59 protein-coding genes, 1 tRNA gene, 2 pseudogenes and 1 riboswitch (1 of these 63 only partly in view) are annotated in these 55,128 nt (G+C 62.7%); of the genes and pseudogenes, 48 read left to right on the top strand and 14 right to left on the bottom strand.

The genetic code is table 11. The features are described 5' to 3' along the window. The 5 genes from PAN31108_RS18790 to PAN31108_RS18770 all read left to right on the top strand — a co-directional run. Positions 1-487, top strand: the final stretch of a protein-coding gene (locus tag PAN31108_RS18790) for a glutamate synthase-related protein (RefSeq protein WP_370819694.1). Its footprint begins 4,247 nt before the window's first position; 487 of the gene's 4,734 nt are visible here — the last part of the coding sequence; the start codon falls outside the window, past its left edge; it ends in the stop codon at positions 485-487. Between the two features lie 98 nt (positions 488-585). Further along, positions 586-2,052 (top strand): glutamate synthase subunit beta, encoded by a 1,467-nt coding sequence (locus tag PAN31108_RS18785; protein WP_150670332.1) that lies wholly within the window; start codon positions 586-588, stop codon positions 2,050-2,052. Positions 2,053-2,546: 494 nt separating this feature from the next. After that, the gene (locus tag PAN31108_RS18780; RefSeq protein WP_150670331.1) at positions 2,547-3,866 is read left to right on the top strand and encodes an MFS transporter; all 1,320 of its coding nucleotides are present in this window, start codon (positions 2,547-2,549) and stop codon (positions 3,864-3,866) included. A gap of 210 nt (positions 3,867-4,076) precedes the next feature. Continuing rightward, entirely contained in the window at positions 4,077-4,901 is an 825-nt protein-coding gene (locus PAN31108_RS18775) for an NAD-dependent epimerase/dehydratase family protein (RefSeq protein WP_150670330.1), read from the top strand. Then, a complete protein-coding gene (locus PAN31108_RS18770) occupies positions 4,898-5,833 on the top strand; it encodes an SMP-30/gluconolactonase/LRE family protein (protein WP_150670329.1) in 936 nt (311 codons plus the stop codon). The genes PAN31108_RS18775 and PAN31108_RS18770 overlap by 4 nt, the downstream gene beginning before the upstream one ends. 163 nt (positions 5,834-5,996) lie before the next feature. Here PAN31108_RS18770 and PAN31108_RS18765 read toward each other — a convergent pair whose 3' ends face one another. From PAN31108_RS18765 to PAN31108_RS18755, 3 genes are all read right to left on the bottom strand, one after another. Beyond that, positions 5,997-7,256, bottom strand: coding sequence for an MFS transporter (locus PAN31108_RS18765; RefSeq protein ID WP_150670328.1), 1,260 nt, complete (start codon positions 7,254-7,256; stop codon positions 5,997-5,999). A 162-nt stretch (positions 7,257-7,418) separates the two neighbouring features. Continuing rightward, the gene (locus PAN31108_RS26445; protein ID WP_174995048.1) at positions 7,419-7,640 is read right to left on the bottom strand and encodes a hypothetical protein; all 222 of its coding nucleotides are present in this window, start codon (positions 7,638-7,640) and stop codon (positions 7,419-7,421) included. A 143-nt stretch (positions 7,641-7,783) separates the two neighbouring features. Further along, positions 7,784-9,562: an ABC transporter ATP-binding protein/permease gene (locus tag PAN31108_RS18755; protein WP_150670327.1), complete on the bottom strand. Its 1,779-nt coding sequence runs from the start codon at positions 9,560-9,562 to the stop codon at positions 7,784-7,786. A gap of 276 nt (positions 9,563-9,838) precedes the next feature. Further along, a riboswitch (TPP riboswitch) is annotated at positions 9,839-9,990 on the top strand. Between the two features lie 151 nt (positions 9,991-10,141). On the opposite strand from PAN31108_RS18755, the gene PAN31108_RS18750 reads away from it, so the two are divergent. The 4 genes from PAN31108_RS18750 (at position 10,142) to PAN31108_RS18735 (ending at position 13,644) form a co-directional block, all read left to right on the top strand. Continuing rightward, a complete protein-coding gene (locus tag PAN31108_RS18750) occupies positions 10,142-11,314 on the top strand; it encodes an FAD-dependent oxidoreductase (protein WP_150670326.1) in 1,173 nt (390 codons plus the stop codon). Positions 11,315-11,338: 24 nt separating this feature from the next. After that, positions 11,339-11,536, top strand: coding sequence for a sulfur carrier protein ThiS (gene thiS, locus PAN31108_RS18745; protein ID WP_150670325.1), 198 nt, complete (start codon positions 11,339-11,341; stop codon positions 11,534-11,536). A gap of 1 nt (position 11,537) precedes the next feature. Beyond that, the gene (locus PAN31108_RS18740; protein WP_370819692.1) at positions 11,538-12,383 is read left to right on the top strand and encodes a thiazole synthase; all 846 of its coding nucleotides are present in this window, start codon (positions 11,538-11,540) and stop codon (positions 12,381-12,383) included. Positions 12,384-12,450: 67 nt separating this feature from the next. After that, entirely contained in the window at positions 12,451-13,644 is a 1,194-nt protein-coding gene (locus PAN31108_RS18735; protein ID WP_150670324.1) for a thiamine phosphate synthase, read from the top strand. Between the two features lie 33 nt (positions 13,645-13,677). Here PAN31108_RS18735 and PAN31108_RS18730 read toward each other — a convergent pair whose 3' ends face one another. Continuing rightward, a complete protein-coding gene (locus PAN31108_RS18730) occupies positions 13,678-14,190 on the bottom strand; it encodes a GNAT family N-acetyltransferase (RefSeq protein WP_150670323.1) in 513 nt (170 codons plus the stop codon). A gap of 347 nt (positions 14,191-14,537) precedes the next feature. Between PAN31108_RS18730 and PAN31108_RS18725 the strand changes: the two genes are divergently transcribed. From PAN31108_RS18725 to tatC, 26 genes are all read left to right on the top strand, one after another. Then, positions 14,538-15,350, top strand: a complete 813-nt coding sequence (locus tag PAN31108_RS18725; RefSeq protein ID WP_150670388.1) for an ABC transporter ATP-binding protein — start codon at positions 14,538-14,540, stop codon at positions 15,348-15,350. Next, entirely contained in the window at positions 15,347-16,114 is a 768-nt protein-coding gene (gene mlaE / locus PAN31108_RS18720) for a lipid asymmetry maintenance ABC transporter permease subunit MlaE (RefSeq protein ID WP_150670322.1), read from the top strand. The genes PAN31108_RS18725 and mlaE overlap by 4 nt, the downstream gene beginning before the upstream one ends. A gap of 53 nt (positions 16,115-16,167) precedes the next feature. Continuing rightward, a complete protein-coding gene (mlaD, locus tag PAN31108_RS18715; protein WP_150670321.1) occupies positions 16,168-16,713 on the top strand; it encodes an outer membrane lipid asymmetry maintenance protein MlaD in 546 nt (181 codons plus the stop codon). A 6-nt stretch (positions 16,714-16,719) separates the two neighbouring features. Next, positions 16,720-17,640, top strand: a complete 921-nt coding sequence (locus PAN31108_RS18710; RefSeq protein WP_150670320.1) for an MlaA family lipoprotein — start codon at positions 16,720-16,722, stop codon at positions 17,638-17,640. A gap of 171 nt (positions 17,641-17,811) precedes the next feature. After that, entirely contained in the window at positions 17,812-18,432 is a 621-nt protein-coding gene (locus tag PAN31108_RS18705; protein WP_150670319.1) for an MlaC/ttg2D family ABC transporter substrate-binding protein, read from the top strand. 4 nt (positions 18,433-18,436) lie between these two features. Further along, positions 18,437-18,694 carry an STAS domain-containing protein gene (locus PAN31108_RS18700; RefSeq protein WP_150670387.1) on the top strand — a complete coding sequence of 86 codons (258 nt, stop codon included), beginning with the start codon at positions 18,437-18,439 and terminating at the stop codon, positions 18,692-18,694. Positions 18,695-18,993: 299 nt separating this feature from the next. Then, complete coding sequence (locus PAN31108_RS18695) at positions 18,994-19,920, top strand: ABC transporter ATP-binding protein (protein ID WP_150670318.1); 927 nt, start codon at positions 18,994-18,996, stop codon at positions 19,918-19,920. Further along, on the top strand, positions 19,917-20,672 hold the full coding sequence (locus tag PAN31108_RS18690) for an ABC transporter permease (RefSeq protein ID WP_150670317.1): 756 nt from the start codon (positions 19,917-19,919) through the stop codon (positions 20,670-20,672). Before PAN31108_RS18695 ends, PAN31108_RS18690 begins: the two co-directional genes overlap by 4 nt. An 18-nt stretch (positions 20,673-20,690) precedes the next feature. Beyond that, positions 20,691-20,930, top strand: coding sequence for a BolA family protein (locus tag PAN31108_RS18685; RefSeq protein WP_044457291.1), 240 nt, complete (start codon positions 20,691-20,693; stop codon positions 20,928-20,930). Next, a complete protein-coding gene (gene murA / locus PAN31108_RS18680; RefSeq protein ID WP_150670316.1) occupies positions 20,927-22,267 on the top strand; it encodes a UDP-N-acetylglucosamine 1-carboxyvinyltransferase in 1,341 nt (446 codons plus the stop codon). The genes PAN31108_RS18685 and murA overlap by 4 nt, the downstream gene beginning before the upstream one ends. Continuing rightward, complete coding sequence (gene hisG, locus PAN31108_RS18675; protein WP_044457289.1) at positions 22,264-22,953, top strand: ATP phosphoribosyltransferase; 690 nt, start codon at positions 22,264-22,266, stop codon at positions 22,951-22,953. The genes murA and hisG overlap by 4 nt, the downstream gene beginning before the upstream one ends. Beyond that, a complete protein-coding gene (gene hisD, locus PAN31108_RS18670; RefSeq protein ID WP_150670315.1) occupies positions 22,950-24,272 on the top strand; it encodes a histidinol dehydrogenase in 1,323 nt (440 codons plus the stop codon). Before hisG ends, hisD begins: the two co-directional genes overlap by 4 nt. Position 24,273: 1 nt before the next feature. Continuing rightward, the gene (locus tag PAN31108_RS18665) at positions 24,274-24,840 is read left to right on the top strand and encodes a hypothetical protein (protein ID WP_150670314.1); all 567 of its coding nucleotides are present in this window, start codon (positions 24,274-24,276) and stop codon (positions 24,838-24,840) included. A gap of 70 nt (positions 24,841-24,910) precedes the next feature. Further along, positions 24,911-25,975 (top strand): histidinol-phosphate transaminase, encoded by a 1,065-nt coding sequence (hisC, locus tag PAN31108_RS18660; protein ID WP_150670313.1) that lies wholly within the window; start codon positions 24,911-24,913, stop codon positions 25,973-25,975. A gap of 27 nt (positions 25,976-26,002) precedes the next feature. Next, complete coding sequence (gene hisB, locus PAN31108_RS18655) at positions 26,003-26,590, top strand: imidazoleglycerol-phosphate dehydratase HisB (protein ID WP_150670312.1); 588 nt, start codon at positions 26,003-26,005, stop codon at positions 26,588-26,590. 150 nt (positions 26,591-26,740) lie between these two features. Beyond that, a complete protein-coding gene (locus tag PAN31108_RS18650) occupies positions 26,741-27,367 on the top strand; it encodes a MarC family protein (protein ID WP_150670311.1) in 627 nt (208 codons plus the stop codon). Beyond that, positions 27,364-28,005 (top strand): imidazole glycerol phosphate synthase subunit HisH, encoded by a 642-nt coding sequence (gene hisH / locus PAN31108_RS18645; RefSeq protein ID WP_150670310.1) that lies wholly within the window; start codon positions 27,364-27,366, stop codon positions 28,003-28,005. Before PAN31108_RS18650 ends, hisH begins: the two co-directional genes overlap by 4 nt. 191 nt (positions 28,006-28,196) lie before the next feature. After that, entirely contained in the window at positions 28,197-28,946 is a 750-nt protein-coding gene (gene hisA, locus PAN31108_RS18640) for a 1-(5-phosphoribosyl)-5-[(5-phosphoribosylamino)methylideneamino]imidazole-4-carboxamide isomerase (RefSeq protein WP_150670309.1), read from the top strand. Between the two features lie 38 nt (positions 28,947-28,984). Beyond that, positions 28,985-29,758: an imidazole glycerol phosphate synthase subunit HisF gene (gene hisF, locus PAN31108_RS18635; protein ID WP_150670308.1), complete on the top strand. Its 774-nt coding sequence runs from the start codon at positions 28,985-28,987 to the stop codon at positions 29,756-29,758. Positions 29,759-29,775: 17 nt separating this feature from the next. Then, complete coding sequence (gene hisI / locus PAN31108_RS18630) at positions 29,776-30,177, top strand: phosphoribosyl-AMP cyclohydrolase (protein ID WP_150670307.1); 402 nt, start codon at positions 29,776-29,778, stop codon at positions 30,175-30,177. A 5-nt stretch (positions 30,178-30,182) separates the two neighbouring features. Then, on the top strand, positions 30,183-30,539 hold the full coding sequence (locus tag PAN31108_RS18625; protein WP_150670306.1) for a phosphoribosyl-ATP diphosphatase: 357 nt from the start codon (positions 30,183-30,185) through the stop codon (positions 30,537-30,539). A 216-nt stretch (positions 30,540-30,755) separates the two neighbouring features. Beyond that, positions 30,756-31,073 (top strand): DUF4870 family protein, encoded by a 318-nt coding sequence (locus PAN31108_RS18620; protein WP_150670386.1) that lies wholly within the window; start codon positions 30,756-30,758, stop codon positions 31,071-31,073. A gap of 49 nt (positions 31,074-31,122) precedes the next feature. Next, positions 31,123-31,497: a histidine triad nucleotide-binding protein gene (locus PAN31108_RS18615; RefSeq protein WP_150670305.1), complete on the top strand. Its 375-nt coding sequence runs from the start codon at positions 31,123-31,125 to the stop codon at positions 31,495-31,497. Positions 31,498-31,782: 285 nt separating this feature from the next. Further along, on the top strand, positions 31,783-32,028 hold the full coding sequence (tatA, locus tag PAN31108_RS18610; RefSeq protein WP_069342312.1) for a Sec-independent protein translocase subunit TatA: 246 nt from the start codon (positions 31,783-31,785) through the stop codon (positions 32,026-32,028). Between the two features lie 12 nt (positions 32,029-32,040). Further along, complete coding sequence (tatB, locus tag PAN31108_RS18605; RefSeq protein ID WP_150670304.1) at positions 32,041-32,583, top strand: Sec-independent protein translocase protein TatB; 543 nt, start codon at positions 32,041-32,043, stop codon at positions 32,581-32,583. Positions 32,584-32,697: 114 nt separating this feature from the next. Next, complete coding sequence (gene tatC / locus PAN31108_RS18600; protein WP_150670303.1) at positions 32,698-33,501, top strand: twin-arginine translocase subunit TatC; 804 nt, start codon at positions 32,698-32,700, stop codon at positions 33,499-33,501. A 95-nt stretch (positions 33,502-33,596) separates the two neighbouring features. Here the strand turns inward: tatC and PAN31108_RS18595 are convergent, their stop codons facing one another. Further along, a complete protein-coding gene (locus PAN31108_RS18595) occupies positions 33,597-34,814 on the bottom strand; it encodes a Do family serine endopeptidase (protein ID WP_150670302.1) in 1,218 nt (405 codons plus the stop codon). 18 nt (positions 34,815-34,832) lie between these two features. On the opposite strand from PAN31108_RS18595, the gene PAN31108_RS18590 reads away from it, so the two are divergent. Continuing rightward, a complete protein-coding gene (locus tag PAN31108_RS18590; protein ID WP_150670301.1) occupies positions 34,833-35,582 on the top strand; it encodes a Nif3-like dinuclear metal center hexameric protein in 750 nt (249 codons plus the stop codon). Positions 35,583-35,627: 45 nt separating this feature from the next. On the opposite strand, the gene mscL is transcribed toward PAN31108_RS18590, so the two are convergent. Then, entirely contained in the window at positions 35,628-36,074 is a 447-nt protein-coding gene (mscL, locus tag PAN31108_RS18585; RefSeq protein ID WP_150670300.1) for a large conductance mechanosensitive channel protein MscL, read from the bottom strand. A 428-nt stretch (positions 36,075-36,502) separates the two neighbouring features. Here mscL and petA point away from each other — a divergent pair, with 428 nt between their 5' ends. From petA to PAN31108_RS18555, 6 genes are all read left to right on the top strand, one after another. After that, on the top strand, positions 36,503-37,117 hold the full coding sequence (gene petA / locus PAN31108_RS18580) for a ubiquinol-cytochrome c reductase iron-sulfur subunit (protein ID WP_150670299.1): 615 nt from the start codon (positions 36,503-36,505) through the stop codon (positions 37,115-37,117). 2 nt (positions 37,118-37,119) lie between these two features. After that, complete coding sequence (locus PAN31108_RS18575; RefSeq protein ID WP_150670298.1) at positions 37,120-38,505, top strand: cytochrome b; 1,386 nt, start codon at positions 37,120-37,122, stop codon at positions 38,503-38,505. Positions 38,506-38,536: 31 nt separating this feature from the next. Further along, entirely contained in the window at positions 38,537-39,256 is a 720-nt protein-coding gene (locus tag PAN31108_RS18570; protein WP_150670297.1) for a cytochrome c1, read from the top strand. An 83-nt stretch (positions 39,257-39,339) separates the two neighbouring features. After that, a complete protein-coding gene (locus PAN31108_RS18565; protein WP_069342303.1) occupies positions 39,340-39,951 on the top strand; it encodes a glutathione S-transferase N-terminal domain-containing protein in 612 nt (203 codons plus the stop codon). Between the two features lie 75 nt (positions 39,952-40,026). Further along, the gene (locus PAN31108_RS18560; protein ID WP_150670296.1) at positions 40,027-40,485 is read left to right on the top strand and encodes a ClpXP protease specificity-enhancing factor; all 459 of its coding nucleotides are present in this window, start codon (positions 40,027-40,029) and stop codon (positions 40,483-40,485) included. Positions 40,486-40,609: 124 nt separating this feature from the next. Beyond that, a tRNA-Thr gene (locus PAN31108_RS18555) sits at positions 40,610-40,685 on the top strand. Positions 40,686-40,866: 181 nt separating this feature from the next. Here PAN31108_RS18555 and PAN31108_RS27035 read toward each other — a convergent pair. Both PAN31108_RS27035 and PAN31108_RS18545 read right to left on the bottom strand, forming a co-directional pair. Next, positions 40,867-41,013: an integrase core domain-containing protein gene (locus PAN31108_RS27035; RefSeq protein ID WP_281350115.1), complete on the bottom strand. Its 147-nt coding sequence runs from the start codon at positions 41,011-41,013 to the stop codon at positions 40,867-40,869. Then, positions 40,982-41,840, bottom strand: a pseudogene (locus PAN31108_RS18545) (integrase core domain-containing protein). The gene PAN31108_RS27035 and the pseudogene PAN31108_RS18545 overlap by 32 nt, the downstream one beginning before the upstream one ends. Before the next feature lie 457 nt (positions 41,841-42,297). On the opposite strand from PAN31108_RS18545, the gene glsA reads away from it, so the two are divergent. The 3 genes from glsA (at position 42,298) to PAN31108_RS18530 (ending at position 46,830) form a co-directional block, all read left to right on the top strand. After that, on the top strand, positions 42,298-43,917 hold the full coding sequence (glsA, locus tag PAN31108_RS18540; RefSeq protein WP_174995047.1) for a glutaminase A: 1,620 nt from the start codon (positions 42,298-42,300) through the stop codon (positions 43,915-43,917). Continuing rightward, on the top strand, positions 43,910-45,316 hold the full coding sequence (glnA, locus tag PAN31108_RS18535) for a type I glutamate--ammonia ligase (RefSeq protein ID WP_370819690.1): 1,407 nt from the start codon (positions 43,910-43,912) through the stop codon (positions 45,314-45,316). The genes glsA and glnA overlap by 8 nt, the downstream gene beginning before the upstream one ends. A 95-nt stretch (positions 45,317-45,411) precedes the next feature. Beyond that, positions 45,412-46,830 (top strand): ammonium transporter, encoded by a 1,419-nt coding sequence (locus PAN31108_RS18530; RefSeq protein WP_150670293.1) that lies wholly within the window; start codon positions 45,412-45,414, stop codon positions 46,828-46,830. A 66-nt stretch (positions 46,831-46,896) separates the two neighbouring features. Here the strand turns inward: PAN31108_RS18530 and PAN31108_RS18525 are convergent, their stop codons facing one another. Both PAN31108_RS18525 and PAN31108_RS18520 read right to left on the bottom strand, forming a co-directional pair. Next, positions 46,897-48,477, bottom strand: coding sequence for a PucR family transcriptional regulator (locus PAN31108_RS18525; RefSeq protein ID WP_246184042.1), 1,581 nt, complete (start codon positions 48,475-48,477; stop codon positions 46,897-46,899). Positions 48,478-48,497: 20 nt separating this feature from the next. Beyond that, positions 48,498-49,382, bottom strand: a complete 885-nt coding sequence (locus tag PAN31108_RS18520) for a DUF1109 domain-containing protein (RefSeq protein ID WP_246184041.1) — start codon at positions 49,380-49,382, stop codon at positions 48,498-48,500. Positions 49,383-49,493: 111 nt separating this feature from the next. Here PAN31108_RS18520 and PAN31108_RS18515 point away from each other — a divergent pair, with 111 nt between their 5' ends. After that, entirely contained in the window at positions 49,494-50,039 is a 546-nt protein-coding gene (locus PAN31108_RS18515; protein WP_150670292.1) for a sigma-70 family RNA polymerase sigma factor, read from the top strand. A 219-nt stretch (positions 50,040-50,258) separates the two neighbouring features. On the opposite strand, the gene PAN31108_RS18510 is transcribed toward PAN31108_RS18515, so the two are convergent. Genes PAN31108_RS18510 through PAN31108_RS18495 form a run of 4 tightly spaced genes read right to left on the bottom strand, consistent with a single transcriptional unit; the run spans position 50,259 to position 52,835 of the window. After that, positions 50,259-50,765 carry a DoxX family protein gene (locus PAN31108_RS18510; protein ID WP_150670291.1) on the bottom strand — a complete coding sequence of 169 codons (507 nt, stop codon included), beginning with the start codon at positions 50,763-50,765 and terminating at the stop codon, positions 50,259-50,261. Between the two features lie 4 nt (positions 50,766-50,769). Then, complete coding sequence (locus tag PAN31108_RS18505; RefSeq protein WP_150670290.1) at positions 50,770-51,576, bottom strand: HvfC/BufC N-terminal domain-containing protein; 807 nt, start codon at positions 51,574-51,576, stop codon at positions 50,770-50,772. Further along, positions 51,566-52,492: an MNIO family bufferin maturase gene (gene bufB, locus PAN31108_RS18500; protein ID WP_150670289.1), complete on the bottom strand. Its 927-nt coding sequence runs from the start codon at positions 52,490-52,492 to the stop codon at positions 51,566-51,568. Before bufB ends, PAN31108_RS18505 begins: the two co-directional genes overlap by 11 nt. Positions 52,493-52,523: 31 nt before the next feature. Next, positions 52,524-52,835 carry a BufA1 family periplasmic bufferin-type metallophore gene (locus tag PAN31108_RS18495; protein WP_150670288.1) on the bottom strand — a complete coding sequence of 104 codons (312 nt, stop codon included), beginning with the start codon at positions 52,833-52,835 and terminating at the stop codon, positions 52,524-52,526. A gap of 847 nt (positions 52,836-53,682) precedes the next feature. On the opposite strand from PAN31108_RS18495, the gene PAN31108_RS18490 reads away from it, so the two are divergent. Next, a complete protein-coding gene (locus PAN31108_RS18490; RefSeq protein WP_246184040.1) occupies positions 53,683-54,732 on the top strand; it encodes a filamentous hemagglutinin N-terminal domain-containing protein in 1,050 nt (349 codons plus the stop codon). Between the two features lie 27 nt (positions 54,733-54,759). Then, positions 54,760-55,128 (top strand): annotated as a pseudogene (locus PAN31108_RS18485) (transposase); the annotation flags it as partial.

The raw sequence follows: 55,128 nt of genomic DNA, 5'->3' as shown, positions 1-55,128 counted from the left end.
AGCGTTCTTCAACGGCGTGGCCGGCGAGCGTTTCTGCGTGCGTAACTCGGGCGCGACGGCAGTGGTGGAAGGCACGGGCGACCACGGTTGCGAATACATGACGGGCGGTACGGTGGTCGTGCTGGGCGAGACCGGCCGTAACTTCGCTGCCGGTATGTCGGGCGGTGTGGCTTACGTGTACGACCTCGACGGCACGTTCGCCGCCAAGTGCAACACGGCGATGGTCGCGCTCGATCCGGTGCTGCCGCACGGCGAGCAGGAGCGTACGGTCAGCGAGGGCCTGTGGCACCGCGGCCAGACGGACGAGGCGCAACTGCGCGAGCTCATCGAGCGTCACTTCCAGTACACGGGCTCCACGCGCGCCAAGGCGCTGCTCGAAGACTGGGACGGCGCACGCCGCAAGTTCGTGAAGGTGTTCCCGAGCGAATACAAACGCGCGCTGGGCGACATGGCCAAGGCGGGCGACAAACAAGCACTGGCGGCCTGAGTCCGCTGGCGCGGCAACGCCACGCGGGGTGAGGGCCCCGCAGGCGTGCCGCGCGCGGGCGAGGCACGGTAACCACAAAACTTTCCGACTGAAGAAACATGGGCAAGGTCACAGGTTTTCTCGAATTCGAGCGCCAGAGCGAGTCGTACGAAGCACCGCTGGCACGCGTGAAGCACTACAAGGAGTTCGTGCTCGCGCTCTCCGACGATCAGGCAAAGGTGCAGGGCGCACGCTGCATGGATTGCGGCATTCCGTTCTGCAACAACGGTTGCCCGGTCAACAACATCATTCCCGACTTCAACGACCTGGTGTATCGCCAGGACTGGAAGTCGGCTATTTCGGTGCTGCACTCGACCAACAACTTCCCGGAATTCACGGGACGTATCTGCCCGGCGCCGTGTGAAGCGGCCTGCACGCTGAACATCAACAGCGACGCCGTGGGCATCAAGTCGATCGAGCACGCGATCATCGACAAGGCCTGGAGCGAAGGCTGGGTCGAGCCGCAACCAGCCAGGCACAAGACCGGCAAGACGGTCGCTGTCGTCGGTTCCGGCCCGGCGGGCATGGCTGTCGCGCAGCAACTCGCGCGCGCCGGCCACGACGTCACCGTGTTCGAGAAGAACGATCGCGTGGGCGGCCTGCTGCGTTACGGCATTCCCGACTTCAAGCTGGAGAAGTGGCTGATCGATCGCCGTATGCGCCAGATGGAAGCCGAAGGGGTGACGTTCCGTACCGGCGTCTATGTCGGCAAGGACGCCCCCGACGCGCACATCAACAACTTCTCCAAAGAGACGATTTCGCCGGAGCAGTTGCAGGCGCAGTTCGACGCCGTGGTCATCGCCGGTGGCGCGGAACAGCCGCGCGATCTGCCGGTGCCCGGCCGCGAACTCGACGGCATTCATTTCGCGATGGAATTCCTGCCGCAGCAGAATAAGGTCAACGCCGGCGACAAACTGGCAAACCAGTTGCTGGCGACCGGCAAAAACGTGATCGTGATCGGCGGTGGCGATACCGGTTCGGATTGCGTGGGCACGTCGAATCGTCATGGTGCCAAGGCCGTAACGCAGTTCGAACTGCTGCCGCAGCCGCCGGAGCAGGAGAACAAGCCGATGGTATGGCCTTACTGGCCGACCAAGCTGCGCACGTCGTCGAGCCACGAAGAGGGCTGCGAGCGCGACTGGTCTGTCGCGACCAAGCGCTTCGAAGGCAAGAACGGCAAGGTCGAAAAGCTGATCGCGGTGCGTCTCGAATGGAAGGACGGCAAGATGCAGGAAGTGCCGGGCTCGGAATTCGAACTCAAGGCCGATCTCGTGCTGCTGGCGATGGGTTTCGTCTCGCCGCTGCAAACGGTGCTCGACGCGTTTGGTGTGGACAAGGATGCGCGGGGCAACGTGCGTTCGTCGACCGAAGGCGAGCGCGCCTACACGACGAACCTGCCGAAGGTCTTCGCCGCCGGCGACGTGCGTCGCGGCCAGTCGCTGGTCGTGTGGGCGATTCGCGAAGGTCGTCAGTGCGCCCGTGCCGTGGACGAGTTCCTGATGGGGCACTCGGAACTGCCGCGCTAAAGCGAACCGGATCGCGTCGAGTCGCGAAGCGCGCCTTCGGGGGCGCGACGCGTCCGTCGGTTATGCCTGCCAAAACCACAAATACGGGGTGGTTGTGAGGTTGAGAGGAGGGGCGCGGAGGTAGGCATCTGCGTCACTGTGAAGAAGCCGTCCGGATGGTAACGTCCGGACGGTTTTTTCTTGCCCGTTCCTCTCGCAACGCCAACGGCCCTGCGCAACGGACGGCTGGCGAAATTCTATAGGTTGCTAAATATAAGACGTCAGACAACAAGGTGTGATTGTTGACCGTTTGCCCAGGGTGAAACTCTCCCAACATATGTAAACTTCAGTTACGACAAGGCTTTAGGTGATGATGCCACCAACCGTCCGAAAGACTAGGGATTATCCGTAAACTGTCGCATCGGGCATTGTCATCGTACATCGTCTCACGTAGGATGCCTCTCCAAGCGAGCCAAATCGCTTGCCATAAAAATATCCACGGAGAGACAACCATCATGGCACTGAAGATCAAAGGCCTGCGCTGGTGGATGATCGGACTGCTGACGCTCGGCACGGTCATGAACTACCTCGCGCGCAGCTCGCTTGCCGTTGCGGCCCCCACGGTGATGAAGGATCTCCACATCACGACCCAGCAGTACGGCTGGATCACGGGCGCTTTCCTCGTGCTTTACCCGATCGGCGCGCCCATCACGGGGTATCTGATGGACCGCATCGGCCTGCGCATGGGCTTTCTGATTTGCGGCGTGATGTGGTCGGTGGTGTGCATGTTGCACGGTCTGGCCGACGGCTGGGTCGGGCTGTTCGTGTTGCGCGGCCTGCTGGGGCTGGCAGAAGCGTCGTTCATCCCGGCGGGCATGCGTGCCGCTGCGTTCTGGTTCCCGACGAAGGAGCGTGCGCTCGCGGCCGGCATCTTCAACATCGGGACGTCGATCGGGGCGATTCTCGCGCCGCCGCTCATCGCGTGGTCGATTCTGCGTTACAACTGGGAGACGGCGTTTGTGATCGCCGGCGCGCTGGGACTTGTGTGGGGCGTGCTGTGGTTCATGTTCTACCGTCACCCGACCGACCACCCGGCGCTCACGGATGCCGAGTCGGCGTACATCAATGAAGGCCGCGTCGTCGACGCCGTTGCCGACGCCCGCAAGCCGAACCTCGTCTCGATCCTGCGCCAGCGCAACTTCTGGGGCATCGCGCTGCCGCGCTTCTTCGCGGATCCGGTGTGGGGCACGATCGTGTTCTGGATGCCGCTGTACCTCAATCAGGCGCGCGGCTTCGATCTGAAGACGATCGCGGCCACGGCCTGGCTGCCGTTCGTCGCCGCCGATATCGGCTGCCTCATGGGCGGCACCGTGTCCGTCTGGCTGAACAAGCATTTCAAGATCACCATCTTCAACGGCAAGCGTGTTGTGTTCACCATCGGCGCGCTCGTCATGACGGCGATGTGCGGCGTGGGCTTCGTCAAAGATCCGATGATGGCGATCTTCCTGTTGTGCCTCGGCGGTTTCGCGCACCAGACGTTGTCCGTTACCGTGATTTCGATGTCGGCCGATCTGTTCCCGCGCAACGAAGTGGCGACCGTCACCGGTCTTGCGGGGCTGTCCGCCGGTATCGGCAACCTGCTCTTCACGCTGGTGATCGGCACGTTCGTGACCGCCGTCGGCTACGCCCCGTTCTTCGTGGCGCTGGGGCTGGGCGATCTGGTCGGTGCGGTGATTCTGTGGACGCTGGTCAAGCCGCACATCACCGGAACGGCCACGCCGGCGCCGGTGCAAAAGAGCGCGGGAGTCGATGTAAGCCGCACGGCCAATGCCTAGTGCGCGAACCGCGACCGTCTGGTGCGATGATGCGAAACCGCGTTGTCGTCACCGCCGTCGTCGCCGCAGGATTTGACGTACGCCGCGCCGCACACTCCCCCCAGGGTGTGCAGCGCGGCGTCGGTGTTGTTGTAGCGATGATGCGCATGCCGCGCATGCGGCGTGCGTGCATCGCGATTTACCGATGAATCAGGAGCAATAAGGATCACTATGAGCCAGACTTCCGGCAAACCCTTCCGCCGTCTTCTGCTGACCGGCGCGGCGGGCAATCTCGGCAAACAACTGCGCGGCAAGCTCGCCGAATGGGCGGATATCGTGCGCGTGAGCGACATCGTTCCCATCACCGACACGGCGCCGCACGAGGAAGCCATGCAGGTCGACCTCGCCGATCGCGCGGCCGTCCATGCGCTGCTCGAAGGTGTGGACGCGCTGGTGCACCTCGGCGGGGTGTCCGTCGAAGCGCCGTTCGACGACATCATGCAAGCGAACATCCTCGGCCTGTACAACGTCTACAGTGCGGCGCAGAAGCAGGGCGTGAAGCGCATCGTCTACGCCAGCTCGAATCACGCCGTCGGCTTCCATCCGGTGACGGAAGTGCTCGACATCGACGCCCCGCATCGTCCCGACGGCATGTACGGCATCTCGAAGTGCTTCGGCGAGGACCTCTCGCGCTACTACTTCGACCGCTTCGGTCTCGAGACGGTGTGCCTGCGTATCGGTTCGTCGTTCGAGCAGCCGAAGAATCCGCGCATGATGGTGACGTACCTGAGCTATCGCGATTTCGTCGAACTCGTGCGTTGCTCGCTGTTCACGAACCGTGTCGGTCACGCGATCATCTACGGCGTGTCGAACAACCCGACACTGTGGGTCGACAACACCAAGGCCGCGTTCCTCGGCTTCCGTCCGCAAGACAGCTCCGCGGAGTTCGCCGGCCTGTTCCCGGCCAAAGCGCCGGACCCGCAAATGGACGACTGGACGCAACGTTTCCAGGGTGGCCCGTTCGTGCTGATGGGGCCGATGGAGCCCAAGGCATGAGTCTGTCGTCGATCGAGCGGCTCGAGCCGTCGCGCGAGACCCCCCATGCCGTTGGCGAGAGCCCGTTGTGGCGTGCCGACGAGCAGGCGCTCTACTGGGTCGATATCCCCGCGAAGCAACTGCATCGTGTGACGCCCGCCGACGGCGAGCATCGTCAGTGGACGTTCCCCGAACAGGTCGCCTGCTTCTCGTTCGACGCGTCCGGCACATTGCTCGCCGCGTGCGAGACCGGCCTGTTCGCCGTGCGGCTGGGCGCGCCGGGCCATGTGGCGGCGTCCGCGTGGGAGCGACTGGCCGCGCCGGCGTTCCCGGCGTCGGGCATGCGCTTCAACGATGGCCGCTGCGACCGGCAGGGGCGCTTCTGGGCGGGCACGATGGTCGCGGACATGTCGCTCGCGAGCGATGCGGGTTCGCTTTTCAGCTTCGACGAGAAGGGGCGCTTGTCCGCTCCGCTCGTCGACGGACTGGTGACGCAAAACGGTCTGGCCTTTTCGCCGGACAGCCGCACGATGTATCTGAGCGATTCGCATCCGACGGTGCGTCGCGTGTGGGCGTTCGATTTCGACGCGCACAGCGGGGCGATCAGCCACCGGCGTCTGTTCGTCGACATGAACCAGTATCCGGGACGCCCCGACGGGGCGGCCGTCGATGCCGACGGCTGTTACTGGACATGCGCCAACGACGGCGGTCGTCTGCTGCGATTCACGCCGGCGGGGGCGCTCGACCGCGAGGTCGTGCTGCCGGTCGCCAAGCCGTCGATGTGCGCGTTCGGCGGACGCGACTTCGATACGCTTTTCGTCACGTCCATTCGTCCGGGGGCGAATGCGAACGAACACGATGGTCACGTATTTGCCGTACGATGCGGCGTGCAAGGATTGCCGGAAGCGCCTTATGCAGGCGCGTTGCCTGAGCTGCCGGCAGCAGGTGTGTAGGCGGGGGTACGAAGGTTGCGACGCCGCATCGGTTTCACACAAGCGGCGCGCCCTGAAGCGGTTCCGGATTGGCTGGCTTACACGAATGGCCATCCGGTGAGGCGGCGGGACGCCGGTCGATCCTGGTGTTCGATCCGGTGTCCCGTTTTGCCATCTCGCCGGCTCAATGCACGAAGTCGGTCGAGACGAGCGACTTGCCGCGCGTCTCCGGCAGCAACAACGCACACACGACGACGAGCAGATAACCGCCGCCCGCCACCATGCCGATGGCCTTCACGAGCGAGCCGGTCTGCGCCAGCGTGCCCACGGCGATCGGGAAAAACGAACCGATGCCGCGCCCGAGGTTGTAGCAGAAGCCTTGTCCGGAGCCGCGAATGTGGTTCGGGTACAACTCGGTCAGATACGCACCGATACCCGCGAAAATGCCCTGTACGACGATGCCCAGCGGAAAGCCGAGCAACAGCATCGCGCTGTCGGTGATCGGCAGCATCGTGTAGACCATGCCGAGCACGAACGACGCGACGGCGAAGAAGATGAACGCACCGCGGCGGCCGAGCTTGTCGGAGAGAATCGCGCCGACGATGTAGCCCACGAACGAGCCTACGATCAGCACGATCAGGTACGCGCTCGTGTTGAACACCGACAGGCCGCGCACCGTCTTCAGATACGTCGGCAGCCACGTGGTGATCGCGTAGTAGCCGCCGAGCATGCCGGTGCACAGCAGACTGCCGAGGATCGTCGTCTTCAGATGATCGCCCGCGAAGATCTGCGTGAAGTTACCCTGCAAATGGCCTTCGGCGATCTTGCGGCGTGTCTGCGTGAAGATCTCGGGGTCCGACACGTTGCGGCGCACGTACGTGATCCACAGCGCGGGGACGATGCCGATCCAGAAGCATGCGCGCCATGCCGTGCCTTCGTCGAACACTGCGAAGAAGAACCAGTACAGCAACGCCGCCGCAGCCCAGCCCACCGACCAACTGCTCTGTACGGTGCCGACCGCCTTCGCGCGATGCTGCGGCGAGCGGATCATCTCGCCCATCATCATCGTGACGACGGTCCATTCGCCGCCGAAGCCGATGCCTTGCAGCGTGCGCGTGACGAGCAACTGCCAGAACGAGTTCGTGAAGCCGGAGAGGAAGGTGAAGAGGCAGAACGTGGCGATCGTCCATTGCAGCACGCGCACGCGGCCGTAGCGATCCGCGAGAATGCCCGCAAGCCAGCCGCCCACGGCCGACGAGATCAGCGAACTGGTCGCGATCATGCCGGCCTCGCCCTTCGTCATGCCCCACGCGGCGATGAGCGTGGGGATCAGGAACGAATAGATCATGAAGTCGAACGCGTCGACGGCGTAGCCGCCGAAGCCCGCATACAGCGCCTTGCGTTCCTTCGTGTTGAGTTCGTTGAACCAGGAAAAAAATGCCATGGAGACTCCTCGGTGGATCGTGTGCTTGTCGTTATGTGTGTGACGTGTCGTGGTTGTCATTCGATGGGTCGCATCGATGTTTGAGTCCACGTCTGACTCGGGTAATCGGGACGGCGGCCGGGGCTTGCCGGTGTCGCAGCGTGAGGCCGCCGTCGACATAAATCACCCGTCCGGTGATCGGCCGCGCGCGAGGGCCGGGCAGGAAGACGGCGAGCGTTGCAGATCGGGAAGCGTGTGACGCAGCAGCGCCGCGAACGCGCCCGGCATCACGGCGAGACCGCGGGCGATGGCCGCACCGATGCCGGAAGCGGCGCCGGTGACGACGATGGTGCGTCCGGTAGGGAGGAGCGTCGGCTGGCCGGACGAAAGAGCTGGGGTAGTCACGATAAGCCCGGGGGTGCCTGCGGCGGCGATGGGGTGCTCGTGATTATGCCAAACGGCCCGTAGGCAATACCAGACGCGTCAATATTATTGATGAAGTTAACGAATTGGGAAGCGACGGGTAGACGAGGGCGCGGCGATCCGGCTCACACCGCGCCTGTAACCGGCGACGGCTCGACGCCCCCCATGGCGGGCAACGTCATGGTGTGCTGATGGAACCGGCCGAGTGTCTCCCGATGCGCCACGCTGACGATGGTCGTGCCCGGCAGGCGCGCTTGCAGCGCTTCGTACACGGCGACTTCGGTCTCGACGTCGAGCGCGCTGGTCGCTTCGTCGAGGAACAGATAGTCCGGCTTTTGCAGCACCGCACGGGCGGCGGCGAGGCGCTGTTGCTCACCCCCCGACAGGCGTCGTGCCCAGTGGGCCGAGGTTTGCAATTCGTCGCTGTATTGCGACAGATTCACGGCATGCAATGCGTCGCGGCATTCGGCGTCCGTGAAGGCGTCGGGCGACGAAGGGAACGCCAGCGCGGCCTTGAGCGTGTCGATGGGCAGATAGCTCTGCTGCGACAGGAAGAGCACGCGGGCGTTGGCGGGAACTTCGATACGTCCGCTGCCGAACGGCCAAAGCCCCGCGAGCGCGCGCAGCATCGTGCTCTTGCCGCAGCCGGAGCGCCCGCGAACCAGCCAGCGTGACCCCGGCGCGAAGGCGAACGAGCCGGCGACCGTAAGCGGTATGCCGTTAGGTAACGACAGCTTCAGGTCGGCGGCCATGTAAGCCGGCGCATCGTTCGCGGTGACGACCGAAATGCCGCCGTCCCGCACGGTTTGCGGCGCTTCGTCGATCACGCGCGTGAATTCGCGCAGACGGTTGATCGTCGCCTTCCAGTCGGCCAGCGTCTGGAAACTGTTCACGAACCACGAGAAGCCGTCGCTCACCTGACCGAAGGCGTCGATGATCCGCATCAGCACACCCAGCGTGAAAGCGCCTGCAAAGTAACGCGGCGCGGCGGCCATGATCGGGAACACGATGGCGATCTGCGCGTAAATCGAGTTCGCGAAGATCAGGCGCTTGGTCACGACCATGATCTGCCACCAGTTGTCGCGCACCGCGCCGAACGCCGATTTCAGGCGCGACAACTCCGCGCCTTCGCCACGATAAAGCGCGACCTGCTCGGCCGATTCGCGCAGGCGCATCAGCAGGAAACGGAAGTCGGCCTCGACCTGCTGCTGACGATAGCTCAGACCGACGAGCGGGCGGCCGACCTTGAAGATGAAGAACGAACCGACCAGCGCGTACAGCGCTGCGACCCACACCATGTAGCCCGGGATCGTGATGTTCATGCCGCCGAGCGCGAACGTCAGCGCCCCGGAAATCGTCCAGAGAATGGTGATGAAGGAGAACAGCGAGACCAGCGTCGTCAGCAAATCCAGCGACAGCGCGAGCGACGAACTGACGAGCGTGCGGATGTCTTCGGAAATGCGCTGGTCGGGGTTGTCGGCGAGATGATCGCGCTCGATGCGGTAATAGGCCTGATGGGCGAACCACTTGGTGAGGTTGGCGTCCGTGACCCATTGACGCCAGCGGATCTCGAGCATCTGACGAAAGTAGGTGCGAAACGTCGCGATGACGATGAAGCTGAACGCCAGCACGGCAAACTCGGCGAGCGACGACTTGAAGACGGGCCAGTCGCGTTTGTCGAGCGCGTCGTAGAAACCGGCGTTCCATGCGTTGAGCCGCACGTTGATGAACACGACCGCGAGATTCAGCGCGATGACGAGCGCGAGCAGGCGACGCCCTTCCCAGCGCTTGTCCGACACCCAGTACGGGCGGATCAATTGCCAAGCGCTCGGCTGTCTCGGGGGTCTGGGCGCAGTTGCGGCGGTGTTGCCGGAAGAATGGACGGCGGGCGGTGTGGGAGACATCGGCGTCTGGGCCATGATCGTCGGGCGGCGTCGCCGCAATAAGGCAATGTTGTTCAGCGCCGTTGGACGCCGTCTTTTGGGCTATTTGACCGCAGTTCCCGATGGTGCGTTGCACGATTTCCGGCCTGAGACGCATGTCACGGGTATTTTCAGTTTACGTACCGTTACAAGCGCCCGGGAATTCGTCAAAAAACGAGACGCCATGTGCGCGAAATCGCGACCGAACGCCCGGGAAGCCAGCTTGCACGGGCGTTGGCATCTATGTTGTAATGGCTCCGGGCGAAACAGGGGTGCTCCGTAACTGACGTAGGCGGGACGCAGGCGATGGCTTACCATGCGTCACCATGTCAGAGATCACGCGGGGCTGAGAGAGACCCTTTGCACCCGACCCGGGTAATACCGGCGTGGGAAGTTTCCGACTCCTCCAGTGGGGTAAGGTGTCCAGCACCGTTTCGTCCTTTTGCTTTCATGAGGAAAGGGCCCCATGCGTTGCCTTCCACAACATCCTTCGAATTCCCGTGAGTGCCTGCGCGCCGTGATGGCTTGCGCGGTTTTCACGCCTGTCACGGTCGTGCGTGTATGAGCGCGAGGACTTCACTTTCGGCCTCGCGTCCCGATGTCGCCGTGCTCGGCGGCGGGCTGTCCGGTCGCCTGCTGGCGTGGCAACTGATTCGCGCCAGCGCGCGCGTGGCGCTCTACGAGCGGGGCGATGCCGACGGGTCGTCCGCCGCCGGCTGGGTGGCGGCGGCCATGCTCGCGCCGCTGGCCGAGGCGGCCGTGGCCGAGCCGAGCATCGTCGAGATGGGCGCGCTCGGTCTCGAGCGCTGGCCCGGCATCATCGACACGCTGCCCGAACACGTCTTCTTCCAACGCAACGGCACGCTGGTCGTGTGGCATCAGCCCGACCGCGCCGAAGCCGTCATGTTCGACCGGCGCATGCGCGCGAATGCGCCGCCGGAACTGCTGCGCGGCGGCGTCGAGCGCATTGCGGGGGCGCAACTAAAAGACGTCGAACCGGCGCTTGCCGGTCGGTTCCAGGAAGGCTGGCTGCTGCCGAACGAGGGGCAACTGGACAACCGTCAGTTGCTGCGCGCGCTTGCCGCCGGTCTCGAGATGGCGGGCGCCGAACTGCACTGGCATACCGAGATTGCGGAAGGGGCGTATCCCGACGCCGGTCTCGTCATTGACTGCCGTGGGCTGGGCGCGCGCGAGGCGCTGACGCAACTGCGCGGCGTGCGTGGCGAAGTGGTGCGCATTCACGCGCCGGGTATCGGGTTGCGACGGCCGGTGCGGTTGCTGCATCCGCGCTATCCGATCTACATCGCGCCCAAGGAAAACGATCTGTACGTGATCGGTGCGACCGAACTCGAATCGGAGGACATGTCGCCGATGACAGTGCGCTCGGCGCTCGAACTGCTCTCGGCAGCGCATTCGCTGAACCCGGCGTTCGGCGAGGCGCGTATCGTCGAACTGAATGTCAATTGCCGTCCGGCGCTGCCCGACCACCTGCCGCGCGTGCAGTGGGACGGGGCGCGGTTGCTGCGCGTGAACGGTCTGTACCGTCACGGGTATCTGCTCGCGCCGGCGGTCACGGCAGAGGCCTGCGCATTGGCGCAGGCGTTGATGCAAACGACGGGAGCGCCGGCGATCGGTAATTTCAGTAATAAGGCCGGCAATCCAGCCGGTAACGCGTTCGACTGGGAGGCGTGGCGAGCCGGCCGGCCGTGGCCGGACCTGTTCCGTCAGGCATGAAAGGAAGCGAGGCAGCGCTAAGCGATGGACATCCATATCAATCAACAGACACTGAGCGTGGCCGAGACGGCGACGCTGGCCGAGGCGCTCGCCGCCTACGGCGCCAAGCCGCCGTTCGCGGCGGCAATCAACGGGCAGTTCGTGCCCAAGACGCAATACGCCGCGCGCACGCTCGCGCAGGGCGACAAGATCGACGTCGTGCAACCGGTGGCCGGAGGCTGACATGAACGCATTCACGGAATCGACCAATGTGGCCGCCAGCAGCACGCGCGACGCACTCACGCTTTACGACACCCGCTTCGGCAGCCGCTTCCTGCTCGGCACGTCGCGTTATCCGTCGCTGCAAGTGCTGGGCGACGCCATCGACGCCGCTCGTCCGGGCATGGTGACGGTGGCGTTGCGCCGTCAGTTGTCGGGCACGGGGGCGCAGGCGTCGGAAGGGCATTTCTGGGAGACGCTGCGCCGCCTGGCGGTGCCGGTGCTGCCCAACACCGCCGGTTGCCACTCGGTGCAGGAAGCCGTGACGACGGCGCAAATGGCGCGCGAAGTCTTCGAGACCGACTGGATCAAGCTCGAACTCATTGGCGACGACTACACGCTTCAGCCGGATCCGTTCGGTCTGGTGACGGCGGCCGAGCAACTGATTCGCGACGGCTTCAAGGTGCTGCCCTACTGCACGGAAGATCTGGTGCTGTGCCGTCGTCTGCTCGATGTCGGTTGCCAGGCGCTGATGCCGTGGGGCGCGCCTATCGGCACCGGCAAGGGTGTGATCAATCCATACGGTCTGCGTTTGCTGCGCGACCGTCTGCCGGACACGCCGCTGATCGTCGATGCGGGGCTCGGCCTGCCGTCGCACGCCTGTCAGGTCATGGAATGGGGCTACGACGGTGTGCTGCTCAACACCGCCGTGGCGCTCGCCGCGCAGCCGGCGGAGATGGCAGGTGCGTTCGCCGGCGCGATCAAGGCGGGCCGCGCGGCGTGGCTCGCGGGCCCGATGGCCGAGCGCGAGAGCGCCGAGGCCAGCACGCCGGTCGTCGGGGTGCCGTTCTGGCATCAGACGGACGCCTGATGATCCTGATTGCCCTGATCTCGATCGCGACCGGCACGGCCGGACACCGGACCGACAAGGAATTTTCATGACGACGCACGCTGGCGCCGCGGAGCTCGCGCATGTCCAATGCCTGCCCGCCGACGAACCCCTCGCCGAGGCCTGGCGGCAGGCGGCCAACGAGATTCGCGCCCGTCTGGCGCCGTGGCCGTCGAGCGCCACGTCGCCAGCCTGGCGCCTGCACGCGAAGACACCCGACGCCGTGGCCAGCGGCGATGTCGTCTGGCTGCCGCGCGTGCCGGAGAGCGGACTCGGCACGATGGCGTCGGTGAACGTGGACGCCTGGCGTGCGAGCGGCGCTGTCGTGTTGTGCACCAGCGCGCACGCGCAAGGGCATGTGCAGGACACGTTGTACACGCCCGATGGCGTGTATCGCGTGACGGGCGTCGACGATCCCGCGTTTCTCCCGGCCTTCGCCGCATTTCTCGATTGCGGCTTCGATCCGCACGACGCGCTCGTACTCGGGCGCGCCTGGCGTACCGACGGCAGTCATGCGCGTCATGAAGACGCCGACACGCTGGGCGCCTGGCCGACCGTGCTGGAGACGTTCCCCACCGTGCTCGGGCAGACCCCCTCGCCCGGGCCGTTTCCTGCGTGCCCGGCGCGACTCGGCCTCTACCCGGTCCTGCCGAGCGCAGACTGGTGCGGGCGCATGGCCGATCTTCAGGTCGGCACGGTGCAGTTGCGAATCAAGGACCCTGCGCATCCGGCGTTGCGTTCGGAGATCGAGCGCACGGTGGCCGCAGGCCGGCGTGTGACGCACGACAGCGCGTGGTTCATCAACGATCACTGGCGCGAAGCGGCGCAGGCCGGCGCTTACGGTGTGCACCTCGGTCAGGAAGACATGGCGGCGCTTTCGGCCGAGGAGGTCGCGACCTTGCATGCGAGCGGCATGCGGCTGGGCATCAGCACACATGGCTATTACGAAATGCTGGCGGCCCATCACTTCCGGCCGAGCTACCTGGCTGTGGGCGCCGTGTTCCCGACCACGACCAAACTGATCGCCACGGCCCCGCAGGGGCTGGCGAAGCTCGCGCGATATGTGAAGCTCATCGCGCCGCATTACCCGCTCGTGGCGATCGGCGGCATCGACGCGTCGAACCTGCCCGAGGTGCTCGATACCGGGGTGGGAAGTACGGCCGTCGTGCGTGCCGTGACGGAAGCGGCCGACGTGGCGGCCGCAGTGAAGGGAATGCAGCGCGTGTTCGCGCAGCGTGGGTGACGTGCCCGGCCCCCATATTTTCCTGACGTCGGGTTACAGCTTGCGCGACATCAGTACGGCCCCGTCGCCGTATCCGGCGAGTTTGGCGGCGATCTGCGGCGAGACGTCTGTCGTCACCTGGTAACCGAACCGTGCCCAGAATCCCTGTGACTGCTGCACCGCGACCAGGGCCGACGCTCGCAAGTCGAGCGATCGCGCTGCGCTGAGGGCTGCGGCATACAGCTCGCCGGCGACCCCCGCACCCCGGGTGCGCGGCGCCAGCGCCATGTCGTGCACGTACCAGCAGTCGGGGCGTTCGGGCAGGGCGTCGAGAATGGTATCGAGCGGGGGCGGAGCGCTCAGATGCCACGGATGTGTGAACAGATAGCCGGCGATGTCGGCCTGAGCGCCGTCGGGATTCAGGCCGGTTTTCACATCCACTGCGACCCAGCAGGTCCCCGGCGACAGCGTGAGACGCGAGGCGAGCGTGGCTTCCGATTCGAGCATGCCTTCGCCGTATGCCAGCGCCTGCACGGCCAATACGTGGGGAAGGTCGTCGATTCGCATCGGACGAATCCGAAAGTCAGAAGGCGCCGCAGAATGCGATCGAAGGGGGCGGAAAGGCTTGGGCGTAGGGGAGGACATCCCGGTCAACGATTTATTGCGTGAAACGCCGTATTGTAGCAACCGCACAACACCGGTGTCGCGACGTCTGCGGATAAGTCCTTGCCGCGGTTGGCTTTTTATAACGTTGCGTTCGTTGAAACGTTCCGACGCGAACCGTCGCGGGACCTGTAAAATCCCGCCGGGCAGCGCCGTTCCTTGCTTTCACCGGTCGGACTTGAACGGCATCGATTGGCAAACCCCCCTATAATTGGCGTTTTGCGCCGCACTATAAGACCCGAAACGTGCCTATCCCGAACCCGGAAAATTTGCTCGAATTGCGCGACGTCAGCTTCGGTTATGGCGAACGTCTCGTGCTTTCCGGGTTGAATATGCGGTTTCCCCGCGGCAAGGTCATTGCCGTCATGGGAGGCTCGGGCTGCGGCAAGACGACTGTCCTGCGCCTGATCGGCGGCCTTGTGCATGCCAGTCGCGGCGAAGTCGATTTCGACGGTACCGACGTCTCGACGCTCGATCGCGATGGCTGGTATCGGTTGCGCCGCCGCATGGGCATGCTGTTTCAGTTCGGCGCGCTGTTCACCGACATGACGGTGTTCGACAACGTGGCGTTCCCGCTGCGGGAACATACGCGTCTCGACGAAGCGCTGATCCGCGATCTCGTGCTGATGAAGCTCAATGCCGTGGGCCTGCGTGGTGCGCGCGACATGAAGCCGGCGGAGATTTCCGGCGGGATGGCGCGTCGCGTGGCGCTCGCCCGCACCATTGCGCTCGACCCGGACCTCGTCATGTACGACGAGCCGTTTACCGGGCTTGACCCGATTTCGATGGGCATCACGGCGAACCTGATTCGCAAGCTCAACGACGCGCTGGGCGCCACGTCGATCATCGTCTCGCACGACGTCGCGGAGACGTTCGCGATCGCCGACTACATTTATTTCATCAGCGAAGGCCGCATCGCCGCCGAGGGGACGCCCGACGTGCTGCGTGCCTCGAACGACCCGACGGTGCGTCAGTTCATCGACGCCCAGCCCGACGGGCCCGTGAAATTCCAGTATCCCGCGCCGCCGCTGGCGGAGGATTTCGGCATCGGAGCGCGTGCATGATTACGGCTATCGGCAGTTTCGTTCGCGGTCACGTCGAGCGCTTGGGGTACGGCGCCCGCATGTTCCTGCGCATGCTCGCGTCGAGCAGCGCGTTGTTGCGCCGGCCGCGTCTGGTGACCGACCAGATCCATTTCGTCGGCAACTACTCGTTCGTGATCATTGCCGTCTCGGGGCTGTTCGTCGGCTTCGTGCTCGGTTTGCAAGGCTATTACACGCTCAACAAGTACGGCTCGGAGCAGGCGCTCGGCCTGCTCGTGGCGCTCTCGCTGGTGCGCGAACTGGGGCCGGTGGTCACGGCGCTGCTGTTCGCCGGTCGCGCGGGCACGTCGCTCACCGCCGAGATTGGCCTGATGAAGGCCGGTGAGCAACTGACGGCCATGGAAATGATGGCGATCGATCCGATCGCGCGCGTGGTCGCTCCGCGCTTCTGGGCGGGCGTGATCGCCATGCCGGTGCTCGCGGCGATCTTCTCGGCGGTCGGCATCTTCGGCGGCTACCTCGTCGGCGTGCAGTTGATCGGTGTGGATTCCGGCGCGTTCTGGTCGCAGATGCAGGGCGGCGTGGACGTGTGGTCCGACGTCGCGAACGGCGTCGTCAAGAGTATTGTGTTCGGTATCGCCGTCACATTCATCGCGCTGTATCAGGGCTTCGAAGCACAGCCGACGCCGGAAGGCGTGTCGCGTGCTACGACGCGGACGGTCGTGCAGGCGTCGCTGGCCGTTCTCGGTCTCGACTTCCTGCTCACGGCCCTCATGTTCAGCTAACGGGCCGGCTCGCCTGCCAAGACATAGACAGACAGTTTGCGCACACTGACATAATGAAAAAACACCCCCTCGACTTCTGGGTTGGCCTGTTCGTGGTTATCGGTTTCGCAGCGCTGCTGTTCCTCGCGCTCAAAGCCGGCAACATGAGTTCGCTGTCGTTCTCGAGCACGTATCCGGTCACGGTGCGCTTCGACAACATCGGCGGCCTGAAACCGCGCGCGGCGGTCAAGAGCGCGGGCGTGGTGGTGGGCCGCGTGGCGTCGATTCAGTTCGACGACAAGCGCTATCTGGCCGACGTCACGCTCAACATCGATTCGCAATATCAGTTCCCGAAGGACTCGTCGGCGAAGATTCTGACGTCGGGTCTGCTCGGGGAGCAATACATCGGGCTCGAACCCGGGGGGGACGATCAGATGCTCAAGGGCGGTGATACGATCACGCTCACGCAGTCTGCCATCGTGCTCGAAAACCTGATCGGTCAATTCCTGTACAACAAGGCAGCAGACGCCGGCGGCGCCCAGTCGGGCGGTGCACCGGCGGCACCGGCGACGGCACCCGCACCGGCGCCTGGGGCAGCAACGGCAACCCAAGGAAAATAAGAGAAAATGACCAGCTTCCGTACTTCGGCAGTGTTGGCGGTCGGCGCGTTGGCGCTGGCGGGATGCGCCACTGTCACGAATCCCAACCCCGCCGACCCCGTCGAAGGTTTCAACCGTTCGATGTACAAGTTCAACGACTCGCTCGACAAAGCGGTGCTCGTGCCGGTCGCGAAGGGCTACCGTTTCGCCGTGCCGGAACCGGCGCGCGACATGGTCACGAACTTCTTTTCCAACGTGGGCGACGTCTACAACTTCGCCAACAACCTGCTTCAGCTCGAAGTCACGGCCGCCGTTCAGGATCTGATGCGTATCACGATCAATACGGTGTTCGGCGTCGGTGGTCTGGTCGACTTCGCTACGCCGGCCGGGCTGCCCAAGCACAGCCAGGATTTCGGCGTGACGCTGGGCAAATGGGGCGTGCCTGATGGTCCGTACCTCGTGCTGCCGCTGCTCGGCCCGAGCACGGTGCGCGACACCGTCGGCATGGCCGGCAACATGTTCATCGACCCGACGTCGTACATCAAACCGGATTGGGTGAGCTACTCGCTCTACGGCGTTCGTCTCGTGAACACGCGCGCCAACCTGCTCGATGCGTCGAACCTGCTCGAAGCCGCCGCGCTCGATCCGTACTCGTTCACGCGCGACGCCTATCTGGCGCGTCGCAAGTACCTGATCAACGGCGGTGCGTCGAACGACGCCTCGCTGCCGAACTACGAAGAGGACGACGGAGCTGCCGCCGCTACAGGTGCCACGGGCGCTGCGGCCGGCGGTACGAGCGGTCAGCCGATGCCTGCCAAGCCGGCTGCGGGCGCTGGTGCTCCGGCGCCGGCCTCCGGTGCGCAGGCGGAGCCGGAAGCACCGGAAGCGCCGCAAGGCTCACCCTTGCCGGGCAAGATGGTGCCGGGCGGTCTGCCGTTCCGTCGCTGATCGGCCAAAGAACGACGGGGCGTCCCGCTCGCCGGGGCGTCGACGGCAGAAGCCCCCGCCGGATTTCGGGGCAACAGTTTGTTACACGACGCTGCCGTCATTCCGAGAACTCCCGACGCGAAGCGGGTATCCAAACCCGCAACACTCGTCACTCGAAAGAGGAAGTCCACAATGAAGAAGTTCTGGCTCATTCCCGTCATGGCTTTCATGACGTACGCCGCCGCCGGTCCCGTGCTGGCACAGGCTCAAGCCCCCGACGCGCTCGTCAAGCAGACCGTTACCGAAGTGATGGCCGCCGCCAAGAGCGATCCGAACATCCAGAAGGGCGATCTGAACAGCATCACGCGTCTGGTGGAACAAAAGATTCTGCCGCACGCGGACTTCACGCGCACCACGCAACTGGCCACCGGGCCGGCATGGCGTAGCGCGACGCCGCAACAGCGTGACCAACTGACGGCACAGTTCAAGTCGCTGCTGCTGCGCACCTACGCCGGCGCCATTGCACAGATTCGCGACCAGCAGGTCGACTACAAGCCGTTCCGCGGCCAGCCGGGCGATACCGACGCCGTGGTGTACACCAGCGTCATCAACAACGGTCAGCCGATCGAACTCGATTACCGTTTGTACAAGACGCAAACCGGCGAATGGAAGCTCTACGACCTGAACGTGCTCGGCGCCTGGCTGATCCAGACGTACAAGACTCAGTTCAGCGAAAAGATCAACCAGTCGGGTATCGACGGTCTGATCAAGTTCCTGACCGAGCGTAATCAACAACTCGCAGGTGGCAAGTAAGTCCATGCTCGCGTTGCAGACCGACCTGACTCACGACACCGCCGGCGAGGTCCTCGCGCAGGCCATCGATCGCATCGACGCGGGCGAGACCCAGGTCGACTGCGCCGGGCTGACGCACTTCGACTCGTCGGCGCTCGCAGTGCTGCTGGCGTTGCGTCGTCATGCGAGCCGGCGTGGTGCGACGTTGGCGTTCACTAACTTGCCGGCCGGGTTGGCCAGTCTCGCGCTCGTGTACGGTGTCGACCATCTGCTCTCGAGCTGATTCGTCTGGCCGCATGTCGCCCGACGAAGAAGCGCCGTCTCGCAACGGCGCTTTTTTTATGACCGAGCGCACGGCGGACTGTTTCTCGGGGGCGGCTGGTGCGTTACCCAAGTTACCGGGCCGTTCGGGCGCCGTAGGCGCGCGCGAGCACGGCCACCACCGGCTTCCTTTATAATCAGGGGTTTTCTGCCGACTTTTGGGCAGTGACCCCCTTCCGGGCTTCGACGCTGCCATCATGGCGGCTAACGCGATCCCGAAAACAATAATGGCGTACCCGGCAAGACGGGTGCGTGCAGTCCATGGCCGCCATCGAAATCCGTAACGTCAAAAAACGCTATCAGGCGTTGCAGGCGCTCAAAGGCGTCAGCTTCTCGATCGAAGAAGGTGAATTCTTCGGTCTGCTCGGGCCCAACGGGGCTGGTAAGACGACGCTGATCAGCATTCTCGCGGGCCTTGCGCGCGCAGATTCGGGCAGCATCAGCGTGCTCGGCCACGACGTGGTGCGCGACTACCGTAACGCGCGACGCAAGCTCGGTGTGGTGCCGCAGGAACTCGTCTTCGACCCTTTCTTCTCGGTGCGCGAAACGCTGCGTATTCAGTCCGGCTATTTTGGGCTAAAGCGCAACGACGACTGGATCGACGAAGTGATGGCTAACCTCGATCTGACCGACAAGGCGAATGCGAACATGCGCCAGCTCTCGGGCGGCATGAAGCGGCGCGTGCTCGTGGCGCAGGCGCTCGTGCATCGCCCGCCGGTGATCGTGCTCGACGAGCCGACCGCCGGCGTCGATGTCGAACTGCGCCAGACGCTCTGGAAGTTCATCTCGCGTTTGAATAGCGAAGGCCACACCATCGTGCTGACCACGCACTACCTCGAAGAGGCCGAAGCGCTGTGCGACCGCATCGCGATGCTCAAGCGCGGCGAAGTCGTGGCGCTCGAGCGTACGGCGTCGTTGTTGCAGCGCTTTGCGGGCACGCGACTCGTGTTGCGCTTCAAGCAAGGGACGTTGCCGGCCGAATTGCGTCCGTTGCTGGTGGACGCTCAACCAGCGAACGGACCGCAGTTCGCGCTGCGTCTGTCCGGCTGCGACGAGGTGGAATCCATTCTCGCCACCTGCCGGGCGGCAGGCGGCATCGTCGAGGATATCGACATTCAGAAGGCCGATCTCGAGGACGTATTCGTGCAGATCATGTCGGGCTCGCGTGCACAGGAGGTCACGGCATGATCGGCTTCCGCACGTTGTTCTATAAGGAAGTGCTGCGCTTCTGGAAGGTCAGTTTCCAGACCGTGGCCGCGCCGGTGCTCACCGCGCTGCTTTATCTGATGATCTTCGGCCACGTGCTCGAAGATCGCGTGAAGGTCTACGACCAGATCAGTTACACGTCCTTCCTCGTGCCCGGGCTGGTGATGATGAGCGTGTTGCAGAACGCGTTCGCCAACAGCTCGTCGTCGCTGATTCAGTCGAAGATCACGGGCAACCTGGTATTCGTGCTGCTGCCCCCGCTCTCGCATTGGGAGATGTTCGGCGCGTATGTGCTCGCGGCCGTCGTGCGTGGGCTGGCCGTGGGGCTTGGCGTGTTCGTGGTGACGGTTTCGTTCACGCATCTGACGTTCGCCGCGCCGCTGTGGATCATTGGCTTCGCCTTCCTGGGCGCCGCCATTCTCGGCACGCTCGGACTGATCGCGGGCATCTGGGCCGAGAAATTCGATCAGCTCGCGGCGTTCCAGAACTTCCTGATCATGCCGGCGACGTTCCTTGCGGGCGTGTTTTACTCGATTCAATCGCTGCCGCCGTTGTGGCAGGCTGTCTCGCATTTCAACCCGTTCTTTTACATGATCGACGGGTTTCGCTACGGCTTCTTCGGCGTGTCCGACGTGGCCCCGACGACCAGTCTCACCGTTGTCGGCGCGACCTTCCTGATACTCGCTGCCGTGGCGCTGAATCTGCTGCGCCGTGGCTACAAACTGCGTCACTGAACTTCTCCAGGATCAGCCATGCTGCCTACCCCCGAACAAATCAAACAGTACATCGAAGCCGGTCTGGCTTGCGAACATGTGGCCGTCGAAGGCGACGGTCAGCACTTCTTCGCGACCATCGTGAGCGCGCAATTCGAAGGCAAGCGCCTCATCGCGCGTCACCAACTCGTGTACGGCGCGCTGGGCGACCGCATGAAGGCCGAAATTCACGCGCTCTCGATGAAGACGCTGACGCCGGCGGAGTATCAGGCGCAATGAGGATTACGCAAGAAAGCGCTGGCGTTGCCGGCAACGGCGAGGCTGCCGCCGGCGAGCGCGTGGCCGCGGACCACCTGGAAATCGAAGGCGGCGAGCGGCTGGCAGGAGAGATTGCCGTCTCGGGCGCCAAGAACGCGGCATTGCCGATCCTGTGCGCGAGCCTGCTGACGGCCGAGCCGCTGGTGCTGGGCAACGTCCCGGATCTGCACGACGTGCGCACCATGCTGACGCTGCTCGCCCGTATGGGCGTGAAGGTCGAGCGCCACGGCGAGTCGGTGACGCTCGATGCCTCGCAGATCACCGAGCCGGCTGCCCCTTACGAGCTGGTCAAGACCATGCGCGCCTCGATTCTGGTGCTCGGCCCGCTGCTGGCCCGATGCGGTGAGGCGCGCGTGTCGCTGCCGGGCGGTTGCGCCATCGGCGCGCGTCCCGTCGACCAGCACATCAAGGGTTTGCAGAAGATGGGCGCGGAAATCACGCTCACGCACGGCGATATCGTCGCGCGCGTGTCGCGCCTGCATGGCGAGACGCTCGTGACCGACATGATCACCGTCACGGGCACGGAAAACCTGCTCATGGCCGCCACGCTCGCCGACGGCGTGACCGTGCTGGCCAACGCCGCACGTGAGCCGGAAGTGACCGATCTGGCCAATCTGCTGGTGAAGATGGGCGCGAAGATCGAAGGCATCGGAACCGACCGTCTGGTCGTGACCGGCGTGACCCGCTTGCATGGTGCAACGCATGATGTCGTGCCCGATCGCATCGAGGCGGGCACGTTCCTGTGTGCGGCGGTCGCCACGCGTGGCGACATCACGCTGCGCCGGGTGGTACCGGGGACGCTCGACGCCGTCATCGAGAAGCTGCGCGAAACCGGCGCGAACGTGACCGGCGGTGCGGACTGGCTGCGCGTGCAGATGGATCGCCGCGCCCGTGCCGTGAGCTTCCGCACGTCGGAGTATCCGGCGTTCCCGACCGATATGCAGGCGCAGTTCATGGCGCTGAACTGCATTGCGGAAGGCGCCTCGCAGGTCGTCGAGACGATCTTCGAGAATCGCTTCATGCATGTGCAGGAATTGACCCGTCTGGGCGCGAATATCGGCATCGAGGGCAACACGGCGCGCATTTCGGGCGTGGATCGCCTGTCCGGCGCGCACGTGATGGCCACCGACCTGCGCGCGTCCGCCAGTCTGATCGTCGCGGGGCTGACGGCCGATGGCCGCACCCTCGTGGACCGTATTCATCACCTCGATCGCGGCTATCATCGTATCGAGGCCAAGTTGTGCGCCGTGGGCGCGCGAATCCGGCGTGTCGAAGCGCGCCAGGGAGAGATTGCATGAGTTCCGCCAAGTCGGCTACGTCGGCCAAGCCGCTAGCCCAGCCGTTGACGCTGGCGCTCTCGAAAGGGCGTATCTTTACGGAGACGCTGCCGTTGCTGGCCGCCGCCGGCATCGAAGTCACGGAAGACCCGGAGACCTCGCGCAAGCTGATTTTGCCGACGACCGATCCGAATCTGCGCGTGATCATCGTGCGGGCGACGGACGTGCCGACGTACGTGCAGTACGGCGCCGCCGATTTCGGCGTGGCCGGTAAGGACGTACTCATCGAGCACGGCGGCGGTGGCCTGTATCAGCCGATCGATTTGAACATTGCCCGTTGCCGCATGTCTGTCGCTGTACCGAACGGCTTCGACTATGCGAACGCGGTACGTCAGGGGGCGCGCCTGCGGGTGGCGACCAAGTATGTGCACGTGGCGCGTGAGCACTTCGCGGCCAAGGGCGTGCACGTCGACCTGATCAAGCTGTACGGCTCGATGGAGCTGGGCCCGCTCGTGGGTCTGGCCGACGCGATCGTCGATCTGGTGAGCACCGGCGGCACGCTGCGGGCCAACAATCTGGTGGAAGTGGAGGAGATCATGGATATCTCGTCCCGCCTCGTGATCAACCAGGCTGCGCTCAAGTTGAAACGCGAGTCGTTGCAGCCTATTCTGGATGCCTTCGAGCAGGCATCCCGGCAAACAGCATGAAACTCGACATTCGCAAACTCGATTCGACCGCAGAAGTCTTCGCGACGCAGTTGCGCGATGTGCTCGCGTTCGAGGCGAGCGAAGACGCCGCCATCGACCGTGCGGCCGCTGAAATCCTCGCCGATGTGAAGACCCGCGGTGACGCGGCCGTCATCGAATACACCAACAAGTTCGACCGCCTGAGCGCGGCGGAGATGGGCGCGCTGGAGTTGCCCGCCGACGTGCTGGCCGCTGCGCTCGAAAGCCTCGAGCCGAAGCGTCGTGCGGCACTCGAAGCCGCCGCTGCCCGCGTGCGAGCCTATCACGAGAAGCAGCGCATCGAATGCGGCAGCCATAGCTGGCAGTACACCGAGTCGGACGGCACGGTACTCGGCCAGAAAGTCACGCCGCTCGATCGCGTGGGCATTTACGTGCCGGGCGGCAAGGCGGCGTATCCGTCGTCCGTGCTGATGAACGCGATTCCGGCGCGTGTGGCCGGCGTCAAGGAAATCGTCATGGTCGTGCCCACGCCGGACGGCGTGCAGAACCCGCTGGTGCTCGCCGCCGCGCACATTGCCGGGGTGGACCGTGTGTTCACCATCGGTGGCGCGCAGGCGGTCGGCGCACTGGCTTATGGCACCGAGACGGTGCCTGCCGTCGACAAGATCGTCGGGCCGGGCAATGCGTTCGTGGCGGCGGCCAAGCGTCGCGTGTTCGGCACTGTCGGCATTGACATGATCGCCGGTCCGTCGGAAATTCTCGTGATCTGCGACGGCTCGACCGACCCCGACTGGGTCGCGATGGACCTGTTCTCGCAAGCCGAACACGACGAACTCGCACAATCGATTCTGCTGTGCCCGGACGCCGAGTACATCGCTCGCGTGTACGCTTCGCTGGAGCGTCAGATCGACGACATGCCGCGTCGTGAAGTGATCGCCGCGTCGTTGCAGGGTCGCGGCGCGTTGATCAAGGTGCGCGATATGGCGGAAGCCTGCGAGATCGCGAACGTGATCGCGCCCGAGCACCTCGAAATCTCCGCCGAGACGCCGCAGCAGTGGGGCGACAAGATCCGCCACGCCGGGGCGATCTTCCTCGGCAAGTTCACGAGCGAAAGCCTGGGCGACTACTGCGCCGGCCCGAACCACGTGCTGCCGACGTCGCGCACCGCGCGCTTCTCGTCGCCGCTGGGCGTGTACGACTTCATCAAGCGTTCCAGCCTCATCGAGGTGAGCGAGGGCGGTGCCCGTATGCTCGGCGAGATCGCGGCCGAACTGGCGTACGGCGAAGGCCTGCAAGCGCACGCGCGCAGCGCCGAATACCGTCTGCATCACGAGTCCTGACATGCGCGACGACGCCCTGCGGCCCGCGTATTGTCAGACGACGCCGGCCACGGCCCGGCGTCGGACCTGCGCAAATGCCTCTCTTTTCCTGTCATCGCTGCCCGCCCGCCTTGTACGGGCCGGGCTGCGTGCCGGCGGGCTTGCCGTCGTGTGGTTCGGTCTCGGGCTGACGGCCGGCACAGCCGCGCACGCCGCCGGCAGCTATTGTCAGCACGCCACGTTCGAAGGCGCGTCCGTCCAGAAGATGACGGTGTGTGTGCGACGTCAGGCGTTCGACAACGACGTCTACGTGCTGCGCCTGAACGGCAAGACCGCGTTGCGCGGCACCGACGACGAAGTCGCGCACGGCGTGTTCGGCCGCGTGGGCAACCGGCTCGTCGCCATGCGCTGTGAAGCCGAGGCGTCGCCGGCCCGGGTGAGCCCGGCCGTGGCGCAGGCGCTGTCCTGGCAGACGGGCGTGCGCGTACAGCGCATTACCGATGCGCTGGGTAGTGTCGAGACCGGCCGTCGTTGCTCCGTCAAGATCGATGGCGCCGACGCCGGTTTGCTGACGTTCGCTTTCAACTGACGCCCATTTTCAGCCCACCCGCGCCACCCCACGCCAACCTTAGCCAACCCGCTCCCTCAAATCCATTCCCATGTCCGTCAGCCAAGTGATTCGCTCCGATGTGCTCGCCATGAGTACGTATGCCGTGCCCGATGCCAGCGGCTTCCTCAAGCTCGACGCGATGGAGAACCCCTACGGGCTGCCGGACGCGCTGCGCACCGCGCTGGGGCAGCGGCTGGCCGACGTGGCGCTAAACCGCTACCCGGCGCCGCGTCCGCAGGCCTTGCTGGAGAAGCTCGCGCGCACGATGCGCGTGCCGGCGGGCGCGAATCTGCTGCTGGGCAACGGCTCGGACGAAATCATCAGCATGATCGCGACGGCGACGGCTCGCCCGGGGGCGGCAGTCATTGCGCCGACGCCGGGTTTCGTGATGTATGAGATGTCGTCGCGCTTCGCGGGCATCGCGTTCGTGGGCGTGCCGCTGCGGCCGGATTTCTCGCTCGATATGCCGGCCATGCTGAACGCGATTGCCGCGCATCCGGGCGCGGTGCTGTATCTGGCGTATCCGAACAACCCGACCGGCAACCTGTTCGCGGACGAGGACATCGAGACGCTGGTGCGCGCGGCCGGCAACGGGCTGGTCGTGATCGACGAGGCTTACCAGCCGTTCGCCGGCAAGACCTGGATGCCGCGCGTGACGGCATTTGCGAACCTGCTGGTGATGCGCACCGTCTCGAAGCTCGGGCTGGCGGGCATTCGCCTTGGGTACGTGGCGGGCAGCGCCGAGTGGCTGGACCAGCTCGACAAGGTGCGTGCCCCTTACAACGTGAACGTGTTGACGCAGGCTTGCGCCGAATTCATGCTCGATCACCTCGACGTGCTCGACGCGCAGGCGGGCGAATTGCGTGCCGAGCGGGCGCGGCTGGCGGCCGCCGTGGCGGCGCTTCCCGGGGTGACGGTGTTCCCGAGCGACGCCAATTTCCTGCTGGTTCGGGTGCCGGATGCCGACAAAACCCACGCCGGCCTGCTCGCACACAAGGTGTTGATCAAAAACGTGGGTAAAATGCACGTATTGCTGGCCAATTGCCTCAGATTGACGGTCGGCACCCCCACGGAGAATGCGGCAATGGTCAAGGCCCTGGCCGCATCGCTCTAACAAGCTATACGACGAGAACTCATCATCATGCGCATTGCGGAAGTCGTTCGCGATACCAGCGAAACGCAAATACGCGTCAAGATCGACCTGGACGGCACCGGCCGTAAGACCCTCGATACCGGCGTGCCGTTTCTGGACCACATGCTCGACCAGATCGCGCGCCACGGCCTCATCGATATGGATATCGAAGCCAAGGGCGATACCTACATCGACGATCACCATACGGTGGAAGACGTCGGTATCACGCTGGGTATGGCGGTCGCCAAGGCCATCGGCGACAAGAAGGGCATCGTGCGCTACGGCCACAGCTACGTGCCGCTCGACGAAGCACTCTCGCGTGTGGTGATCGACTTCTCGGGTCGTCCGGGCCTCGAATTCCATGTGCCTTTCACGCGCGCTCGCGTGGGCCATTTCGACGTCGACCTGCTCATCGAATTTTTCCGCGGTTTCGTGAATCACGCGGGCGTCACGCTGCATATCGACAACCTGCGCGGCATCAACGCCCATCACCAGTGCGAAACGGTGTTCAAGGCGTTCGGCCGTGCGCTGCGCATGGCGGTCGAGATCGATTCGCGTGCGGCGGGTGTCGTGCCGTCCACGAAGGGTAGCCTCTGAGGTTCCTGAAAGGTCTGTGATGTCAGCGTGACCGGCGAGATCCGCCGGATAGCCCGCCGGACGCAAGCCCGGCGCCCCTGCGAAGATTCATGACCGGCCGGACGCCGGCGCTCGTGCCTCCCTGCACTCCGGCTCGTCCGGTGGTTCCTTATGACGCTCGACGCCTTCAAGTTCTTCATCTCGCTGCTGGCACTGATCAACCCGCTCGGGGCGATCCCGCTGTTCATCAGCCTGACGTCCACGCAGACGCGTGCTGAGAAGCGCCATACGATCAACGTCGCGGCGATTGCCGTGGCGCTGGTGGTGGCGGGCTCCGGGCTGTTCGGCGAGGCGATCATCCGCTTCTTCGGTATCTCGATCGCGTCGCTGGAAGTCGGCGGCGGAGTGATCATGCTGCTCATGGCAGTGAACATGATCAACGCGCAGACGGGCAACACGCGGGCGACGGCTGAAGAGCGTCACGAAGCGGAGGAGCGGCCGAACATCGCCGTGGTGCCGCTCGCGATTCCGCTGCTGACCGGGCCGGGCACGATCAGCACCGTGATCATCTACTCGGGACGCGCGCACGGCTGGGCTCAGATTCTGTCGCTCATGGCGATCGGCGTGGGGGTCGGGGCGGTGTGCTGGATGGCGCTGCGCAGCGCAGGCCGGATCGAAGGCTGGCTGGGGCGCACGGGCATCAACATCGGCACGCGTCTGATGGGGTTGATCCTCTCGGCGCTGGCCGTGGAATTCATTATCGATGGTTTGAAAATACTGCTGCCGGGTTTGAGATGAATAAGATTGCGATTGTCGACTACGGAATGGGCAACCTGCGCTCGGTCTATCAGGCGCTGCGGGCCGCAGCCCCCGAGGCCGACGTGAGCATCAGCAGCGACGCCGCCGAGATTCGCGCCGCCGACCGCGTGGTGCTGCCGGGGCAGGGCGCGATGCGCGACTGCATGGGCTGCCTGAACGAGTCGGGGCTGCGCGAAGCGGTCGTCGAGGCCGCCGCCACCAAGCCGATGTTCGGCGTGTGCGTGGGCGAGCAGATGCTGTTCGATATGTCGGACGAGGGCAACACGCCCGCGCTCGGCCTGCTGCCGGGGCGCGTGGTGCGCTTCGATCTCGAAGGTCAGGTGCAGGACGACGGTTCGCGCTTCAAAGTGCCGCAAATGGGCTGGAACCGCGTGCGTCAGACGCAGGGCAATCACCCGATCTGGGCCGGCGTGCCCGACGACAGCTATTTTTACTTCGTGCACAGCTACTACGTGGTGCCCGCCAGGCCCGAACTGACGGCCGGCGAAACGGTCTATGGAGTGCCCTTTACCTGTGCTGTGGCCCAAGATAATATCTTCGCCACCCAGTTTCACCCGGAAAAGAGCGCCCAGGCCGGCCTTGCGCTTTATCGCAATTTTGCGCAGTGGAAGCCCTGATGAATACCCGTGCGGTGCGGCGGCTCGCGGTTTCCTCCCAGAGCTTGCTCTCCATCACGGCTTATACTGTGTCATGTTGATAAATCCGATCCCGACGCGCCGGAGTCCGGCAAGACCGGGGTCGGTTTTGTGTTGTCCGCGTACCTCGCGAATCCCTTTTACTTCCCACTAGCGACGTTTCACGATTGCCTATGCTGCTCATCCCGGCCATCGACCTTAAAGACGGTCAATGTGTTCGCCTCAAACAAGGCGACATGGATCAAGCCACCGTATTCTCGGAGGACCCCGCCGCCATGGCCCGACATTGGGTCGATCAGGGCGCGCGCCGTCTCCATCTGGTGGACTTGAACGGCGCATTTGCCGGCAAGCCGCGTAACGAAGCGGCCATCCGCGCCATCATTCAGGAAGTGGGCGCTGACATTCCTGTGCAGCTTGGCGGCGGCATTCGTGACCTGGGGACCATCGAACGCTATCTCGACGACGGGTTGTCGTACGTCATCATCGGCACGGCGGCGGTGAAGAATCCCGGCTTCCTGCGCGATGCATGCAGCGCGTTCGGCGGGCATATCATCGTCGGCCTCGACGCCAAGGACGGCAAAGTCGCCACCGACGGCTGGAGCAAGCTCACCGGCCATGAAGTCGTGGATCTGGCGCGCAAGTTCGAGGATTACGGCGTCGAGTCGATCATCTACACCGATATCGGCCGCGACGGCATGCTCCAGGGCATCAACATCGACGCGACCGTGCGCCTGGCGCAGGCCGTGACCGTGCCGGTGATCGCCAGCGGCGGTCTGTCGAACCTGGAAGATATCGATGCCCTGTGCAAGGTCGAGGGGGAAGGCGTCCAAGGCGTCATCTGCGGCCGCGCCATCTACTCGGGCGATCTGAATTTCTCGGCGGCGCAAACGCGTGCCGACGAGCTTTCCGAAGGAGCGGCATAAGCGGGACGACGGCTGACCCCGTCTCGCTCGCCAATATCATGGCTCTCGCTAAACGCATCATCCCGTGTCTGGACGTGACGGCCGGCCGCGTGGTCAAGGGCGTCAATTTCGTCGAACTTCGCGACGCGGGCGACCCCGTCGAGATCGCCCGCCGCTATGACGAGCAGGGCGCCGACGAACTGACGTTCCTCGACATCACCGCGACCTCCGACGGGCGCGATCTCATTCTGCCGATCATCGAAGCGGTGGCCGCGCAGGTCTTCATCCCGCTGACGGTGGGCGGCGGCGTGCGTGAAGTCGCGGACGTGCGACGTCTGCTCAATGCCGGCGCCGACAAGGTCAGCATGAACTCGTCGGCCGTAGCGAACCCGCAACTGGTGGCCGACGCGGCAGCCAAGTACGGCTCGCAGTGCATCGTCGTGGCGATCGACGCCAAGCGTGTCTCGGCCGACGGCGAAGCGCCGCGCTGGGAAGTCTTCACGCATGGCGGGCGCAAGAACACCGGCCTGGACGCCGTGGCGTGGGCAAAGCAGATCGAAGCGCTGGGCGCCGGCGAAATCCTGCTCACGAGCATGGATCGCGACGGCACCAAGAGCGGTTTCGATCTGGCGCTCACCCGCGCAGTGTCGGACGCCGTGAGCATTCCCGTGATCGCCTCGGGCGGCGTGGGATCGCTGGCCGATCTGGCCAACGGCGTGACGCAAGGCCATGCGGACGCGGTGCTCGCCGCGAGCATCTTTCACTATGGCGAGCACACGGTCGGCGAAGCGAAGCGCTTCATGGCCGATAAAGGCATTTCGGTACGCCTCTGAACGGAAATCGACGCATCATGACTCAGAATTGGCTGGACAAGGTTAGTTGGGACGCGCAGGGCCTCGTGCCCGTGATCGCGCAGGAAGTCGGCAGCAACGACGTGCTGATGTTCGCCTGGATGAACCGTGAAGCGCTCGCGCGCACGGTGCAAATCGGCGAGGCCGTCTATTACTCGCGCTCGCGCAAGCGTCTGTGGCACAAGGGCGAGGAATCGGGCCACGTGCAGAAGGTGCACGAGATCCGTCTCGATTGCGATGAAGACGTGGTGCTGCTCAAGGTCACGCAGAACGACGGGATCGCGTGCCATACCGGCCGTCACTCCTGCTTCTTCCAGAAGTTCGAGGGCAACGCCGAGACGGGGCAGTGGACTACCGTCGAACCGGTGCTCAAGGACCCGAGCAAGATTTACGACAAGTGAGCACCATGAACGATACGCTCGAACGTGTTGCCGAAGTGATCGCCTCGCGTAAGGGCGGCGATCCCGACAAGTCGTACGTGGCCCGTCTGTTCCACAAGGGCGACGACGCCATTTGCAAGAAGATCGGCGAAGAAGCGACGGAAGTCGTGCTTGCCGCCAAGGACATTCGTATCGGCGGTGCCGACGATCTGCGCCGGAAGCTGGTCAACGAGACCGCCGATCTATGGTTCCACTGCATGGTGTTGCTCGCCCATCATGACCTGAGCCCGAACGAAGTGCTCGCCGAACTGGCGCGCCGCGAAGGACTGTCGGGGCTCGTCGAGAAGGCGCAACGCGGCACGCGCGGCGAGCACGCGGACTGATGCCGCGTTGTTTGTCGACGAGCCGGCTTCATCCGTCCGTCACTGCCGCCTTCGACCGTATCGCCGCGTCGGGGCGGGCAGGCTTTCAAGAGGAGGCGCTTCATGAACGATCCGCATAGCCCCGGCTCGTCCGGCTCCCCCGGCAGCCCGGACCATCCCTATACCGTGAACGCGCCCAATATCGTGACTGCCCCGACCGAGGAGCAGGAGCGCGCGATGCGCAAGCTCACGCACGTGCTTTACGCGCTTTATGCGTTGTTCTGGCTCACGGGCGGTGTTACGGCCATCGTGGCCATCATCATCAATTACATCAAGCGCGACGACGCCGTCGGCACGCTCTACGCTTCGCACTTCACGTGGCAGATCCGGACCTTCTGGTGGTCGGTGGCATGGGCGGTGCTCGGTCTGGCGCTTGCCGTGGTGCTGGTCGGCTTTGCGATTCTCTGGGTGCTGGGCATCTGGACGCTGTATCGAATCGTCAAGGGCTGGCTCTACCTGAACGACAACAAACCCATGTACGCGACGCGGGCCTGAGCGCCGCGATCCCACGCAAAGCAAGGAAGCTCAAGAGGAAGACACACGCATGACGCACGAAAACTGTATCTTCTGCAAAATCGTCGCCGGGCAGATCCCGAGCGCACAAGTCTATGCCGACGACGACGTCGTGGTATTCAAGGACATCAATCCGGCCGCGGATCTGCATCTGCTGATGGTGCCGCGCAAGCACATCGCCACGTTGCAGGATTGCCAGCCGGAAGATCAGGCGCTGCTGGGCAAGATGATGCTGCTCGCGCCGAAGCTGGCCGCCGAACAGGGCTATCGCTTCGACGGCGATGCGACGAACATCGAGGGCAACGGTTTTCGCGTCGTGATGAACACCGGGCCGGGCGGCGGCCAGGAGGTTTATCATCTTCACATGCACATTCTGGCCGGACCGCGGCCGTGGAAGCGCATGTAAACAGCGAGTTTTCCGGGAATAACGTGACGTCTTGCCGCGTTATATGGCCAGAACGTGCAACGCTCACGCATCGGGAAAGGTTTCACGAAACATTTATTTCTACCCGGCGCCGTGCGCGGTTACGATGCTGGACGTGACGTGCAATGTGCCACAATGGGGCACGTGGTCGCGAAACACGGGGCAAACACAGCGCGCTGCGCAGCAGACCACGGGGTCGCGGGCAGTCGGGCTCGACAAAACCTCGTCGCGAAGCGGCAGGGGTAAGCAAACGCAAGGAGAGTGGTCATGGGTTCGTTGAGTATTTGGCACTGGCTGATCGTGCTGGTGATCGTGATGATGGTGTTCGGCACCAAGAAGCTGCGTAATATCGGCAGCGACCTCGGTGGCGCGGTCAAGGGCTTCAAGGACGGCATGAAGGAAGGCGAAGGCGCCCCCGGTGCCAAGGAAGACCCGGCGGCTGCCAAGGAACTGCGCGATTCGACCACCATCGACGTGCAGGCCAAGGACGCGAGCAATCACAAGCAAGGCTAAGCCGGCGTCGACATGATCGATCTCGGTCTTTCCAAACTCATGTTGATCGGCGTGGTCGCGCTGGTCGTGATCGGTCCTGAGCGTCTGCCCAAGGTTGCCCGCACGGCGGGTGCGCTCTTCGGGCGTGCGCAGCGCTATATCAACGACGTGAAGGCCGAAGTGAGCCGCGAGATGGAGCTCGACGAGTTGCGCAACATGCGCACCCAGTTCGAGGACGCGGCCCGCAGCGCTCAGAACACCGTTCAGAAGCAGTTGCATGAGCAGGAGGAGTCGCTCAACGACGCCTGGGCGAGTGCGACCGGCACGTCGTCGGGCGAAATCGCTGGCGGTGGGACCGATGCAGCGACCGGATATTCCGATGGCTATCTCGCCGAGCCGGTGGTGACGTCGAGTATTCGGGCGTCGACCCGGCGTCGCAACTGGCGCGTGCGGCGGGCCGCCACGCCCATCTGGTTCAAGCAAGCCAGCACGACCCGAACACGGGTGCAGTCGGGGGCGGCGCGCGTGGCGCGTCATACGCCGGCCAAGCTGCGTCGACCCGTCAAGTTCTTCTGAGGGATTCCGAGGCCTTTCGAGACCTGTGGAGATCGGTCAAGACCCTCCCGAGATCAACCGCCCGAACTTCCCGCTATCTGGCACTGTGCCGGCTTCATTCCTGGATAAGTCGACGTGAGCGACGAGAAACAAATCCCCGAAGGGGGTGCCGAAGAGACCTTCATCTCGCACCTGATCGAGCTGCGCAACCGCATCATTCGTGCGGGCACCGCAGTGATCGTCGTGTTCCTTTCGCTGGTTTATTGGGCGCCCGACATCTTCCGTTTGCTCGCCCGGCCGCTCACGCAGTCGCTGCCGGCCGACGGCAAGCTGATCGTCACGGACATCACCGGTTCGTTCTTCGTGCCGATGAAAGTCACGTTGATGGTTGCGTTCGTGATCGCGCTGCCGATCGTGCTGTATCAGATCTGGGCGTTTATTGCGCCGGGGCTGTATCAGCACGAGAAGAAACTGGTCATGCCGCTGGTCGTGAGCAGCTACACGCTGTTTCTGATCGGCATGGCGTTCGCTTACTTCCTCGTCTTCCCGACGGTGTTCCACTTCATCGCGCATTACAACCAGCCATTGGGCGCGGAGATGAACACCGATATCGACAATTACCTGAGTTTCGTTCTCACGATGTTCATGGCGTTCGGCGTGACTTTCGAAGTGCCGGTCGTCGTCGTGGTGCTCGCGCGCATGGGCGTGGTGAGCATCGAGAAGCTCAAGCAGATTCGTCCGTATGTGGTGGTGGGGGCTTTCGTGCTCGCGGCGGTCGTGACGCCGCCGGACATCCTCTCGCAACTGTTGCTCGCCGTGCCGCTGTGCATTCTCTACGAACTCGGGCTGATTGCCGCGCGTCTGTTCGTCAAGCAAGGCCAGCAACCGCAAAGTGGGGAGAAGAGCGATAGCGAAGGCAATGGGGAAGCCACGTCGTAATCCGGGGGCGGGATAGCAGAATGCTTTGCCATCTCGCGCCGAAGCAAAAAAAGCACGGGTAGCGTCTCGTGCTTTTTTATTGCCCGCCGCTTCGATCAGTCGGCGTTGTTCTCTTCGCTGCCGTCGTCGTCGTCCTGGGCCGCCCGCTTGGGCGGGGGCGGGCGCTTGCCGATCGTCACCGCCAGATCCAGTTCCTTCGTCTTGCGCGTGACATGCAGCTTGGCCTGCGTGCCCGGCTTGATCTGGGCGATGACGTTGAGCAACTCGGTCGTGTCGCGAATCGATTCGTCGTTTACCTTCGTCAGGATATCGCCCGGCTGAACGCCGGCTTTGTCGGCCGGACCGCCCTGCACGACGCCCGCAATGATGACGCCCGAGTCCTGCTGAAGTCCGAACGATTCGGCGATATCGGACGTGATGTCCTGCGGTTCGACCCCGACCCAGCCGCGCGTGACGCCGCCCGTCGTGATGATGCTTTCGAGCACCGAGCGGGCCGTCGACACGGGAATCGCGAAGCCGATGCCCATATTGCCGCCGCTACGCGAGTAAATCGCCGTATTGATGCCCAGCAGATTGCCGTTCACGTCGACCAGTGCGCCGCCCGAATTGCCGGGGTTGATGGCGGCATCCGTCTGAATGAAGTTCTCGAAGGTGCTGATATCGAGGTGGTTGCGGCCCAGCGCGCTGATGATGCCCATCGTGACCGTCTGGCCGACGCCGAAGGGGTTGCCGATGGCGAGCACCACATCGCCCACGCGCACCTGATCCATGCGGCCGAGGGTGATGGCGGGCAGATTGTCGAGCGTGATCTTGAGCACGGCCAGATCGGTCTCGGGATCGCTGCCGACCAGCTTGGCGCGGGCCTTGCGACCGTCCGCGAGGGCGACTTCGATCTCGTCGGCGCCGTCCACCACGTGGTGATTCGTGAGAATATAGCCCTCACTGCTCACGATCACGCCGGAGCCGAGACTCGACACCGGGTCCTGACGCACCGTGCCGCCGCCGTCGCCGAAGAAATAGCGGAACAGCGGATCATCGAGGCGCGGATCGCGATTCTGCTTTTGTTCCTTGCTGGAAAAAATGCTGACGACCGCAGGCATGGCCTTTTGCGCGCCATCCGCGTACGAGCCGGTGGCCGGTTTGTCGGACAGGCTCGGTGCGACTTCCTGCAAAGCGATGATCGGATTGGCCAGTTGCTTGCCGAACGAACCCTGGCGTTGCAGCCACTGCGGCTTGAGCGTGGCGATGATGAAGAGCAACGCAAGCAGCACGGTGACCGCTTGCGCGAACAGTAGCCAGAAGCGTCTGAGCATGAAAGAGCGAGGCCTTATATGAATCGTGTTGAACTGGAATTGTATCTGAACGATACCCTGCAAATCGCGCAATTTCGCGATTACTGCCCCAACGGCCTACAGGTCGAGGGGCGCGACCGGGTCCAAAAGATCGCCACCGGCGTGACCGCCAGCCAGGCGTTTCTCGAGGCCGCGTGCGACTGGGGCGCCGATGCCGTCCTCGTCCACCATGGTTACTTCTGGAAGAACGAAGATGCCCGCATTACCGGGATGAAGCGTAAGCGTCTCGGCCTGCTGATCGGCAACGACATCAATCTGTTCGCCTTCCACCTGCCGCTCGACGCCCACCCCGAACTGGGTAACAACGCGCAACTCGGCAAGTTGCTGGGGTTTGCCGACGATGGTGGCCGTTTCGGCCCCGATCAGCTGGGTTGGCTGGGTGCGCCGGCGCAACCCACGACATTGGCGGCCCTTGCGGCTCACGTCGAACGGCAATTGGGACGCAAGCCGCTGATGCTGGGCGATCCGAACCGTGAGGTGCGCCGCGTGGCGTGGTGTACCGGCGGCGCGCAAGGTTTCTTCGAGGCGGCCATAGCTGCCGGGGCCGACGTCTACATCAGCGGCGAAGTGTCTGAACCGACGCAACATCTCGCGCTGGAAAGCGGCGTGGGATACCTGGCGGCGGGGCATCACGCGACCGAACGCGGGGGCGCCAGCGCGGTGGGCGAACACCTCGCCGAGCGCTTCGGGCTCGAACATCGCTTCTTCGACATGCCGAACCCGGCCTGACGACCTGCCCCGGACGATCCGGGGCAGGCGCGCAATGCCGGCGATTTACCCGTTCTGCTTCTTGAGGCTGTCGCGGATTTCGCGCAGCAAAACGATATCTTCCGGGGTCGGCGCCGGCGCGGTCGGGGCTTCCGGGGCGGGGCGCTTGAGGCGGTTGATCTGCTTGACCATCAGGAAGATGATGAACGCCAGAATCAGGAAGTTCAGGGCGACGGTGATGAAGTTGCCGTATCCGAACACGGCGACGCCGGCTTTGGTGAGATCGGCATAGGACGTCGGATTGCCCTTGAAGTCCGGCGGAATCGACCCGAGCAGGATGAATTTGCTGGAGAAGTCCAGCCCGCCGAAGATGGCGCCGACGACCGGCATGATCAGGTCCTTGACGACCGAATCGACGATCTTGCCGAACGCGCCGCCGATGATCACACCGACGGCCAGATCGATCACATTGCCCTTGACGGCAAATTCCTTGAATTCCGACATGAAGCTCATGCCATTCCTCCGCTGTTTTTAATGAGTGGCCGGGGGGCGCATCGCTGCACCAGCCATCACGAATTGGCATTGAATTGACCGGTAATCTCATGCGGGTCTCGGGATGACGGCATCGGTAACGTCGATCAACGTCCATCGATGTCACGCGATTGCCACAGGCCGCGCACGATGTCACCGGGGCGAGACAGGGAAAATGATGACTAAATGTCGTGCACGCGTCAACGAAAGCGGCGATCATAGCGACTCTCGTGCAGCATCCCAGAAGCGAAACCCCGGGTGGGCGGTAGCCACCCGCAGGGTACGTTAATCCTTTGAAAATACGCGAAAACCACTAGGAGACTGCGGCGTTTTGCCGTTGTTTCAGGCATTTACGCTCGCGTATGATTTAAGGTTGACGGAAATACAAATTCAACCGTGTGGGGCTTGTGATGAGTGACAATCAAGAAAAGGCCGTCGACTGTAGCCGCCGGAATCTGTTGATTGCAACGTCCGTAGCTGGAGGCGTGGGCGGCGTTGCAACGTTGGTTCCTTTCGTCAGTTCCCTCCAACCCTCGGAGCGCGCCAAGGCTGGCGGAGCGCCCGTCGAAGCCGACGTCAGCGAGCTCAAACCGGGCGAAAAGATGACGGTGGCCTGGCGCGGACTTCCCATCTGGATCGTGCGCCGTACGCCGGAAGAATTGGCTTCGCTGTCCAAAGTGACGCCTGAACTGGCCGATCCGGATTCCAGGCAGACGTTCAATTTCCCGATGCCCGAGTACGCCAAGAACGAGTTTCGCGCGCGTGTCGAGCACAAGGACCTGCTTGTCGTCATCGGCGTCTGTACGCATCTGGGCTGTATTCCGTCGGGACCGTACCAGGTGGGCGCTCAGCCCGCGCTGGGCAAGGATCCGGGCTTCCTGTGCCCGTGTCACGGATCGACCTACGACATGTCTGGCCGCGTGTTCAAGAACAAGCCGGCGCCGCAGAATCTCGACGTTCCTCGTTTCATGTTCGTGAACGACACCAAGATCGTGATCGGTAAAGACGAAAAAGGAGAAGCGTAATCATGGCCGCCGACAAACAGGTCGACACGACGGGCGTGCTGGGCTGGATCGATCGCCGGTTTCCGCTCACGCAGCTCTGGAAGGACCACGCGTCCGAGTATTACGCGCCCAAAAATTTCAACTTCTGGTACTTCTTCGGCTCCCTGGCCATGCTGGTGCTGGTGATCCAGATCCTCACCGGCATTTTTCTGGTGATGAACTACAAGCCCGACGCCAACCTCGCGTTCGCGTCCGTCGAGTTCATCATGCGCGAAGTCCCGTGGGGCTGGCTCATCCGCTACATGCACTCGACGGGCGCCTCGATGTTCTTCGTCGTGGTGTATCTGCACATGTTCCGGGGGCTGCTGTACGGTTCGTACCGTAAGCCGCGCGAGCTGGTATGGGTGTTCGGCTGTCTGATCTTCCTGTGCCTGATGGCCGAGGCGTTCATGGGCTATCTGCTGCCGTGGGGGCAGATGTCGTACTGGGGCGCGCAGGTGATCGTGAACCTGTTCTCCGCCATCCCGTTCATCGGTCCGGACCTGTCGCTGTGGATTCGCGGCGACTATGTCGTCTCTGATGCCACGCTCAACCGCTTCTTCGCGTTCCACGTGATCGCGATCCCACTGGTGCTCATCGGGCTGATCGTCGCGCACATCATCGCGCTGCACGAGGTCGGATCGAACAACCCCGACGGCATCGAGATCAAGGACAAGAAAGACGCAAACGGTCGCCCGCTCGACGGCATTCCGTTCCATCCGTATTACACAGTGCACGACATCATGGGCGTGGGCGTGTTCCTGATGGTGTTCTCGGCCATCGTGTTCTTCGCGCCGACGATGGGCGGGTACTTCCTCGAAGCGAACAACTTCATCCCGTCCGATCCGCTCAAGACGCCGCCGCACATCGCGCCGGTGTGGTATTTCACGCCGTTCTATTCGATGCTGCGCGCCACGACCGACGATTTCAAGTACGTGCTCATGGGCATTGCGGTGCTGGTGACGGCGGTCTGGTGGATCAAGGGTAAAGCGGCGGTGACGACCAAGGTCGCGGCGTCTGGCGGTGTGGTGCTGCTGCTGGTGTTCATGTTCCTGACCGAAGCCAAGTTCTGGGGTGTGGTCGTGATGGGCGGCGCGGTGGTTACGCTGTTCTTCCTGCCGTGGCTGGACCATAGCCCGGTGAGGTCGATCCGTTATCGTCCCGGATTCCACAAGGTGCTGTTGGGGATTCTCGTCGTCGTTTTCTTCGTGCTTGGCTATTTGGGGATTCAGGGGCCTACGCCCGTGAAGACGGCCATCTCGCAGATCGGTGCGCTGTATTACTTCGGATTTTTCTGGCTGATGCCGCTGTGGAGCAAGCGCGGCGTCTTCAAGCCGGTGCCGGAGCGCGTGACCTTCGCGGCGCATTGAGCGCACTCAAACGACGACTAGGGATATCAAGATGAGAAAACTGTTGCTTATCCTGGCGCTTCTGAGTGGCTTCGCGGCGCCGGCTTTGGCTGAAGAGGGCGGGGCGCTGGACACGGCGCCCAACCGGATCGACGATCTGGCATCGCTGCAACGGGGCGCCAAGCTGTTCGTGAACTACTGCCTGAACTGTCACTCCGCAACGTCGATGCGGTATTCGCGTCTCAAGGATCTGGGATTGTCGGAGGCGGAGATCAAGAACAATCTGCTCTTTACGACGGAAAAGATCGGCGAGACGATGACCGTGGCCATGCGCGCGGCAGACGCCAAGGAGTGGTTTGGTTCGGCGCCCCCCGACCTGTCGGTCGAGGCTCGGGCACGAGGCACCGACTGGCTGTACACCTACTTGCGTACCTTCTATCGGGACGATTCCCGTCCGACGGGCTGGAACAACCTGGCGTTTCCCAATGTGGGGATGCCGAATCCGTTTTGGCAGATGCAGGGACAGCGGGGGTTGAAGCATGTGGAGGGGGCGGAGCATGGCCCGGCGCAGTTCGTTCAGATCACGCAAGGGACGATGAAACCGGTGGAATTTGATTCTGCCATGGCGGATTTGGTATCTTATCTGGATTGGATGTCGGAGCCGGCGCAACGTACGCGTCGGCAGTTGGGTGTCTGGGTTTTGTTGTTCCTGGGACTCTTTACGGTACTTGCCTGGCGCCTGAATTCGGCCTATTGGAAGGACGTGAAGTAAAATAACGTCTGTACGACGGGGCCAGGGTTTGGGAAGCGTCGGTTTCCCGCCCCGGCCCCGTTGGTTTTTAAGGAAGACGCGCTATGATGGTTTTGTACTCGGGCACGACGTGCCCCTTCTCCCAGCGTTGCCGGCTGGTTTTGTTCGAAAAGGGCATGGATTTCGAAATCCGTGACGTCGATCTGTTCAACAAGCCGGAAGACATTGCGGTGATGAACCCGTACGGTCAGGTGCCGATCCTTGTCGAGCGCGACCTGATTCTGTACGAATCGAACATCATCAATGAGTACATTGACGAACGTTTCCCGCATCCGCAGTTGATGCCGGCCGATCCGGTACAGCGTGCGCGTGCGCGTCTGTTCCTGTTCAACTTCGAGAAAGAGCTGTTCGTGCATGTGAGCGCGCTCGAGAACGAGAAGGGCAAGGCGGCGGAGAAGAATCATGAGAAGGCACGTCAATCGATTCGCGATCGTCTGACGCAGCTGGCGCCGATTTTCGTGAAGAACAAGTACATGTTGGGCGAGGAGTTTTCGATGCTCGACGTGGCGATTGCGCCGTTGCTGTGGCGTCTCGATCACTACGGTATCGAGTTGTCGAAGAATGCTGCGCCGTTGATGAAGTATGCCGAGCGGATTTTCAGCCGTCCGGCGTACATTGAAGCACTGACGCCGTCTGAAAAGGTCATGCGTCGCTAATGCGTTGATTTGCCCGTTGGCGAGGCCTGTCTGTCGATTGGGGCGGCGGGTTTCGCGGCGGGATACGTTGGTCATATGCCTGAAACGTCTACCAAGCCTTATTTACTGCGCGCGCTGTACGAGTGGTGTACCGACAATGGTTACACGCCGTATCTGGCCGTGCATGTCGATGCCAAAACGCGGGTGCCGCGCGAGTTTGTGAAAGATGGCGAGATCGTGCTGAACATCAGCTTCGATGCCACGAGCGGCTTGCAGATGGGTAACGACTGGATCGAATTCAGCGCTCGCTTCGGCGGTATCTCACAGAAGGTGGAAGTGCAGGTGCCGAACGTGCTGGCGATTTACGCTCGTGAGAACGGCCAGGGGATGGCATTCCCGGTCGACAAGCAGGCGAGCGCGGACGAAGGTCCTGAGCTGGAAGCCGTGCCTCCGGCGCAGGAGTCGGTGGAAGACGATCCAGATCCTACGCGCCCCGGTGGCAATGGTGCTGCTGGCGGCAACGCCGGACGCGCCCACCTGAAAGTGGTGAAGTAATTCGCGATGTCGGGTTGCCGGTGTGATGCTTTTTTGGGCATTGCGTTGGCGGATACAAAAGCGAACGATTTTGCACTGACAGGTAGTCGCAGTGACCAGTGAATCGGTTACAATACACGACTTCGCCGGCTTAGCTCATCTGGTAGAGCAGTTGATTTGTAATCATCAGGTGGCGGGTTCGAGTCCTGCAGCCGGCACCATATTCAAGTTCATCGAAGTCCGATAAACTTCAAAAAACCCCGAGAAATCAACGATTTCTCGGGGTTTTTTGTTTTTTTGCGTCCGAGACCGTCCGACGACCGCTGAAAATCTTGCTGGTATTATTTGTTGGTACCAAAAACGAAGTGTTGGTATGTATCGCCCTAGCAAAACCTGCACAGGTTAAGCAGCTAAAGCGAATGCCTCGACCGGGGTTTTCATCCTCAGTGCCTGATGTGGCCGTCTGTGGTTGTAGAACTGAATCCAGTCGGCCGACGTCCCCCCGTCTTCAGTAGCACTAGGCTTTAGAGTCCGGGGGGGAGGGGTAATGCAATCGCTTTTCCGCTAGCTTCCGGGCGTAGGTCGCCGGCGTTAATCCGTCCAGTGATTTCTTCGGCCTCTCCTCGTTGCCTTCCCGTCGCCATGCCTCGATTACCACCTTCGCATGATGCAGGCTGGTGAACCAGTGCTCGTTCAGGCATTCATCACGAAAGCGCCCATTAAACGATTCAATGTAAGCGTTCTGGTTCGGCTTGCCCGGCTCGATTAGAAACAGCTCCACGCTCCGCTCGTGTGCCCAGCTCAGCATCGCACGACCGCAAAATTCCCTGCCGTTATCGGTTCGAATCGCTTGCGGAAAACCGCGATGCAACGCCACGCGATCCAGAATGCGCGTCAGCGCTAGTCCGCCAATCGCCCGCTCCGGCACGATGGCCACCGCTTCATGCGCCGCATCATCGACCACCGTCAGGTTCTTGATCACACGACCTTCCGCTGTTCGGTCGAACACGAAATCCATCAACCAAACTTGATTCGCCCTCGGCGGTCGGCTCGGCACTCGCTCAAGCCACGATGGGGCATATGGCGCATCACCTCCCGGCGTGACGGTGCGCTCACCACTTTTTTCGCATTGCCTCGCGCGTCACCTCGTTCTCCAGCAGCGATTCAGCCAGCAGCTTCTTCAGTCGAGCGTTCTCTGCCTCTAACTCCTTCAGGTGCTTCGCATCGGGCACGCTCATGCCGCCAAACTTGCTTCGCCACAGGGAGTAGCTCGCCTCGGAAAAGCCGTGCTGACGGCACAGCGCCTTGATCGCCATCCCGGCATCGGCTTCGCGCAGGAAGCCAATGATTTGTTCGTCGGTGAATCCCTTCTTCATGTCCAATCTCCTGACTACGTGATTGGACGCTAAATCGTCGCGCTACTTAAATCTGGAGAGACGTCAGGTCAGTGTCTGCCCAACGCATTCAACGGATCTTCCTGGTGGACCTCAGTGATGGCACTGTTCTCTGCCTCGCTCGCGACTAGTGAACATTTTTCACTTCCTGATTGATCCGTTGCGTCATCCCAAGTGAAGCGGGTGATGAGCAAAGCTCAATGCCTCGCTCGTCCAAGCCGATGCCCCGTCAGCCATTGCGCAAGACTCGCCGCCCGTCTGATATGTCCCGCTGGTTACAGTACGAATCCACGTGAATTCGTCCCGAGTATTTCTACGAAAGACGGGGTTCTTTTGCTATGCCGCTCAACTATTTTATGCACGAGTGACTGACCTGCCAATTCAAGTAGGTCGTCAGTGAAAGTGCGACCCACGTATGTCTGGCGAAAGGATTGGGGCAATGGTTAAGGCAGTTGGCGGGAAGGTGCGCAAGGCGGCAATCGAAGGCGATGCACTCGACGCAAGGGAACACGATTACGTTACCAAGCCAAGTGGCGCGGACGACGAGTCCATGGCGCTTTACCGTCTTTTGGTTGCACCCGGAGAGACACGTCTTACTGTGGCGCGGTTCAGGGAGCGTCTGGTCAGCGCGGGGATCCTTGAGGACGATCCCCGCGTCGGCGACATCTACGAGGCGTTCAGGAATCACGAAACCGCCGAGATGACGCCCGCAGAATTCGTGCAACTCTTTTCCCGGAATCCGCGCTTGTTCCGTCGAGTGATCGAAGACGATTTCGTGATTCCTGGATGGGATCGGTTCACGAACGATATCGGCGAAATCTTTCGGCAAGTGGCGGCGGTGTCGGGCGGACGCGTAGCCGCCTACATTCCGGAACTCGCAAGCGTGAGCGCGGACAAGTTCGGCGTGAGTTTATGCACCGTGCACGGCCAACGCGCCCGGTATGGCGACGCCAGAGAGCTCTTCAGCATCCAGTCGATCTCCAAGACGATCAGCTATTGTCTCGCGTCCGAGGATGTGGGCGTCGAACGGCTTCACAAAACCATCGGACGAGAGCCGAGCGGGCATTCGTTCAACGCGATTACGCTCGATAACCGGGGGCGGCCGCACAACCCGATGATCAACGCCGGCGCCATCGCAAGCTGCTCACTGATTCGCGACTCGGGCTCGGCGTCCGCCCGGTTCGCCTACGTCTTCGACAAGTGGCGCGATCTCAGCGCCGGTGGCTCGGTCTCCTTCAACAACACCGTGTTCTTGTCGGAGCGCGATACCGCAGACCGGAATTTCGCGCTCGCCTACTTTCTCCGGGAGAACGGGGCACTGCCGAAAGACACCGATATTCAGGCCACGCTGGACTTCTACTTCCAATGCTGCTCGGTGGAGATGACGTGCGATTCGATGGCCGTTGCGGCGGCAACGCTCGCTAACGGTGGCGTCAACCCGCTGACCGACAAACGAATCTTCTCGAGCGAGACGGTCAAGAACTGTCTTTCCCTGATGCACTCGTGCGGCATGTACGACTTCTCCGGCGAGTTTGCTTTCCTGATCGGCGTGCCGGCGAAGTCGGGCGTCGGCGGCGGAGTCATGGTGGTCATCCCGGAAGTCATGGGGCTATGCATCTGGTCTCCCCCCCTCGACGAACTGGGAAACAGCGTGCGCGGCATCGAGTTCTGCAAAAGGCTCACGTCCAGATACTCGTTCCACAACTTCGACATCGTCGGCGGGATCAACGCACAAAAGATCAATCCCACTCGCCGCAGTCGATCCGAAGCAAATGCCGCCGTCGTCAATCTCTGTTGGGCCGCGGCAGCGGGCGACTTGCGCGAAATGGAGCGATTGATCGCGTGTGGCGCCGACATCAATGCCGCAGATTACGACGGACGGACAGCGATGCATATCGCAGCCTCCGAAAACAAGGTGGCGTCCGTTCGCTATCTCATCCAGAACGGAGGGAACGCGAACGCGAAAGATCGATGGGGAAATTTGCCGCTGCAAGACGCCGAGCGCGCGAACCATCAGGAAATTGTGTCTCTACTTAAAGGTGTTGAGCAAAATGATTGAGCAAGTGATGCGTCAGATCGAAGAAGACGACGTGAAATTTATCGACTTCCGATTCACCGATACGCGCGGCAAGGAGCAGCACGTCACCGTTCCGGTATCGGCGTTCGACCGGGAAAAGTTCTCGGCAGGACACGCGTTCGACGGATCGTCGATCGCCGGATGGAAAGGCATCGAGGCGTCGGACATGCTGCTGCGCCCGGATCCGGACAGCGCATTCATCGACCCGTTCTTTCAGATGCCGACCCTCGTCATGTCTTGCGACGTGATCGAACCGTCCGACGGCAAAGGGTATGAGCGAGACCCCCGATCCATCGCCAAGCGCGCAGAAGCCTTCTTGCGCGATTCGGGGCATGGCGATTCCGCCTACTTCGGCCCGGAGCCCGAGTTCTTTGTTTTCGACGCGGTGAACTGGAGTCACGATGCATCGGGCTGCCTGCTCGACATTCACTCGGAGGAGGCGCCCTGGTCCTCCGGATTGACACTGCCCAGCGGCAATCGCGGTCATCGTCCGGGCGTGAAAGGCGGCTATTTCCCCGTGCCGCCTGTCGACACCCATCAGGACATGCGCTCGGAGATGAGTCGCACACTGGAGCGATTGGGCATTCCCGTCGAGGTCCATCACCACGAAGTCGCCGGTCAGGGACAAAACGAAATCGGCACGAAGTTCGCGACGCTGGTGCGACGCGCCGATTGGACGCAAAGACTGAAGTATGTGGTTCATAACGTCGCACATCGTTACGGCAAGACGGCGACGTTCATGCCCAAGCCCGTGGTGGGCGACAACGGCTCCGGCATGCATGTCCATCAGTCGATCTGGAAGAACGGCGTTAACCTTTTTGCGGGCAACGGCTACGCCGGGTTATCGGAATTCGCGCTGTTCTACATCGGCGGGATCATTCGTCACGCACGCGCGCTCAACGCGATTACGAACCCGTCGATCAACTCGTACAAGCGGCTCGTGCCGCACTTCGAGGCACCCGTCAAACTCGCCTATTCGGCAAAGAACCGGTCTGCCTCTATCCGCATTCCTTTCACGAGCGAGCCGAAGGCGCGTCGAATCGAGACCCGCTTCCCTGACGCGATGGCGAACCCCTATCTGTGTTTCTCTGCCTTGATGATGGCGGGCCTCGATGGGGTCGAGCAGCGTATCCACCCCGGTGAGGCGGCCGACAGAAATCTCTACGACTTGTCGCCCGACGAGGAAGCGAAAATCCCGTCGGTATGTGCGTCGCTGGACGAGGCACTCGATGCGCTCGACGCCGACAGAGCCTTCCTGACGAAAGCCGGCGTGTTCACGGACGGCATGCTCGATGCCTATATCGAGCTGAAGCGAGGCGAGATCGATCGGTATCGTCAGGCGGTTCACCCTGTCGAATTCGAGATGTACTACTCCCTTTGATCGCAAGCGGGCCGGCATCGCCAGCAGGGTGAATGCCGCGCTCGCGGCTCGCGCTTGCGTATCGATAACGTCCAAAAACTCGAAGGAATTCTCTGATGAAGAAGTGGCTGTTCTGTCTATTTGTCGGATTTTCGATGCTGACGGGGCACACGCTGGCTACCGCCCAAACCGCAGAGCAAAGTGCGGCGACGGTGCAGCCGACCGCTGTCGCGTCCGGCGCCGATGCATCGATCCCGTCGCCTGCGGCAAAGCCGGCACCGGCCGCGCCGAGTGCGCCCATGGTCGTGGCGTCGACGACGATCAACGCGGGGGACACAGCCTGGATGCTGGTGTCTACGGCACTGGTCCTGTTGATGACGATTCCCGGCCTCGCGCTCTTTTACGGCGGCATGGTGAGAAAGAAGAATGTTCTGACCATGATGATGCAGAGCTTTTCCATTTGCTGCCTGATCACGGTGTTGTGGGTCGTTGCGGGTTATTCACTGGCATTCACACCCGGGAACGGTTTCATCGGCGGGACGAGTCGTCTGTTTCTGCACGGCATGGGGTACGAGAACCATGGCGATGGCGCTCAGCTAACGGTCAGTCATCTGGCCGTCACGATTCCGGAAGCTGTCTATGTCATGTACCAGATGACGTTTGCCATCATCACGCCGGCGCTGATCACCGGCGCGTTTGCCGACCGGATGAAGTTCTCGTCCATGTTGCTCTTCTCCGGGCTCTGGTCGCTGGTGGTCTATGTGCCGATTGCACACATGGTTTGGGAGCCGACCGGGTGGTTGGCCGGCAAGGGCATTCTGGATTTTGCCGGCGGCACGGTGGTGCATATCAATGCGGGTATCGCAGGACTGGTGTGTGCCTTGGTTCTCGGAAAGCGACTCGGTTATGGCCAGGAGGATATGGCGCCGCATAACCTCGGATTCTCCATGATCGGCGCCGCGCTCCTCTGGGTCGGCTGGTTCGGGTTCAATGCCGGATCGGCGCTTGCGGCTGACGGGCGCGCCGGTTTCGCCATGCTCACCACGCAAGTGGCGGCGGCGTCAGGAGCGCTCATGTGGATGTTGGCCGAATGGCGCGTGAAGGGAAAGCCGACAGTGCTGGGATTGATCTCCGGCGCGGTTGCCGGTTTGGTGGCGATCACGCCGGCAGCAGGGTTTGTCGACGCGGTGGGCGCCATCTGGATCGGTCTGCTCAGCGGCGCGCTGTGCTACGGCTGCGTGGCCTATATGAAAGTACGCTTCGGCTACGACGACTCGCTGGACGCGTTCGGGATACACGGGGTGGGCGGCATCGTCGGTGCTTTGCTGACCGGCGTCTTCGCGAAAGCGGCCATCGGTGGAAACAGCGGCTCGCTGATCGTTCAGGCGCAGGGCGTGTTGACGACGCTCATTTTCAGCGGGGTGATGACTGGCCTGTTGCTGTGGGCGGTGGACGCCACGCTGGGATTGCGGGTGAATCCGTCGCAGGAGCATGAAGGGCTCGATCTGGCGTTGCACGGCGAACGCCTGGAATGATTCGGGCTTTTGGGCCCCCTCGGTGTGAACCGGGGGGGCTTTTTTTGCTCAGGAGATCGATGCTCGTCAGGAGTCCTCCGTCAGCCCGAGCATCGCCATGGCGACCTGCACCTCGAATCGGCTCGACTGTGTATCGAAATCGACGCCGAGCATGGCCTCGATTCGCTCGACCCGATAATGCACGGTGCTGATATGCACGTTGAGTCGTCGTGCCGTGGCGGCCCATTGAAATCCTTCCTCGCAGAGGGCGCGTAATGTCTCCAGAAGCGGCTTTTGTCGCTTGTCGGCAAGCAGGGGGCCTAACTGACTGTCGATGAACAGCGCACGTGCGTTGGCGTCGCCCAGCAAGGCGCGTGGAAACATGATTTGCTCGAAATAGTGAATTTTTCCCGGTTTTAGCGAGGGCAGAAGCGATTGCACGTCTTCGCCACCTTTCGCCATTCCGTCGATGCCCACGTGCTCCCGACTGACGGCGAGCGCACTCGTGCGATGACCTAGTTGCCGCCATAGTGACGCCGGCGCTACGCCGGGAGAGAGCAGAAACCGTATCTGATTTAGCGAGACGACGATGAGCGGTGGTTGGCCAATGTCGTCGAGATACCGTCTCAAACGTTCGACCCATTGTTCTCGCCGCGAAAAGCCCTCGCGGCTCAGGGGCAGCGGTTCGCCGAGCAGCATCAGGCAGATTCTGTAGGGCGCCTGGGCGTCCCATCCGCTCATTCGGGCACGCTCGAGTGCAGCCGGCGTCTCGACAAATTTTCCTTCCAGCAATGCGGCCACCATCGAATAGCCCAGTCGCTCCTCCTGGAGATGCAGTGCGCGAGCGTGGGACAGATGCAAGGCCCCGATGAGGCTGGCGTGCTCGATCGCGCGAATCTCCGTCGGGCCGATAGGCGTCGCATTCTCGTCGATCATCGCGAAGCCCGCGATGTCGCCGCCGATCCTCATTGCGCTGACGAGGCGTCGCGGTGCGTCGCCGGCGTCGCAGCGTTCGACGATGACGGGGGCCATCTCGGCATTCATTCGTTCGATGACCCGATGATCCTGTAGATATTGCAAATAGGCCCCTCTGTGCATTGCGGGCGCGGGGGCATAGCCCGCCGTGAGATAGGTCCCCATTGCCGTGCCGTCCGCGCTCAAGAATCGAACGGTGCGCCCGAGACAGAGGCCCAGCGCTTGCGCCAGATCGTCCAGAGAGTTTGCCGACAACGCCGTGATCGTCAGCGTTCGATTGATTTCATCGCACCGCTGCATCAAGTCGATGCGCTTGTGGACGAGATGTGCGTGGACATCATGCGCGAGACGATAGAACGCAATGTCGCCGCTAATTTCGAGCAACGGCAGGGCGCTTGCTTGAGCTTCACGGATGGACGAAGGGGGGAAGCTCGGCAGATGGGGCGTCGTGGATAACACCACGGCCGCAACGCCACTGGCCGCGAGCGCGCGAATCACCTGACGGGCGCCGGCTTCGTCGCGCGGCCAATCGCCGCCGGTTGTCAAAAGCAGCTGCGCGCACCGCTCGGGCGGCACCGGTGAAATCGATTCCGCGATGCACACGGATTGGATGTCGCAACGTTGCGCCTGATGCCCCGCAACGAGGCGGGCTTCACGCAACATCGAGCATTGGAGCAATGTTTCGAGGTTCATTCGTTCGTGTGGATCGCGCGTTACCAACGAAGCAGCCGGGGACCAATCGCGGCACCGATGCCGACCGTCGTCAGCAGGGAAATGGCGTACCAGACGCCCCAAAATGGAACGTCGAGATTCGAGCAAAAGAGGGAATACACGAGCGCGCCCTGCGCGCCGGCGAGCAATCCAGCGCTCGCGCCCGCCAACGTCAGGCGCGTAGGGGCGAGGCCCTTGATGGTGGCGATGCAGGCAATGAGTGGCGGAACCGACAGCAAGACGATGTCGAGGCTTGCGACGTGCCAACGCCTCCCAAGCACCAATTGCAGTCGATAACCCTTCGGCGCTGTGAGCAAAATGACGCATGCGGCCGCCAGCATCGTCATGATGGGCAAGGCCACGGTAAGTCCGGCGTATTTCGTCGAGGCGCCGGGGCGCGCAAGCCGCTGAGTCAACGTCATCGCCGTGATGATCGTAACGAGCGGAAATGCCAGCCTGATCCAGAACATCTTCGTCAGTATCAGATCGGGCATGTTGCTGTGAAAGTTATACAGCGCAATGAGCACCAGCGTGCTTCCCGCGAGACCCATGATCAGCGCATGGTGCATTCTCGAAGATGGCCCCTGATGCGCCATGGGCGCCGGATGTCGACACAACCGGTTGATCAGTTCACGCGTTTCCATGCGTCGTCGGCCCCGTCGCCGGATTCTTAGCAGATATCTCCTGTATTTCGACCCGAGCGTGACGGTGGTTACAGCCGAACGCGTTTGATCGATGCCGCCCCTATCTCGTGTGTAACCTGCGTCCGCCTGCCGACGAATTAGCTCAACGGGCGTGAAATAAAAGCGCTTGGAAGCTGCCGATACGGGACGGGTCGGCTCGTTGAAACGTCTCGTAACGGCAGAGGGTGTTCGCTGCGCCGACATGAGCCTATCGGGCTCACATACGGCATTGGCGTAAGTGATGTCGAGCGCTGGTGCGCAACCCGTGGTCTGGCGACAGGCGTTGCGTTACGCAGTGATTCTGGAGACAGGACCTTGTATTCCGCAGAGCCGCGTCTGAAGGCACTATTTATCAGTGGCCTGGCAGGTAATTCGGCCGACTATCGTGCATTTCTCGTAGAACTCACTCGGCACTTGCGAGGTTATCTTCGCAGGCGTATCCCCGATTTTCGTGCGGATGCGGAGGATCTCGTTCAGGAAACACTCCTGGCTGTCCACAATGCACGGCATACCTTCCGACCCGATGACCCGCTGACTGCCTGGGTGCATGCGATTGCCCGGTACAAGCTGATGGACTTTTTCCGCAATCACGCGAGACGGGCGTCGCTCAACGAACCGCTGGACGATCACGAGGACATTTTTTCCGAGGTCGACGACGTGCCTGCCGAAGCACGGCGCGATATCGGCAAGTTGCTGGATCAACTGCCCGACAAGCAACGGCTTTCCATTCTGCACGTGAAGTTGCACGGGCTGTCGGTCGCCGAGGCGGCGCGCCTGACGGGATTGACCGAATCGGCCGTGAAGGTGAGCATTCATCGCGGGTTGAAAGCACTGGCTGCACGCGTGCGGCAGGCGATATGAGCGTCGACGACCTTTTGCGTGCGGTGTCGTGTCGGCAGCGATGGCGCCATGCTGCATGACGAGGCGCCGGTTGTGTCACCCGGGGGCAGCGGCAAGAGCGCGGCTGTTGCGGAGCCAAGGCGTTCGACCTGATCTCGATGCCTCAACTCTGCTACTCCGCTACTGCGCCACTTCGCTCCTCCGCTCCCCCTCAACCGCACGCCCCCGCGCGATGGCGATTCAAGGGTGACGACTATGCCGGTCGCCAAGCAAATGGTCGATCGACAGCGGCCCTGCTCCCCAGGCGGCAACGGCGAGCGCCATCGCAGCCCACGTCAGATGCACGGGCCAGCCATCAGGGACCGTCAGTTCGATCACGGCTGTCATGGCAAGCAATCCCAGCGCCGCGAATCGGGTGCCGAGTCCCGCCACGAGCAGCACCGGGAAAATGACCTCGCCGCATGCCGAGAGGAATGCCAGGACATGGGGGGCGGGCAGTGCATACGGCCCCCCGGGCAAATGCAGCATGAACTCCTCGGAAAACAGATCGATCGCCGTGTCGCTCAGTTGAAGGAAGCCTTGCCATTTGAGGATGCCCGAGCGCCAGAACGGCACGGCGAGCGCCAGGCGCAGCGCGAGTTGAGCAAGCCACGGTTGCGCCAGCCATTGGGCGAGTGCGGTGGCGCGGCATGCCGCGCGTGCGATCAGCTTGCTGGCGGGCGCGCGAATGACGGGGGTGTCTGACATGACGTTAGTCTCGTGAGTCCAGTGAATTGCGTGAGTGAATGGCGCAGAACACCCCCGCCGACATCATGCCGTCGATGTTGGCGGTGACGTCGAAAGACGCGCAGGCGTTCATGGCCGTGTCCACGGCGTCGCTCAATGTCGCGCCGCCGATGAGGGCCGTCAGAAATTCCGCTCCTCCTGCGGGAAGATGCGACACGATGACGTCGTGATCCGGACGAGTGATGAGCGCGTCTTGCGCGTCGTCGCCCACCGATGAAATGGCACTTTGCGCTTCGCGGTGCATCGCGAACAGCGTGACCGCCGGATAGGAGGAGCGGATCACCTGTGCGGCGGGATGCGCAATGAAGCGCACTGACGTGAGTCTGTCGGCGTCCAGCGCCGCGAGGGACTCGATGGACAGCGTGGGGGCGTCCGCCGCGTGGTAAGCGTCGAGCCATGCGCGCTCGATGCGGGCAACGTCTGCCAGCCATGGGAGTTCCCGGGCGTACTCGTACGACGCGATAAACGCGGGGAAGTCGCGCCCGTACGCGAAGAGCAACGGCGAGACCGGTGGCGTGGCACGAATGTGAAAGCGCGCCATGGCACGGAAGAAGTCGGTCCCCGTGATGCGCAGGACTGCGGGGTAAATCGATGCCAGAGCGTCGATCAGACTGACCGTGACATTGTTGCGATACACCGCATAGCGCTTGTTGACTGCCGAATCCTCCGTACCTGCGAGATCGTCGGGCGGCGGATGCGCCGGGTTAAGCAACCCTGATGCGAACCGGCGCGTGGCTTCGGCTTGCGTAGGTGGCAGCGACTTAACCGACATGTCTGCCGATCTCCGGTTGTGTTTGCGACAGCGTCTCGATGATATGGCGAGCGGTGAGCGCCTGCGCTCGCAATGTCGGCCAGTCCGGCAAATCGCTGTCCCACTCGATCAGCGTGGGGATGACGCCGGCCCTTGCGATCACACGGTGAAACAGTGTCCACACGTCGGGAGAGACCGCCCGGTCGTGACTATCGATGAGCAACGGTCTGTGTGAATCGTCGGTCTGTACATTGTGTCCTGCGAGATGGATTTCGCAGACGTGTTCCACGGGAAACGCGTCGAGATACTGGATCGCCGAAGCGCCGTGATTCGTCGTGGACACCATGACGTTGTTGACGTCGAGCAACAAGCCGCACCCGGTGCGCTTCACTATCTCGCGAATGAACTCCAGCTCGGTCATCGTGGATGTCGTGAATGCGACGTATGTCGCCGGATTTTCCAGCAGCAGCGGCCGCCTGATCGCTTCCTGCACCTGATCGATATGGGCGCAAACGTGCGCCAGCGTGGCGGCCGTATAAGGCAGGGGGAGTAGGTCGTTATAGAACGTGCCGGCATGCGACGACCATGCCAGATGTTCCGAGACCAGTTCCGGCTCGTAGCGCGCCACCAGTTCCCGAAAACGCGTCAGATGCCCGTTATCGAGCGCGTCGGGGCCACCGATGGACATGCCGACGCCGTGGATCGACAGCGGGTACTCCTGCCGAATCGCGGCCAGCGCTCTGTGTGGCGGACCGCCGTCGCCCATGTAGTTTTCGGCATGAACTTCAAAGAAGCCGTCGCGCAGCCCGTCGGCAAGAATAGCCTGAAGGTGTTCGTGCTTGAAGCTCGTTCCTACCGGTCTGCGGGCATGGGTGATGCCCGACGCGAAGGCGGGGACACAAGCGTCGGCCTCCGTGCTGCTGATGAGGTCAGTCATCTTCGCCCCCGTTTCCAACACGAACTGCGGTTTAGGACTTGATCGGCGTAAGCGAGCCGTGTCCGCCGCCCGGCACCTGAATGTTGGTGCACGTGCCGCCCTGAACGAACTTCCATGCGTTGCCCTGGTAGTCGGCGGTCGACGTTCCCTGACAGGTGGTCCCCGGGCCGGCGGCGCAGTCGTTCTGGCCCTTGAGGGCGACGCCGTAGCACTTCTCCTTATGGGCCGAGACGGCGGCATTCACTTCGGCTTGGGTGAGCGGGCCGGCGTGCGCTGCGGTGGCGAGAAGACCAGCGACGGCGCTGGCGATCAATGCGGAAGTCGTCGCAATTTTTGTCGACATGAAAGTTCTCCGATGCAAATTAAGCAAGACGTATCCCCTGTGGATACGTCTGCTAATTCGCCGGAGACTGCCTGCTGGTTACACCGCCATCCGGAATTCTTGAGGGTCAGGGGCATACCGGACACCCCATCACGCGTTTCGATAGGCCGCGGGGCGTAGTCCCATCGACCGCAGCGATGCAGGGCTTTTCTCTTTACGGGGGGGCGCCGTCGATCGAAAGCCGGTCAGCGTGAAAAATGGAGAAGCTGCCGTGCTCCTAAGCATCTAAATCCAAAGCGTTTAATCGATGGGATCAATCGATGAGATCAATCGATGGAGTAAAGCGACGTGACGTGGGATCGCCAATGTCGCGAAAATTATATGGATGCCTGATATTTCGTTGGTGGCGCATGAAAACATCAAAAAATCAATGGTCTACGTAATCATGCGTAGTATTGATATTTCGATAATCGAAGTCATCTGCGCTATCGATGTCCGAAAACGATTAAAAACAACGGAGCGCGAGTAAATCTCAAAAAAATCACGTCGGGACCCTAAAGAACTGTGATTTCGTTTCCGTAATGCTTTGTCTGGGCTGGTTCTCATCAGCTAGGAATCCGAGGGGCGCGGCACCTTGCGCAAAGCTGGCACGACACGATGGCCGGCGCGCGATGTGCCGTTCGGGGAACGTTGACGGGGTGGCGAGAAGTCGCCATTCGTGACGACCTTCGGATGTTGCGAGCGGTAAAACAACTAAAAGACGAAAGATCAGATGCCTTGGCAATCGACGCGCGAAGTCTCGCCGTTGGCCGGCGGGATTGGCGGGCACACCAAATGCAGTTCGGGGATTCGGCGGTTTCAGACGTGTTTGAGCGTATCCATGCTCGGCCTGGCGGCATGGCTCGCCGTGGCCGCGCAATGTCACGCCGCCGGCATTGTGCCGGACGGCGGCACAGCCACCTCCGTCACGGTCGGTCCCGATGGACGCCAGAACGTCGCCATCGCGCCTCCGGTCTACGGCGTTTCGCACAATACCTATACGAGCTTCAACGTCGATCGGGCCGGCGCCACGCTGGGCAACACGGGCGTCAACGCCCGGACCATCGTCAACGAAGTGACGGGCACGTCGCCGAGCCTGATCCAGGGGCAGATCGCTGTGGCCGGCCCGCGTGCGAACGTCGTCCTCGCGAACCCTAACGGCATTACCGTCAACGGCGGGTCGTTCGTCAACACGGGACACGTCGCGCTGAGCACCGGGCAGGTGTCGTTCAGCGACGTGCTCGTCGCCCCGGGCCTCTACCAACGCAATGTCGTGCTCAACACCGGGCAAGGCACCATCGAAGTCACGGGCGGCGGCCTTGCCGGCACGCTCATCGGACTGGAACTCATCGCCAAGACCGTCAAAGTCAGTGCGCCCATCGGCAATGACTTCTCGTCCCCCACGGCTTACGTGCGCGTGATCGCCGGTAGCAGCAAGGCCTCGCTCAACACGAGCTTCTCGCCCGACGACAACAATAACGATTGGGTCACGCTTGCCAACACCCAGCAAGCGAATCCCAACGCCATTGCGCTCGACGTGGAACCGACCGGCAGCATTACGTCGGGCCGTATCCAGCTTCTGACGACCGACCTCGGGGCGGGCGTACGCCATGCCGGCGCCATGATGGCGAATGCCGGCGATTTCTCGCTGACGTCTGCAGGCGACGTGACGCTCGCGCCCGCGAGCAAGATCAACGTCGCGAACAATCTGTCGTGGCGGTCGACAGGACAAACCACGCTGAGCGGTGCGTCGATACTCGCGGGCGGTTCGATCAATCTGTCCGGTCACGGCGTGCTGATCGCGAATGCCGGCGCGACGCAATCGGCACTCGTGTCCTCGCGTGACCTGCTCCCCCTGAATAGTCCGCAGACGGTGTAGAGTCCGTTCCAACGAAGGGGAACGGAAGTGAAGAAGCGATTCAGTGAAGAGCAAATCATTGGCGTGTTGAAGGAAGGCGAGGCAGGTCTCAAGCCGGCCGAGTTGTGCCGTAAGTACGGAATCTCGGAAGCGACCTACTACAACTGGAAAGCCAAATTCGGCGGGATGACCGTGTCGGATGCGCAGCGTCTTAAGGAGCTTGAGCAGGAGAATGGCCGGCTGAAGCGATTGCTGGCCGATTCGATGCTGGACAACGCAGCGCTGAAGGACCTGCTTGCCCGAAAGTAGCAAGCCCGCAAGCCAAACGCGAAGCGGTCCAAACGTTGATGACCGAGCGCGCGATGGGTGTCACCCGGGCTTGCGGGCTGGTGGGAATTTCGCGGTCGTTGTTCCGTT

It is taken from the genome of Pandoraea anhela (assembly GCF_902459655.1).
GTDB lineage: Bacteria > Pseudomonadota > Gammaproteobacteria > Burkholderiales > Burkholderiaceae > Pandoraea > Pandoraea anhela.
Note: the sequence above shows the minus strand (reverse complement) of the source record. Positions and strands in the feature narration are given on the sequence as shown.

Excerpts from the sequence above, each read along its gene's own strand:
- PAN31108_RS18785 (WP_150670332.1), top strand. The coding sequence starts at position 586 with ATGGGCAAGGTCACAGGTTTTCTCGAATTCGAGCGCCAGAGCGAGTCG.
- PAN31108_RS18780 (WP_150670331.1), top strand. The coding sequence starts at position 2,547 with ATGGCACTGAAGATCAAAGGCCTGCGCTGGTGGATGATCGGACTGCTG.
- PAN31108_RS18775 (WP_150670330.1), top strand. The coding sequence starts at position 4,077 with ATGAGCCAGACTTCCGGCAAACCCTTCCGCCGTCTTCTGCTGACCGGC.
- PAN31108_RS18770 (WP_150670329.1), top strand. The coding sequence starts at position 4,898 with ATGAGTCTGTCGTCGATCGAGCGGCTCGAGCCGTCGCGCGAGACCCCC.
- PAN31108_RS18765 (WP_150670328.1), bottom strand. The coding sequence starts at position 7,256 with ATGGCATTTTTTTCCTGGTTCAACGAACTCAACACGAAGGAACGCAAG.
- PAN31108_RS18755 (WP_150670327.1), bottom strand. The coding sequence starts at position 9,562 with ATGTCTCCCACACCGCCCGCCGTCCATTCTTCCGGCAACACCGCCGCA.
- PAN31108_RS18750 (WP_150670326.1), top strand. The coding sequence starts at position 10,142 with ATGAGCGCGAGGACTTCACTTTCGGCCTCGCGTCCCGATGTCGCCGTG.
- thiS (WP_150670325.1), top strand. The coding sequence starts at position 11,339 with ATGGACATCCATATCAATCAACAGACACTGAGCGTGGCCGAGACGGCG.
- PAN31108_RS18740 (WP_370819692.1), top strand. The coding sequence starts at position 11,538 with ATGAACGCATTCACGGAATCGACCAATGTGGCCGCCAGCAGCACGCGC.
- PAN31108_RS18735 (WP_150670324.1), top strand. The coding sequence starts at position 12,451 with ATGACGACGCACGCTGGCGCCGCGGAGCTCGCGCATGTCCAATGCCTG.
- PAN31108_RS18730 (WP_150670323.1), bottom strand. The coding sequence starts at position 14,190 with ATGCGAATCGACGACCTTCCCCACGTATTGGCCGTGCAGGCGCTGGCA.
- mlaE (WP_150670322.1), top strand. The coding sequence starts at position 15,347 with ATGATTACGGCTATCGGCAGTTTCGTTCGCGGTCACGTCGAGCGCTTG.
- mlaD (WP_150670321.1), top strand. The coding sequence starts at position 16,168 with ATGAAAAAACACCCCCTCGACTTCTGGGTTGGCCTGTTCGTGGTTATC.
- PAN31108_RS18710 (WP_150670320.1), top strand. The coding sequence starts at position 16,720 with ATGACCAGCTTCCGTACTTCGGCAGTGTTGGCGGTCGGCGCGTTGGCG.
- PAN31108_RS18705 (WP_150670319.1), top strand. The coding sequence starts at position 17,812 with ATGAAGAAGTTCTGGCTCATTCCCGTCATGGCTTTCATGACGTACGCC.
- PAN31108_RS18700 (WP_150670387.1), top strand. The coding sequence starts at position 18,437 with ATGCTCGCGTTGCAGACCGACCTGACTCACGACACCGCCGGCGAGGTC.
- PAN31108_RS18695 (WP_150670318.1), top strand. The coding sequence starts at position 18,994 with ATGGCCGCCATCGAAATCCGTAACGTCAAAAAACGCTATCAGGCGTTG.
- PAN31108_RS18690 (WP_150670317.1), top strand. The coding sequence starts at position 19,917 with ATGATCGGCTTCCGCACGTTGTTCTATAAGGAAGTGCTGCGCTTCTGG.
- PAN31108_RS18685 (WP_044457291.1), top strand. The coding sequence starts at position 20,691 with ATGCTGCCTACCCCCGAACAAATCAAACAGTACATCGAAGCCGGTCTG.
- murA (WP_150670316.1), top strand. The coding sequence starts at position 20,927 with ATGAGGATTACGCAAGAAAGCGCTGGCGTTGCCGGCAACGGCGAGGCT.
- hisG (WP_044457289.1), top strand. The coding sequence starts at position 22,264 with ATGAGTTCCGCCAAGTCGGCTACGTCGGCCAAGCCGCTAGCCCAGCCG.
- hisD (WP_150670315.1), top strand. The coding sequence starts at position 22,950 with ATGAAACTCGACATTCGCAAACTCGATTCGACCGCAGAAGTCTTCGCG.
- PAN31108_RS18665 (WP_150670314.1), top strand. The coding sequence starts at position 24,274 with ATGCGCGACGACGCCCTGCGGCCCGCGTATTGTCAGACGACGCCGGCC.
- hisC (WP_150670313.1), top strand. The coding sequence starts at position 24,911 with ATGTCCGTCAGCCAAGTGATTCGCTCCGATGTGCTCGCCATGAGTACG.
- hisB (WP_150670312.1), top strand. The coding sequence starts at position 26,003 with ATGCGCATTGCGGAAGTCGTTCGCGATACCAGCGAAACGCAAATACGC.
- PAN31108_RS18650 (WP_150670311.1), top strand. The coding sequence starts at position 26,741 with ATGACGCTCGACGCCTTCAAGTTCTTCATCTCGCTGCTGGCACTGATC.
- hisH (WP_150670310.1), top strand. The coding sequence starts at position 27,364 with ATGAATAAGATTGCGATTGTCGACTACGGAATGGGCAACCTGCGCTCG.
- hisA (WP_150670309.1), top strand. The coding sequence starts at position 28,197 with ATGCTGCTCATCCCGGCCATCGACCTTAAAGACGGTCAATGTGTTCGC.
- hisF (WP_150670308.1), top strand. The coding sequence starts at position 28,985 with ATGGCTCTCGCTAAACGCATCATCCCGTGTCTGGACGTGACGGCCGGC.
- hisI (WP_150670307.1), top strand. The coding sequence starts at position 29,776 with ATGACTCAGAATTGGCTGGACAAGGTTAGTTGGGACGCGCAGGGCCTC.
- PAN31108_RS18625 (WP_150670306.1), top strand. The coding sequence starts at position 30,183 with ATGAACGATACGCTCGAACGTGTTGCCGAAGTGATCGCCTCGCGTAAG.
- PAN31108_RS18620 (WP_150670386.1), top strand. The coding sequence starts at position 30,756 with ATGCGCAAGCTCACGCACGTGCTTTACGCGCTTTATGCGTTGTTCTGG.
- PAN31108_RS18615 (WP_150670305.1), top strand. The coding sequence starts at position 31,123 with ATGACGCACGAAAACTGTATCTTCTGCAAAATCGTCGCCGGGCAGATC.
- tatA (WP_069342312.1), top strand. The coding sequence starts at position 31,783 with ATGGGTTCGTTGAGTATTTGGCACTGGCTGATCGTGCTGGTGATCGTG.
- tatB (WP_150670304.1), top strand. The coding sequence starts at position 32,041 with ATGATCGATCTCGGTCTTTCCAAACTCATGTTGATCGGCGTGGTCGCG.
- PAN31108_RS18595 (WP_150670302.1), bottom strand. The coding sequence starts at position 34,814 with ATGCTCAGACGCTTCTGGCTACTGTTCGCGCAAGCGGTCACCGTGCTG.
- PAN31108_RS18590 (WP_150670301.1), top strand. The coding sequence starts at position 34,833 with ATGAATCGTGTTGAACTGGAATTGTATCTGAACGATACCCTGCAAATC.
- mscL (WP_150670300.1), bottom strand. The coding sequence starts at position 36,074 with ATGAGCTTCATGTCGGAATTCAAGGAATTTGCCGTCAAGGGCAATGTG.
- petA (WP_150670299.1), top strand. The coding sequence starts at position 36,503 with ATGAGTGACAATCAAGAAAAGGCCGTCGACTGTAGCCGCCGGAATCTG.
- PAN31108_RS18575 (WP_150670298.1), top strand. The coding sequence starts at position 37,120 with ATGGCCGCCGACAAACAGGTCGACACGACGGGCGTGCTGGGCTGGATC.
- PAN31108_RS18570 (WP_150670297.1), top strand. The coding sequence starts at position 38,537 with ATGAGAAAACTGTTGCTTATCCTGGCGCTTCTGAGTGGCTTCGCGGCG.
- PAN31108_RS18565 (WP_069342303.1), top strand. The coding sequence starts at position 39,340 with ATGATGGTTTTGTACTCGGGCACGACGTGCCCCTTCTCCCAGCGTTGC.
- PAN31108_RS18560 (WP_150670296.1), top strand. The coding sequence starts at position 40,027 with ATGCCTGAAACGTCTACCAAGCCTTATTTACTGCGCGCGCTGTACGAG.
- glsA (WP_174995047.1), top strand. The coding sequence starts at position 42,298 with ATGGTTAAGGCAGTTGGCGGGAAGGTGCGCAAGGCGGCAATCGAAGGC.
- glnA (WP_370819690.1), top strand. The coding sequence starts at position 43,910 with ATGATTGAGCAAGTGATGCGTCAGATCGAAGAAGACGACGTGAAATTT.
- PAN31108_RS18530 (WP_150670293.1), top strand. The coding sequence starts at position 45,412 with ATGAAGAAGTGGCTGTTCTGTCTATTTGTCGGATTTTCGATGCTGACG.
- PAN31108_RS18525 (WP_246184042.1), bottom strand. The coding sequence starts at position 48,477 with ATGAACCTCGAAACATTGCTCCAATGCTCGATGTTGCGTGAAGCCCGC.
- PAN31108_RS18520 (WP_246184041.1), bottom strand. The coding sequence starts at position 49,382 with ATGTCGGCGCAGCGAACACCCTCTGCCGTTACGAGACGTTTCAACGAG.
- PAN31108_RS18510 (WP_150670291.1), bottom strand. The coding sequence starts at position 50,765 with ATGTCAGACACCCCCGTCATTCGCGCGCCCGCCAGCAAGCTGATCGCA.
- PAN31108_RS18505 (WP_150670290.1), bottom strand. The coding sequence starts at position 51,576 with ATGTCGGTTAAGTCGCTGCCACCTACGCAAGCCGAAGCCACGCGCCGG.
- bufB (WP_150670289.1), bottom strand. The coding sequence starts at position 52,492 with ATGACTGACCTCATCAGCAGCACGGAGGCCGACGCTTGTGTCCCCGCC.
- PAN31108_RS18495 (WP_150670288.1), bottom strand. The coding sequence starts at position 52,835 with ATGTCGACAAAAATTGCGACGACTTCCGCATTGATCGCCAGCGCCGTC.